Origin of the sequence: Pseudomonas sp. stari2, assembly GCF_040760005.1 — a bacterium.
In the GTDB taxonomy this organism is placed as follows: domain Bacteria; phylum Pseudomonadota; class Gammaproteobacteria; order Pseudomonadales; family Pseudomonadaceae; genus Aquipseudomonas.
In genome coordinates, this window is record NZ_CP099760.1 from 284,252 (window position 1) to 330,000 (window position 45,749).

Annotated in this window: 50 protein-coding genes (2 of these 50 running past the window's edge); 15 read left to right on the top strand and 35 right to left on the bottom strand. The window is 60.5% G+C overall.

Features of this window, described 5'->3' with window-relative positions; translation table 11 throughout:
* The 5 genes in view from NH234_RS01300 to NH234_RS01320 are tightly spaced (at most 10 nt apart) and all read right to left on the bottom strand, a layout consistent with a single transcriptional unit that may run on beyond the window.
* Positions 1-477: the 5' portion of an SCO family protein gene (locus NH234_RS01300; RefSeq protein WP_085733848.1), read on the bottom strand. 159 nt of this gene lie to the left of the window's left edge; 477 of the gene's 636 nt are visible here — the first part of the coding sequence; it begins with the start codon at positions 475-477; the stop codon falls past the left edge of the window.
* Entirely contained in the window at positions 474-1,373 is a 900-nt protein-coding gene (gene cyoE, locus NH234_RS01305) for a heme o synthase (RefSeq protein WP_085733847.1), read from the bottom strand. Before cyoE ends, NH234_RS01300 begins: the two co-directional genes overlap by 4 nt.
* Positions 1,361-2,440, bottom strand: a complete 1,080-nt coding sequence (locus NH234_RS01310; RefSeq protein ID WP_085733846.1) for a heme A synthase — start codon at positions 2,438-2,440, stop codon at positions 1,361-1,363. The genes cyoE and NH234_RS01310 overlap by 13 nt, the downstream gene beginning before the upstream one ends.
* A gap of 10 nt (positions 2,441-2,450) precedes the next feature.
* A complete protein-coding gene (locus NH234_RS01315) occupies positions 2,451-3,044 on the bottom strand; it encodes a hypothetical protein (RefSeq protein ID WP_367255426.1) in 594 nt (197 codons plus the stop codon).
* Positions 3,010-3,750, bottom strand: coding sequence for an SURF1 family protein (locus NH234_RS01320; protein WP_367255427.1), 741 nt, complete (start codon positions 3,748-3,750; stop codon positions 3,010-3,012). The genes NH234_RS01315 and NH234_RS01320 overlap by 35 nt, the downstream gene beginning before the upstream one ends.
* A gap of 71 nt (positions 3,751-3,821) precedes the next feature.
* Here NH234_RS01320 and NH234_RS01325 point away from each other — a divergent pair, with 71 nt between their 5' ends.
* On the top strand, positions 3,822-4,025 hold the full coding sequence (locus NH234_RS01325) for a twin transmembrane helix small protein (RefSeq protein WP_065260656.1): 204 nt from the start codon (positions 3,822-3,824) through the stop codon (positions 4,023-4,025).
* 13 nt (positions 4,026-4,038) lie between these two features.
* Here NH234_RS01325 and NH234_RS01330 read toward each other — a convergent pair whose 3' ends face one another.
* The 4 genes from NH234_RS01330 to coxB all read right to left on the bottom strand — a co-directional run bounded on the left by NH234_RS01330 (position 4,039) and on the right by coxB (position 8,327).
* Entirely contained in the window at positions 4,039-4,926 is an 888-nt protein-coding gene (locus NH234_RS01330; protein ID WP_085733844.1) for a cytochrome c oxidase subunit 3, read from the bottom strand.
* Between the two features lie 25 nt (positions 4,927-4,951).
* Complete coding sequence (locus tag NH234_RS01335) at positions 4,952-5,503, bottom strand: cytochrome c oxidase assembly protein (RefSeq protein ID WP_085733843.1); 552 nt, start codon at positions 5,501-5,503, stop codon at positions 4,952-4,954.
* A 27-nt stretch (positions 5,504-5,530) separates the two neighbouring features.
* Positions 5,531-7,117 (bottom strand): cytochrome c oxidase subunit I, encoded by a 1,587-nt coding sequence (gene ctaD / locus NH234_RS01340; protein ID WP_085713028.1) that lies wholly within the window; start codon positions 7,115-7,117, stop codon positions 5,531-5,533.
* An 82-nt stretch (positions 7,118-7,199) separates the two neighbouring features.
* Positions 7,200-8,327, bottom strand: a complete 1,128-nt coding sequence (gene coxB / locus NH234_RS01345; RefSeq protein ID WP_085733842.1) for a cytochrome c oxidase subunit II — start codon at positions 8,325-8,327, stop codon at positions 7,200-7,202.
* A gap of 369 nt (positions 8,328-8,696) precedes the next feature.
* Between coxB and NH234_RS01350 the strand changes: the two genes are divergently transcribed.
* Positions 8,697-9,329 carry a hypothetical protein gene (locus tag NH234_RS01350; RefSeq protein ID WP_085733841.1) on the top strand — a complete coding sequence of 211 codons (633 nt, stop codon included), beginning with the start codon at positions 8,697-8,699 and terminating at the stop codon, positions 9,327-9,329.
* 54 nt (positions 9,330-9,383) lie between these two features.
* Here NH234_RS01350 and NH234_RS01355 read toward each other — a convergent pair whose 3' ends face one another.
* From NH234_RS01355 to NH234_RS01365, 3 genes are all read right to left on the bottom strand, one after another.
* Entirely contained in the window at positions 9,384-10,910 is a 1,527-nt protein-coding gene (locus tag NH234_RS01355) for a SulP family inorganic anion transporter (protein WP_085733840.1), read from the bottom strand.
* 90 nt (positions 10,911-11,000) lie between these two features.
* A complete protein-coding gene (locus NH234_RS01360) occupies positions 11,001-11,732 on the bottom strand; it encodes a carbonic anhydrase (protein ID WP_085690433.1) in 732 nt (243 codons plus the stop codon).
* A 238-nt stretch (positions 11,733-11,970) separates the two neighbouring features.
* Entirely contained in the window at positions 11,971-13,029 is a 1,059-nt protein-coding gene (locus NH234_RS01365; protein ID WP_085733839.1) for a PA0069 family radical SAM protein, read from the bottom strand.
* Positions 13,030-13,262: 233 nt separating this feature from the next.
* Here NH234_RS01365 and NH234_RS01370 point away from each other — a divergent pair, with 233 nt between their 5' ends.
* A complete protein-coding gene (locus NH234_RS01370; RefSeq protein WP_085733838.1) occupies positions 13,263-13,565 on the top strand; it encodes a hypothetical protein in 303 nt (100 codons plus the stop codon).
* 53 nt (positions 13,566-13,618) lie between these two features.
* Here NH234_RS01370 and NH234_RS01375 read toward each other — a convergent pair whose 3' ends face one another.
* From NH234_RS01375 to NH234_RS01385, 3 genes are read right to left on the bottom strand one after another with little or no spacing between them, the layout of a single operon-like run.
* Complete coding sequence (locus tag NH234_RS01375; protein ID WP_367255432.1) at positions 13,619-14,920, bottom strand: cytochrome c; 1,302 nt, start codon at positions 14,918-14,920, stop codon at positions 13,619-13,621.
* A 12-nt stretch (positions 14,921-14,932) separates the two neighbouring features.
* On the bottom strand, positions 14,933-16,717 hold the full coding sequence (locus NH234_RS01380) for a GMC family oxidoreductase (protein ID WP_367255433.1): 1,785 nt from the start codon (positions 16,715-16,717) through the stop codon (positions 14,933-14,935).
* Positions 16,718-16,719: 2 nt separating this feature from the next.
* On the bottom strand, positions 16,720-17,466 hold the full coding sequence (locus NH234_RS01385) for a gluconate 2-dehydrogenase subunit 3 family protein (protein ID WP_085733835.1): 747 nt from the start codon (positions 17,464-17,466) through the stop codon (positions 16,720-16,722).
* A 300-nt stretch (positions 17,467-17,766) separates the two neighbouring features.
* On the opposite strand from NH234_RS01385, the gene NH234_RS01390 reads away from it, so the two are divergent.
* Complete coding sequence (locus NH234_RS01390) at positions 17,767-18,411, top strand: dual specificity protein phosphatase family protein (RefSeq protein WP_085733834.1); 645 nt, start codon at positions 17,767-17,769, stop codon at positions 18,409-18,411.
* Here NH234_RS01390 and NH234_RS01395 read toward each other — a convergent pair.
* The 3 genes from NH234_RS01395 to prlC all read right to left on the bottom strand — a co-directional run bounded on the left by NH234_RS01395 (position 18,398) and on the right by prlC (position 22,900).
* Complete coding sequence (locus NH234_RS01395; protein WP_282317988.1) at positions 18,398-20,449, bottom strand: M3 family metallopeptidase; 2,052 nt, start codon at positions 20,447-20,449, stop codon at positions 18,398-18,400. The two genes, NH234_RS01390 and NH234_RS01395, sit on opposite strands and share 14 nt — an antisense overlap.
* 112 nt (positions 20,450-20,561) lie before the next feature.
* The gene (locus tag NH234_RS01400) at positions 20,562-20,852 is read right to left on the bottom strand and encodes a YheV family putative zinc ribbon protein (protein ID WP_007953955.1); all 291 of its coding nucleotides are present in this window, start codon (positions 20,850-20,852) and stop codon (positions 20,562-20,564) included.
* Positions 20,849-22,900, bottom strand: a complete 2,052-nt coding sequence (prlC, locus tag NH234_RS01405) for an oligopeptidase A (RefSeq protein ID WP_367255436.1) — start codon at positions 22,898-22,900, stop codon at positions 20,849-20,851. Before prlC ends, NH234_RS01400 begins: the two co-directional genes overlap by 4 nt.
* Before the next feature lie 89 nt (positions 22,901-22,989).
* Between prlC and NH234_RS01410 the strand changes: the two genes are divergently transcribed.
* Positions 22,990-23,535, top strand: a complete 546-nt coding sequence (locus NH234_RS01410; protein WP_085733832.1) for a gamma carbonic anhydrase family protein — start codon at positions 22,990-22,992, stop codon at positions 23,533-23,535.
* Between the two features lie 28 nt (positions 23,536-23,563).
* Positions 23,564-24,214 (top strand): HAD family hydrolase, encoded by a 651-nt coding sequence (locus tag NH234_RS01415; protein ID WP_085733831.1) that lies wholly within the window; start codon positions 23,564-23,566, stop codon positions 24,212-24,214.
* A gap of 3 nt (positions 24,215-24,217) precedes the next feature.
* Here the strand turns inward: NH234_RS01415 and NH234_RS01420 are convergent, their stop codons facing one another.
* On the bottom strand, positions 24,218-25,303 hold the full coding sequence (locus NH234_RS01420) for an aminopeptidase (protein ID WP_367255438.1): 1,086 nt from the start codon (positions 25,301-25,303) through the stop codon (positions 24,218-24,220).
* A 59-nt stretch (positions 25,304-25,362) separates the two neighbouring features.
* Here NH234_RS01420 and NH234_RS01425 point away from each other — a divergent pair, with 59 nt between their 5' ends.
* Positions 25,363-25,785: a hypothetical protein gene (locus NH234_RS01425; RefSeq protein WP_085733829.1), complete on the top strand. Its 423-nt coding sequence runs from the start codon at positions 25,363-25,365 to the stop codon at positions 25,783-25,785.
* 40 nt (positions 25,786-25,825) lie between these two features.
* On the top strand, positions 25,826-26,245 hold the full coding sequence (locus NH234_RS01430; protein WP_085733828.1) for a hypothetical protein: 420 nt from the start codon (positions 25,826-25,828) through the stop codon (positions 26,243-26,245).
* A 6-nt stretch (positions 26,246-26,251) separates the two neighbouring features.
* On the opposite strand, the gene NH234_RS01435 is transcribed toward NH234_RS01430, so the two are convergent.
* The gene (locus NH234_RS01435) at positions 26,252-26,491 is read right to left on the bottom strand and encodes a DUF1161 domain-containing protein (protein ID WP_085733827.1); all 240 of its coding nucleotides are present in this window, start codon (positions 26,489-26,491) and stop codon (positions 26,252-26,254) included.
* A 102-nt stretch (positions 26,492-26,593) separates the two neighbouring features.
* Positions 26,594-27,025 (bottom strand): OsmC family protein, encoded by a 432-nt coding sequence (locus tag NH234_RS01440; protein WP_065260634.1) that lies wholly within the window; start codon positions 27,023-27,025, stop codon positions 26,594-26,596.
* A 243-nt stretch (positions 27,026-27,268) separates the two neighbouring features.
* Between NH234_RS01440 and NH234_RS01445 the strand changes: the two genes are divergently transcribed.
* Entirely contained in the window at positions 27,269-28,276 is a 1,008-nt protein-coding gene (locus NH234_RS01445; protein WP_085733826.1) for an LLM class flavin-dependent oxidoreductase, read from the top strand.
* Positions 28,277-28,346: 70 nt separating this feature from the next.
* Here the strand turns inward: NH234_RS01445 and NH234_RS01450 are convergent, their stop codons facing one another.
* Together NH234_RS01450 and NH234_RS01455 are read right to left on the bottom strand one after the other, a co-directional pair.
* On the bottom strand, positions 28,347-28,571 hold the full coding sequence (locus NH234_RS01450; protein WP_085713011.1) for a DUF1161 domain-containing protein: 225 nt from the start codon (positions 28,569-28,571) through the stop codon (positions 28,347-28,349).
* Positions 28,572-28,699: 128 nt separating this feature from the next.
* A complete protein-coding gene (locus tag NH234_RS01455; protein WP_003220389.1) occupies positions 28,700-28,915 on the bottom strand; it encodes a dodecin in 216 nt (71 codons plus the stop codon).
* 156 nt (positions 28,916-29,071) lie between these two features.
* On the opposite strand from NH234_RS01455, the gene NH234_RS01460 reads away from it, so the two are divergent.
* Positions 29,072-29,398 carry a YqjD family protein gene (locus NH234_RS01460; RefSeq protein WP_007953918.1) on the top strand — a complete coding sequence of 109 codons (327 nt, stop codon included), beginning with the start codon at positions 29,072-29,074 and terminating at the stop codon, positions 29,396-29,398.
* On the opposite strand, the gene NH234_RS01465 is transcribed toward NH234_RS01460, so the two are convergent.
* The gene (locus tag NH234_RS01465; RefSeq protein WP_085733825.1) at positions 29,371-30,288 is read right to left on the bottom strand and encodes a LysR family transcriptional regulator; all 918 of its coding nucleotides are present in this window, start codon (positions 30,286-30,288) and stop codon (positions 29,371-29,373) included. The two genes, NH234_RS01460 and NH234_RS01465, sit on opposite strands and share 28 nt — an antisense overlap.
* Positions 30,289-30,400: 112 nt before the next feature.
* Between NH234_RS01465 and trpB the strand changes: the two genes are divergently transcribed.
* The 3 genes from trpB (at position 30,401) to NH234_RS01480 (ending at position 33,009) form a co-directional block, all read left to right on the top strand.
* Entirely contained in the window at positions 30,401-31,633 is a 1,233-nt protein-coding gene (trpB, locus tag NH234_RS01470; protein ID WP_085733824.1) for a tryptophan synthase subunit beta, read from the top strand.
* The gene (gene trpA, locus NH234_RS01475; protein ID WP_367255441.1) at positions 31,633-32,445 is read left to right on the top strand and encodes a tryptophan synthase subunit alpha; all 813 of its coding nucleotides are present in this window, start codon (positions 31,633-31,635) and stop codon (positions 32,443-32,445) included. The genes trpB and trpA overlap by 1 nt, the downstream gene beginning before the upstream one ends.
* Before the next feature lie 120 nt (positions 32,446-32,565).
* The gene (locus NH234_RS01480; RefSeq protein ID WP_085713007.1) at positions 32,566-33,009 is read left to right on the top strand and encodes an anti-virulence regulator CigR family protein; all 444 of its coding nucleotides are present in this window, start codon (positions 32,566-32,568) and stop codon (positions 33,007-33,009) included.
* Between the two features lie 69 nt (positions 33,010-33,078).
* On the opposite strand, the gene NH234_RS01485 is transcribed toward NH234_RS01480, so the two are convergent.
* From NH234_RS01485 to NH234_RS01535, 11 genes are all read right to left on the bottom strand, one after another.
* The gene (locus tag NH234_RS01485) at positions 33,079-35,040 is read right to left on the bottom strand and encodes a DUF4105 domain-containing protein (protein WP_367255443.1); all 1,962 of its coding nucleotides are present in this window, start codon (positions 35,038-35,040) and stop codon (positions 33,079-33,081) included.
* A complete protein-coding gene (locus NH234_RS01490) occupies positions 35,037-35,357 on the bottom strand; it encodes a DUF2388 domain-containing protein (RefSeq protein WP_085733822.1) in 321 nt (106 codons plus the stop codon). Before NH234_RS01490 ends, NH234_RS01485 begins: the two co-directional genes overlap by 4 nt.
* Positions 35,358-35,385: 28 nt before the next feature.
* Complete coding sequence (locus NH234_RS01495; protein ID WP_085733821.1) at positions 35,386-35,694, bottom strand: DUF2388 domain-containing protein; 309 nt, start codon at positions 35,692-35,694, stop codon at positions 35,386-35,388.
* A gap of 107 nt (positions 35,695-35,801) precedes the next feature.
* Positions 35,802-36,119, bottom strand: a complete 318-nt coding sequence (locus NH234_RS01500; protein ID WP_085713004.1) for a DUF2388 domain-containing protein — start codon at positions 36,117-36,119, stop codon at positions 35,802-35,804.
* Positions 36,120-36,254: 135 nt separating this feature from the next.
* A complete protein-coding gene (locus NH234_RS01505; protein ID WP_367255444.1) occupies positions 36,255-36,464 on the bottom strand; it encodes a DUF1127 domain-containing protein in 210 nt (69 codons plus the stop codon).
* 257 nt (positions 36,465-36,721) lie between these two features.
* Positions 36,722-36,937: a DUF1127 domain-containing protein gene (locus NH234_RS01510; protein WP_003220409.1), complete on the bottom strand. Its 216-nt coding sequence runs from the start codon at positions 36,935-36,937 to the stop codon at positions 36,722-36,724.
* Between the two features lie 320 nt (positions 36,938-37,257).
* Complete coding sequence (locus tag NH234_RS01515; RefSeq protein WP_085733819.1) at positions 37,258-38,751, bottom strand: acetyl-CoA hydrolase/transferase family protein; 1,494 nt, start codon at positions 38,749-38,751, stop codon at positions 37,258-37,260.
* A gap of 214 nt (positions 38,752-38,965) precedes the next feature.
* Positions 38,966-40,399 carry an NAD(P)(+) transhydrogenase (Re/Si-specific) subunit beta gene (locus NH234_RS01520; RefSeq protein ID WP_367255445.1) on the bottom strand — a complete coding sequence of 478 codons (1,434 nt, stop codon included), beginning with the start codon at positions 40,397-40,399 and terminating at the stop codon, positions 38,966-38,968.
* The gene (locus NH234_RS01525) at positions 40,399-40,719 is read right to left on the bottom strand and encodes an NAD(P) transhydrogenase subunit alpha (RefSeq protein ID WP_003220416.1); all 321 of its coding nucleotides are present in this window, start codon (positions 40,717-40,719) and stop codon (positions 40,399-40,401) included. Before NH234_RS01525 ends, NH234_RS01520 begins: the two co-directional genes overlap by 1 nt.
* 15 nt (positions 40,720-40,734) lie before the next feature.
* Complete coding sequence (locus NH234_RS01530; RefSeq protein ID WP_011331831.1) at positions 40,735-41,856, bottom strand: Re/Si-specific NAD(P)(+) transhydrogenase subunit alpha; 1,122 nt, start codon at positions 41,854-41,856, stop codon at positions 40,735-40,737.
* 434 nt (positions 41,857-42,290) lie between these two features.
* A complete protein-coding gene (locus tag NH234_RS01535) occupies positions 42,291-43,190 on the bottom strand; it encodes a LysR family transcriptional regulator (protein WP_085733816.1) in 900 nt (299 codons plus the stop codon).
* Positions 43,191-43,348: 158 nt separating this feature from the next.
* On the opposite strand from NH234_RS01535, the gene NH234_RS01540 reads away from it, so the two are divergent.
* Together NH234_RS01540 and NH234_RS01545 are read left to right on the top strand one after the other, a co-directional pair.
* The gene (locus NH234_RS01540; RefSeq protein ID WP_367255447.1) at positions 43,349-44,530 is read left to right on the top strand and encodes an acyl-CoA dehydrogenase; all 1,182 of its coding nucleotides are present in this window, start codon (positions 43,349-43,351) and stop codon (positions 44,528-44,530) included.
* Positions 44,531-44,543: 13 nt separating this feature from the next.
* On the top strand, positions 44,544-45,749 hold the 5' portion of the coding sequence (locus NH234_RS01545) for a CaiB/BaiF CoA transferase family protein (protein ID WP_367255449.1). Its footprint extends 15 nt past the window's final position; only the first 1,206 of its 1,221 coding nucleotides appear in the window; its start codon is at positions 44,544-44,546; the stop codon falls past the right edge of the window.

Consider the following 45,749-nt stretch of genomic DNA (forward strand, 5'->3'; position numbering starts at 1 on the left):
CGGAATGCTCACTGCGTTGGCGACCTTCTGCAGCTCCTCGATCGATTTCGGCGTCAGGCCGATGAACTGCGGATCGAAGTAGCCCAAGTACTGCTTCAACTGCGCAGGGTTGTCGCGGTTCGGGTCGACGCTGACCAGTACGATCTGCAACTTGTCCACTGCATCCTTCGGCAGTTCGCTCTTGATCTGGCGCAGTTGGGCGAGGGTGGTCGGGCAGATGTCCGGGCAGAAGGTGTAGCCGAAGAACAGCAGGCTCCACTTACCCTTGAGCTCGTTGACCGTGACTGGCTGGCCGTCCTGATTGGTCATCGTCACGTCCGGCAGGTTGCGGCTCTGCGGCAGTAGGATGATGCCGGCGTCGATCAGCGCGGTCGGGTCGCCCTGACCCTTGCCGCTCAGCACTTTGTTGACGGTCAGGCCGAGGATCAGCGCGATCACGGCCACGAGGATGAAGACGGTTTTCTGGGTTCGAGTCATAGGTTCAACAGTAAGTAGTGGTCTACGAGCAGGGCGATGAACAGCAGAAACAAGTACCAGATAGAGTACTTGAAGGTGTTGATCGCCGCGTGCGGCCGAGTGCCACGGTACAGCACCACGGCCCATTGCAGAAACCGCGCGCCCAGCCCGAGGGCACAGATCAGATACAGCGCGCCGCTCATATGGATCACGTACGGCAACAGGCTGACCGCCAGCAGCGCGAAGGTGTACAGCAGAATGTGCACCTTGGTGTAGTGCTCGCCGTGGGTGACCGGCAACATCGGGATGTCGGCCTTGGCGTATTCCTCCTTGCGGTGGATCGCCAGCGCCCAGAAGTGCGGCGGGGTCCAGGCGAAGATGATCAACACCAGCAGCAACGGTTCGGCGCTGACGTGGCCGGTGGCGGCGGTCCAGCCAAGCAGCGGCGGTGCGGCGCCGGCCAGACCGCCGATGACGATGTTCTGTGGCGTCGCGCGTTTGAGGAAACCGGTGTAGATCACCGCGTAGCCGAGCAGCGAGGCCAGGGTCAGCCAGGCGGTCAGCGGATTGGTGAAGGTCAGCAGCAAGGCCTGACCAAGCAGCGCCAATACCAGCGCAAAGGTCAGCGCCGCCGTGGGCGAAACCCGGCCCTCGGCCAGCGGCCGTTTGTGGGTGCGCGCCATGACCGCGTCGATGCGCCGATCCACCACATGATTGACCGCCGCCGCACCACCGGCACACAACGCGATCCCCAGATTGCCGAACACCAGCACCGTCCACGGCACCCCGGCGCGGGTCGCGAGGAACATGCCGACCAGCGAGGTGATGAGCATCAGCACCACGACTTTCGGTTTGGTCAGCTCCAGATAGTCTCGCCACAACGCCTGCGCGGGACGTTCGCCGATCAGAATCGCCATGGCGTCTCTCCTTTTATTGTGATGGGCGCCGCCGACTGTTTACGCGGGCTCAGACGCCAGCCCACGAGCATCGGCTGCTTGACCCGAACCAGACTGGTCCGCGCGTGATAGTTGACCAGCACCATGGTCAGCAAAAGCGCTGCGCCGCCGGCGTTGTGCGCCACGGCCACCGGCAGTGGCAGATGAAACAGCACGTTGCTGATTCCGAGGGTGATTTGCGCAGCGAGGGCGATCAGCACCAGCCCGGCCAGTCGCGTCATGCCCACGCCTTTCAGTTGCCACGCCAGACCAAGCAGAACAATCGTCACCAGCAGAGCGCCGATGCGGTGGGTCAGGTGAATCGCCGTGCGCGCATCGCTGTCGAGTTGCCCGCCGAGGTAGTTGGGGCCGATGTGTTGGGTCAGGTGAAAGCCGTTGGCGAAATCCGCCGGCGGCAGCCATTGGCCGTGGCAGGTCGGGAAGTCGATGCAGGCCACCGCCGCATAGTTGGAACTGACCCAGCCGCCGAGGGCAATCTGGCCGATCACCAGCAGCAATCCGGCGGTGGCCCAATATTGCAGACGCTTGGGCACAGTCAGCGCCGGCAGCACGCCGGACAGTCTCAATGTCAGCAGAAACAGCAGACTCAAGGTCGCGAAGCCACCGAGCAAATGCCCGGTCACCACTTGCGGCCAGAGCTTGAGCGTCACCGTCCACATGCCGAACGCGGCCTGGGCGAACACCACCGCCAGCAGAAACAGCGGCAGTTTCAGCGGTTGCCCCGGATGACGGCGGTTAACCCACGCGCGACCAGCCAGAATCGAGATCAGCATGCCCAGGGTGCCGGCGAAGTAGCGGTGGATCATCTCGTTCCAGCCTTTGTGCGCCTCCACTGGCGAGTCGGGGTAATGCAGTTCGGCATGGGCCAGTTGGGCTTCGCTTTTCGGCACGCTGATGAACCCGTAGCAGCCGGGCCAGTCTGGACAGCCGAGGCCGGCGTGGGTCAGGCGGGTATAGGCGCCGAGCAGCACCACGATCAGTGCCAGCAGGGTGGCAAATAGCGCGAGGCGAAATCCAGGTTTGGCCATGACGATGCCCTTATCCGATGTTCGACAGTTTCAGCAGGTGACGCAGGTCGTTGAGCAGATCCTTGCCCTTCACACTCGGGTCGTAGCGCAGCACGAGATTGCCGTGGGGATCGATGATCCAGAGCTGCGGCGTGGCCTTGTCGCCGGTGACCTTGCTGAATGCGGCGGCGTCCAGCGGATAGCGTTGCAGTTGTGGATATTCGCGGGTCAGCTTGGCTTCGTAGTCGGCCGTCAGCGGTTGCGCGGCGGCGAGGGCATGGCTGGCGCGGCCGGCATCGCGGCCGAGGCCGATCTGGATCTGCCGCGCCAGGTACACCAGTTGCTGGCAGTCCACCGCGCAGTCCTTCGGCGCGGTCACCAGCATCTGCCAGCGTTCTTCGTCAGCCGTCACGCCGAGGTCGGCGCGGCTCTGGCCATTGCCGATCAGCTCGCCGTGATAACTGCGTCCTTCCGGCACCCAGAACTGCAATTTATACATGCCGGTGGCGAGGATCATCGGGCCGATCACGCCGAGCAGGATCAACAGCAGTTGAATGCGCCCGCGGCGGCGACCGGCCGGGGCCTTGGCATCAGACATGCTGGGTGGATTCATGGCCGCTCCCATGGTGTTTCTCCTTCGCGTTGTGCAATCCGAGGTAGATGTAGAGACCGAACAGGGCGGTGGCCATGGCGAACCACTGCACGGCGTAGCCGAGGTGTTTTTCCGGGCCCATGGCAACCACCGGCCAGTCGGCCTGGTAGCTGGCGGGGCCAGGTTCTGCGCGCAGCTCGTAAGCGAAGCCGTCGCGCTCGAGGGTTTTCCACAATTTGGCGGGTTCGACGGCGGTGACGGTTTGCGGCCAGATGCTGCTGACCGGGTCGGCGTGCAACTGGAAGGTCGTGCCGTGGGCGACATACACCCAGGCATCGACATTCACCGCATCGGCCGGGGTCTTGAATTGCGGGGTAACACGCCGGTCCGGCCATGGCAGCCAACCGCGATTGACCAGCAGCCACAGGCCGGTGCGTTGATCCTGAAACGGTTGCAGCAATTCGACGCCGACCTTGCCGTCACGCTGCCTGTTGTCCAGCAGCAGGCTGTGCGCCGCATCGAACTGGCCGTGCAGATGTACCCGGCGAAAGGCCGGGTCGGCGCTGTGCAGCAACTCGGTGCTGGCCATCGGCTCGGCGGCCCGGCGCTCGGCGTAACTGGCGAGCAGGGCGGTTTTCTCCGCGCCCCGGCCCAGTTGCCAGAAGCCCAGCGAAATCAGCAGCGGCAGCAGCAAGGCGACCACCAGCGTCGGCACGACGCCCGGCCGGAAGCGCTTCATGGCCGCGCCAGAAAAGCAGTGAATGCGACCGCTATACTTGATTGCATCGCCTGTACCCCCGGAGTCTTCCCATGCTCAAAGCAGCTATCGTCCTGATGCTGATTGCCACGGTGATCAGCCTGTTCAGCGGCCTGTTTTTCCTGGTCAAGGACGACAGCAGCTCGAATCGCCTGGTCATCGCCTTGAGTGTTCGGGTGGCATTGGCCGCTTGCACCGTCGGCTTGATTGCCTGGGGTTTCTACAGCGGCCAACTGGTGTCGCACGCGCCCTGGTAGCTCTGTCCGATCCTCAGAGCACGTAAACGAAGATGAACAGACCGATCCACACCACGTCGACGAAGTGCCAGTACCAGCTCGCGGCTTCGAAGCCGAACTGGTGCTCGTTGTCGAAGTGCCCGCGCATGATCCGCATGAGCATCACGAACAGAATGATCGTGCCGATGGTCACGTGAGCGCCGTGGAACCCGGTGAGCATGAAGAACGTCGCGCCGTAGATGCCCGAACCGAGGGTCAGCCCCAGTTCGTGATAGGCGTGCATGTACTCCTCGGCCTGCAACGCGAGGAAGCCGCAACCCAGCAGCACGGTGATCAACAGCCACAGTTTCAGCGCACCGCGATGACCTTTCTTCAAGGCATGGTGAGCGATGGTGATGGTCACGCTGGAGCTCACCAGCAGGATGGTGTTGATCAGTGGCAGGCCCCAGGGACTGATGACTTCCTTGGGCGGCGGGAACAGTTTCGGGTCGGGTGTGTGCAGCAGCGGCCAGGTGAACTGGAAGTTCGGCCAGAGCATGTGCGCAATGCCTTTGGTGCCTTCGCCGCCCAGCGCCGGACCGGAAATGTGCCGTACATAGAACAGCGCGCCGAAGAAGGCGATGAAGAACATCACCTCGGAGAAGATGAACCAGCTCATGCCCCAGCGGAACGAGCGGTCCAACTGCGGGCTGTACAACCCCGCGCGGCTTTCCTTGATCACTGTGCCGAACCAGCCAAACAGCATGTACGCGAGCAACAGGCCACCAACGAAAAAGATCAGCGGGCCGTGGGATTCCGGGCGTGCCGCCTTCAGATCGTTGAACCAGGTCGCCAGGCCGTACACCGTAGTGACCATGCCGATGGTCGCGACGATCGGCCATTTGCTCTGGGCCGGGACGTAATAGTGCTCATGAGTTGCCATTTATTGTTCTCCTTATCGGGCACGCTTAACCGCCAGTGTTTGCAGCCACCGGAGGATGTCGGGCGGTGATATCGAACAGCGTGTAGGACAGCGTCAGGTGCTTCACGTCCTTGGGCATGTCGCGGTCAACGATGAAACGCACCGGCATCTCGATCTGTTGTCCGGGCTGCAGCACCTGCTGGGTAAAGCAAAAGCATTCGGTCTTGTGGAAATACGCCGCCGCTTCGCTCGGCGCGATGCTCGGCACGGCTTGGGCGCTCATCGGTTTGTCGGTGGGATTGCGGGCGATGAAGATCATCTCGTTGACCGCGCCGGGGTTGGCCGTCAGTTCGTCATGCTTGGGGTAGAAGTCCCAAGGCATGTCGACATTGTTGGTCGACAAGAACTGCACCCGCACCTGCCGGGACTTGTCCACAACCTGCTCGCCCTCGTACTGCCCGGCGGTCTTGCCATTGATGCCGAACGCCTTGCACATCACGTCGTAGATCGGCACCAAAGCAAAACCGAAGACGAACATCGCTACCACCACGCCGAGCAGTCGGGTCACCAGTTTTTTCAGCGAAATCGAGTCAGCCATGGCGACGGCCCTCAAGGGCTACGGGGTTCATTTCACTTCCGGCGGCGTGGTGAAGGTGTGATACGGCGCCGGCGACGGCACGCTCCACTCCAGACCTTCGGCGCCATCCCACGGTTTGGCCGGTGCCGGCTCGCCGCCACGGATGGTCTTGATCACGATGAACAGGAAGAAAATCTGCGTGGCGCCGAACATGAACGCACCGATCGACGAGACCATGTTGAAGTCGGCGAACTGCAGGTTGTAGTCCGGAATCCGCCGTGGCATGCCCGCCAGTCCCACGAAGTGCATCGGGAAGAAGGTCAGGTTCATGCCGACGAAGGACAGCCAGAAGTGCAGCTTGCCCAGGGTTTCGTCGTACATGTGGCCGGTCCATTTCGGTAGCCAGTAATAGGCTGAGGCGAAGATCCCGAAGATCGCCCCCGGCACCAGCACGTAGTGGAAGTGCGCGACCACAAAGTAGGTGTCCTGGTACTGGAAGTCCGCCGGGGCGATGGCCAGCATCAGCCCGGAGAAACCGCCGATGGAGAACAGGATCACGAACGCCACGGCAAACAGCATCGGCGTCTCGAAGGTCAGCGAGCCTTGCCACATGGTGCTGGCCCAGTTGAACACCTTCACTCCGGTCGGCACGGCGATGAGCATCGTCGCGTACATGAAGAACAACTCGCCCACCAGCGGAATGCCCACCACGAACATGTGGTGCGCCCAGACGATGAATGACAGGAACGCGATGCTCGCCGTGGCATAGACCATCGAGGTGTAGCCGAACAGCGGCTTGCGCGAGAAGGTCGGGATGATCTGGCTGACGGCGCCGAAGGCCGGCAGGATCATGATGTACACCTCGGGGTGGCCGAAGAACCAGAACACATGCTGGAACAGCACCGGATCACCGCCACCGGCGGCACTGAAGAAACTGGTGCCGAAGTGGATGTCCATCAGCATCATCGTCACGCACCCGGCCAGTACCGGCATCACCGCGATCAGCAGGAACGCGGTGATCAGCCAGGTCCAGACGAACAGCGGCATTTTCATCAGGGTCATGCCGGGGGCGCGCAGGTTGAGGATGGTGGCGATCACGTTGATCGCGCCCATGATCGAACTGATCCCCATCAAGTGGATGGCGAAAATGAAGTAGGTCACGCTTTCCGGCGCATAGGTCGTGGACAGCGGTGCGTAGAACGTCCAGCCGAAATTCGGCCCGCCACCGGCAGTGAACAGGGTCGAGACCAGCAGCAGAAACGCCGCCGGCAGCAGCCAGAAACTGAAGTTGTTCATCCGTGGCAGGGCCATGTCCGGCGCGCCGATCATCAACGGGATCATCCAGTTGGCGAGGCCGACGAACGCCGGCATCACCGCACCGAACACCATCACCAGACCGTGCATGGTGGTCATCTGGTTGAAAAACGCCGGTTCGACGATCTGCAGACCGGGCTGGAACAGCTCGGCGCGGATCACCATGGCGAACGAGCCGCCGAGCAGGAACATGCAGAACGCGAACCATAGGTACAGCGTGCCGATGTCCTTGTGGTTGGTGGTCAGCACCCAGCGCATCAGGCCTTTGGCGGGGCCGTGGGCGTGGTCGGCATGACCGTGGTCATCGATGACAGCGCTCATGGCCGGTCTCCTTCAAGTGAGTGGACTTGGCAGGCCGGGGCGCCTTGCCCCGACCGATTCACGAAGTACGCAATAGACCGGCTCATTTGCTTTCCGCCTGTTTCAGCTCCAGCACTTCTTTTGGCGTGACCATGTCGCCCTTGTTGTTGCCCCAGGCGTTACGTTCGTAGGTCACGACCGCTGCGATATCGACTTCCGAGAGTTGCTTGCCGAACGCCGCCATGGCGGTGCCCGGTTTGCCGAAGTACACGCGGTGCAGGTGATCGGCTTTCGGCCCGGTGGCAATCGGCGAGCCCTTGAGTGCCGGGAACATTGGCGGCAGGCCCTGACCTTCGGCCTGGTGACAGGCCACGCAGGTGGTGTGATAGATCTTGTCGCCGCGCTCCTTGAGCTCGTCGAGAGTCCATTCCTTGCTGGTCAGCTCTTTGAGCTGCGCGGCTTCAGCCTTGCGGTCGGCCAGCCATTTTTCGTAGTCGGCCTTCTCCTTGACGTCGACCACGATCGGCATGAAGCCGTGATCCTTGCCGCACAGCTCGGCGCACTGGCCACGGTAGATGCCGGGCTTGTCGATGCGCGTCCACGCTTCGTTGACGAACCCGGGAATCGCATCGCGCTTGACCGCGAAAGCGGGTACCCACCAGGAGTGGATGACGTCGGCAGAGGTGACGAGGAAGCGCACCTTGGCGCCGATCGGCAGCACCAGTGGCTTGTCGACCTCAAGCAGGTAATGCTCGCCCTTGGCTTCCTTGTTGTGGATCTGCTCGGCGGGGGTGGCCAGGTTGCTGAAGAACTCGACATCCTGGCCCAGGTATTTGTAATGCCACTTCCACTGATAACCGGTGATCTGGATATCGATGTCCGGTTCACTGGTGTCGTACATGCGGATCAGCGTGGCGGTCGCCGGAACGGCCATCGCAACCAGGATCAGCAGCGGGACGACGGTCCAGAGAATCTCGACGGTGGTGCTTTCGTGGAATTTTGCGGCGACCTGCCCGGTAGAACGGCGGTGCACCATCATCGACCAGAACATGGCGCCGAAGACGATGATCCCGATCACCACACAGATCCAGAAAATGGTCATGTGCAGGTCGAATACTGCGTGACTGATTTCAGTCGCTCCAGGCGCCATATTCACAGTCCAGGCTGCATGCGCCGGGCTGAAAATCGACCACAACAGGAGGCCCATCCAGACGTGTGGATGTCGCATCATTGCGGGTTCCCCTTATCGTTCTTGTTATCCCGCCGGCTTTCGCCTGCGGCAAGGGAGCGGCTGCATCAGACTACGAACTTGAATCGCCGGGCCTTGCTGCGGGTGCAGTCGGGCGTCATCAGCTAACTCCATTCAATGGCGAGTATAGACAGCGGCGGAAAAATGCAATGTGCGGACGTAAATCGGATGAAACAGCTGGCACTTGCGTTCCGGGGCACGAATGGAGAAGGATGCAGACGAGTGGTGGCAAACCGATATAACGCAGGTGTATCAAGGATGAAATAATTATGAAAAATGCGTCTTAGCATTTTTCGTAAGCCAGCTAAGTTATGTCTTCCCTATTTCATTGCCTTGTTTCCTGGAGTTTTCATGAACACCGCCGCATTGCGCGAGCAGATCCACATAGCCCGACAACACGAGATCGAAACCGGAAAGCTGACCCGTCAGCTCGAAAGCCAACTGCAACACCTGCACCCGGCGATCCAGTTGCCGGAAACCGACGCCAACGGCGTGCTGACGCGTTTTGTCGCCGCCTACATCGATGAAGTGCCAGACCTGCTGGATGCAGCCAATGAAGTCGCCAGGGAAGCGGGAATCGAGTCACAGATCAAACCGGTGCTGAAAATCGCCGAACAGTACTTTCTCCAGCCGCCGGTCGGTCTGGACAGTCTGCTGGACGAAGCCTACCTGGCGCATCGCTTTGTCGAAGAGGTCAACGACCTGTATATCAAGCATTTCGGCCAGCCACTGATCCCCCTGGACATGACGGTCGCCAATCTGATTGCTCACCAGTTGCTCGGTGAGGAGTTTGCCAATCAACTTGATGAAGTGGTGCACCACGCGGTGGACAGCATGCTCGACGACGACAGCTTTGCGCTGGAGTCGGTGGAAGCCTACCGCGAGAAGCTCAGCAGCCCGGACACTGGCGCAGCGTGGAAACGCTGGCCGTGCATGAGTCGCCGTTTGGGCGTGGGCCTGGAGCTGGATCAGCCTGCGGCTTGATCGCTGCGCAAACGTTTGGGGGGAAACAGATCATTCTGTTTCCCCCCAAAGGCTTTAGCCTGCCGCACCGATGCCGGTGGTGGTCCGGATCCGTCCTTCAAGCCTGCGCTTCAAGCCGCGTGACTCGATCAACAGCTTCGAACCCTTGGCCGCGTTGGCCCGGCCCCACTCCTCGAGCAATTCCAGACACGAATGGTCGATGTAGCTCAGGTTGTTGAGCGGCACATGCACCGTCGCGCCCGGCGGAATGCTGCCGAGCACCTGAGTCAGCGCCGGCACTTTGAGGAATGTTGCCGCACCTACCAGACGCAGCTCCATTTCCCCGTCCTGCGGCAGATCGATCAGGCTGATCTTCAGCCGTGAAGCCTTGAACGCCAGTTTCACCAGGGTCAAACCGAAACCGATCAGCACGCCGGTCAGCAGGTCGGTGAAGATGATCGCCAGCGCCGTGGCGGCGTAGGTGAACATCGGCATCCGGCCATACCGCCCCAAGCCACGAAATGCTTTCAGATCCACCAGTTTGAAACCGGTGTAGACCAGCACCCCGGCCAGGCTCGCCACCGGAATGCTTTGCAGTACACTCGACAGCAACAGCACGAAGGCCAGCAGCCACAGGCCATGGAAAATCGTCGAGTAACGTGTGGTCGCACCGGCCTGGACGTTGGCTGAGCTGCGCACGATTACCCCGGTCATCGGCAGTGCGCCGACCAGCCCGCAGAGCATGTTGCCGACCCCTTGCGCCGACAGTTCGCGGTCGAAGTCCGAGCGCGGACCGCTGTGCATGCGATCCACCGCCGCGGCGGACAGCAGGGTTTCGGCGCTGGCGATGAAGGCCACGGTAAACGCGGCGATCAACAGTGTCGGGTCGGCCAGGTTCAGCAGATCTGTCGGCTTCAGCCAGTCGATGGCTTCGGCCAGGTTCTCTGGTACTTCAACCCGTTTGACCTGCAGCGCCAACAACAGGCTGGCGCCGGTCGCCAGGCCGACACCGAGCAGCGCGCCGGGAATGAAACGCAGCGAGTGCGGGCGGAATTTCTCCCACAGCCACATCACGGCAATGGTCGACAGCCCGAGCAATCCGGCCTGCCAGCCAAAGGACGGCAATGCCTGCGCCACTGCGCCGGGGAACGCCGTCAGGTTGTCCAGACCGGAGGGTTTCGGCGCGGCATCCAGCATCACATGCACTTGCGAGAGCACGATCAGCACACCGATCCCCGCGAGCATCCCGTAGACCACCGCTGGCGCCGTGACCCGGAACCAGCAACCGAGCTTCAGACGCCCGGCCACCAGTTGCAGAAAACCCGCCAACAACAGGATCGGCCCGAGCATCTCGATACCGTGCTGGCGCACCAGTTCGAACACCAATACCGCCAGACCCGCCGCCGGCCCGCTGACCTGCAATGGCGAACCCGCCAGCCAGCCCACCACCAGCCCGCCGATGATCCCGGTGATCAGGCCTTTGGCCGGGGGCAGCCCCGAAGCAATCGCAATGCCCATGCACAGCGGCAGGGCGACCAGAAACACCACCACCGAAGCCAGCAGCTCCCGTGGCAACACAGCTTTCAATTGAGCCGCACGCATGATGACTCTCCCGAAGTATTCTTCAGACGTGGCGAAGCCTGGTCGCTGAAACAGCGACCGGCGTCAGTCCACACGGATTTTTAGGAGGATTTAGAAGCGCGCTTTGGGCGTTGCCACCGGAATCGGATGGCTGCCGTCGAGCGGCAGGAAGCGTCCCTGATCCGCGTCGTAAGCTTTGATTTCGCTGGTTTCGATGTTGTAGACCCAGCCATGGATGAACAGATGACCGTTCGCCATGCGCGAGGCTACCGAAGGATGGGTACGCAAGTGTTGCAGTTGGGCGATGACGTTTTCCTCGGTGAGGATCGGCATGCTTTCTTTTTCGTCGGTGCAGTTGCAGTTGTCATGCACCATGGTTTTCGCGACTTCGGCGTGGCGCAGCCAGGCTTTGACCGTCGGCATCTTTTCCAGGCTGTCCGGGTTGAGCACCGCACGCATGGCGCCGCAATCGGAGTGGCCGCAGATGATGATGTGCTGCACGCCAAGCGCCAGTACCGCGTATTCGATGGCGGTGGAAACGCCGCCGTTCATCTGGCCGTAGGGGGGAACCACGTTGCCGACGTTACGGGTCACGAACAGATCGCCGGGGGAACTCTGGGTGATCAGTTCGGGAACGATGCGCGAGTCGGCGCAGGTGATGAACATCGCCCGTGGCGACTGGGCCGTGGCGAGTTTCTTGAAGAGTTCTTCCTGCTGCGGGAAGACCTCATGATGAAAATGCAAAAAGCCGTTAACGATCTGCTTCAACGCTGCATCGGCGGATTCCGCCACAGAGGCGGCTTGCGCCGACGCAGCCAACGGCTGTTTATCCTTGTCACTCATGATTCATCCTCATTGGCGGATTCGGGGAGTCGTTCCCGTGTATTCCGGTGTGAAGCCAGTGGCTGTTTAGAACATCCAGGTCATCCCGACCCGTCAGTCACTCGATGAACAAGGTAACTGCCGAAACTTAACTCAAACTGAATCAAGCGCTCTAGAACGTGTGTTCCAGGTCACAAAAAACGTGACTGGCGTGAACTTGGCCAAGCATTCCGTCCTCTCAACCATAGGTCAATGGTCCCTAAATCAGCGCCATCTGGCGACCAGGCGGACAGAAGGCTGTGCAATCCAGATTGAAACCTTCGCGGTGATTGAGTCCCAGGCGTTTCAACGCCTTGACGAAGCGTTGCGCGAGCAGGTCGGCGAACGGCCCTTCACCGCGCATTCGTGCGCCGAAGCGGCTGTCGTACAGCTCGCCGCCACGACTCTGGCGGATCAGGCTCAACACATGGGCGGCGCGCTGCGGGTAATGCGCTTCAAGCCATTCCTCGAACAGCGGCGCCACCTCCAGCGGCAGCCGCAGCATCATGTAGGCCGCGCTCTGGGCGCCGGCTGCATGGGCTTCGGTCAGCAGGCTTTCGATCTCGCTGTCGTTGATCATCGGAATCATCGGTGAACACAGCACGCCGACCGGAATCCCCGCTTCGCGCATCACCCGGATCGCCCGTAACCGCGCCTTGGGCGCGGCGGCGCGGGGTTCGAGGATGCGTTTGAGTTCGTCGTCCAGGGTGGTCAGGCTGATCATCACCGCCACCAACCGCTGTTGCGCCAGTTCGGTGAGCAGATCGAGGTCACGCAGGATCAGCGAGCCCTTGGTGACGATGGTCACCGGGTGTCGGTAGCGCAGCAGCACTTCGAGGGTCTGGCGGGTGATCCGGTGTTCGCGTTCGATGGGCTGATAGGGATCGGTGTTGGAGCCGAGGTTGATCGGCGCGCACTGATAGCCTTTTTTCCCCAGCTGTTCTTCCAGCACCTGGGCGGCATTGGTTTTGGCGATCAGCTTCGTTTCGAAATCCAGCCCCGGCGACATGTCCCAATAGGCGTGGCTGGGCCGTGCATAGCAATAAATGCAGCCATGCTCACAGCCGCGATAGGGATTGATCGAGCGGTCGAAGGGCAAGTCCGGCGATGTGTTGCGGGTGATGATGGTCTTCGCGGTTTCGAAGCTGACTTCGGTGCCCTGGGTCAGAGGCACTTCCTGATACCAGCCATCATCCTCGGCCACCGAACGACTCGGCGCGAAGCGGTTGTGCGGGTTGGTCGCTGTGCCGCGACCGCGCGGGGGCAAGGGACTGGTCATCACGGGTTTCCTTGGTCTGTATATGCATACAGTATCCGCAAGATGACGGATGATCCACTACCGTTCAGCCGTGCATCAATAAATCGCGCGATTAGTTGTAAGTTTGTTTAGATGTAAAGTTGTAGTTGTGCAAATTAAGGAAACACAAGTTGGCTGTCCGTTTTCTATTAAAGTTCGTAGTATTTACTCCGCTTCACAACGCTTTATTATATAAAATACAAAAGGAATTGATGATGTCGTTTTTGAATTCGCGCGGTATTTTTCTGCAACTGATGCAGCCCGGCCCATCGGAGCCCAATACAGTGGTTTCCATGCAACTGGCGCGTAAAGAGTCGGGTTGGGATGCCGAAGCCGGCGAGCAGATTGAAAGGCTGGTCGACCCGATTTTTGTTACCGCAACCTCCCAGGATGGCGGCCACACCTTCAGCATTGGCCGTCTGAAGCACGATGTGGATCGCGACGGTGAAATCGGTGAGCAGGATCGGGCCAAACTGGTTGCCCTGGCCAAAGCCTATGCCAGTATTACCAATCCGTAACAGCGATTGAATAAATAACCCCTGCATGATTGATCATGCAGGGGTTTTTGCGCCTAGTTATGGCTGGTTACTTGTCCAAGATCACCGGCTGATGTTGTGGTCATATCATCTGTCCGTAACTTGGCAACATCTTTCGCAGTGACAGGGGATGCCTTGTTACCCCAACTTCCACGAATAAAGCTCACGACATCCGCCACTTCCTGATCCGACAGTCGCCAGGCGAAACCCGGCATGGTGAAGGTCGACGGCGCTGTGTGCGTCGCAGGCAGGGTGCCACCCTTGAGCACGATGTGAATCAGCGAAGTCGGGTCGTCCGATTGCAGCACCGGATTGCCCGCCAGCGCCGGGAACACCCGGGTGTAGCCATGGCCGTCGGTGCGATGGCACGCCGCGCAGTTGTCGATGTACACCGAGGCGCCACGCTGACTGTCGTCACCGTTCCACAAGGCCTTGGCGACTTTCTCGTCGTACTGATGTGGCTGGTCGACAGGATCATTGGCCGGCAGCGATTTCAGGTAACGGGCGATCGCGGTCAGGTCGGCGTCGGTCATGTACTGCATGCTGTGGGTGACCACATCGCTCATGCCGCCGAACACTGCGCTGCGGTCGCTGCGACCGGTCTTGAGGAACTGCACCAGTTGCTCTTCGCTCCAGCTGCCAAGACCGTCCTTGTGGTCGCCGCGCAGGCTCTTGGCGATCCAGCCTTCCAGCGGCGCACTGCCTGACAGAAAACTGCTGCCTTCGGCTGCGCTCAGGGATTTTTCCTGCATGGTCAGGGCCCGTGGCGTATGGCAGGCGCCGCAATGTCCGAGGCCTTCCACCAGATACGCCCCACGGCTGACAACGGCATCGTCCGACGCGGGTTTGTAATCCTCGATCTTTGGCGCGAACAGCCAGCGCCAGCCCATCAGCGGCCAGCGCATGCTCAATGGCCACGGGATGTCGCTGGCCTTGTTTTCCTGTGCCACCGGTTCAACGCCGTGCATGAAGTAGGCGTACAGCGCCTGCATGTCATCCTGACTGACGCGGGCGTAGGACGGGTACGGCATTGCCGGGTACAAGGTACTACCGTTTTTGGTGACGCCATGACGCACGGCCTGGTCGAACTCCTCGAAACTGTAGCCGCCCAGCCCGGTGTTGTCCGGGGTGATGTTGGTCGAATAGATCGTGCCGATCGGGGTTTCCATCGGCAGGCCGCCGGCGAACGACTTGCCGTCCTTGGCCGTGTGGCAAGCCACGCAGTCGCCGGCGCGGGCGAGGTATTCGCCTTTTTTGATCAAGGATTGATCAACTTCCGCACTGTGAGCGGTAACGCTGCCAAGCAGCGCCAGGGTCGCGATAACAAGAGTCTTCATGGTCATCGCTCCTTAAGCCTGAACCAGCGGGCCAGGGTTTTTCAGGTATTGCTCGCGGATCGCTTTCGCCGACCAGTAGGTCAGCGCGGCAACCAGCCCGGTCGGGTTGTAGCCCAGGCCTTGCGGGAACGCCGAGGCACCCGGGACGAACACGTTGTGCACGTCCCAGCTCTGCAAGTAGCGATTCAGCGCGCTGGTCTTCGGGTCGGTGCCCATGATTGCGCCACCGTTGAGGTGAGTGGTCTGGTAGGACGCAGTGTTGAAGTGCTCGCCGACTTTCTTGCCAAGCACGGCAATGGCTTTCGGGCCCATGGCTTGCGCGACCTTGCCCATTTTTTCGACCATGAAGCGGTTCATCTTGATGTCGTTCTCCTGCCAGTCGAACGTCATCCGCAGTAGTGGCATACCGTAGGCATCGCGGTACACCGGGTCCAGATCAAGGTAGTTGCCACGGTAGGACTGATGCGCACCGTGAGCGTCCATCGACACCTGATGGGTGTAGTAATCGGCGGTCGCGCGTTTCCACGCACTGCCCCAGGCCGGGGTGCCCGGCGGGTTGGAGGTGCCGGCAATCGGTCGGCTGCCGGCTTGGTTGACCCACATCGGCGAGCCCCCGACGAAACCGTGTGGCCCGTGGTCGAAGTTGTCGGCGTTGAAGTCGTCCAGCGCCACACCGTTGCCGCCGGCGCCGATGAAGTTGTTGGTGTGAGTGTCCTTATCGAAGAACGCCTTGATGGTCGCCATGTTCTGGTAGGCGAAGTTACGTCCGACCACACCTTCGCCGCTGACCGGGTCGTACGGTTTGCCGATGCCGGAGAGCAGCATCAGCCGCACGTTGTGCAGCTGGAACGCGCCGAGGATCACCAGGTCTGCCGGTTGCTCGATCTCACGGCCCTGGCCGTCGATGTAGGTGACGCCGGTGGCTTTGGTTTTCGTGCTGTCGAGGTTGACCCGCAGCACGTGGGCGTTGGGCCGCAGTTCGAAATTCGGCAGCGGTTTCAGCGCCGGCAGAATGTTCACGTTCGGCGAGGCCTTGGAATACATGTAACAAACGTAGCCGCTGCAGAAACCGCAGAAGTTGCACGGACCCATCTGCGCGCCGTAAGGGTTGGTGTATGGGCCCGAAGTATTCGCGGAAGGCAGGTTGTAGGGTTTGTAACCAACCTCTGTAGCTGCTTTGCCGAACAGCTGTGCGGAAACCGTGTTCTTCTGCGCTTCCAGCGGGAACGGGTTCGAGCGATCCGGCGCGTACGGGTTGCCGCCCTTGCCCTGGCCGACCAATTGGCCTTTTACGGTCCAGGCCTGGCCGGAGGTGCCGAAGACTTTTTCGGCGAAATCGAAGAACGGTTCCAGCTCTTCATAGCTGACGCCGAAGTCCTGGATGGTCATGTCCTTGGGGATGAAGTTTTTGCCGTAGCGTTCTTCGTAGTGGCTGCGCATGCGCAACTCGATCGGATCGACTCGAAAGTGCACACCCGACCAGTGCAGGCCGGCGCCGCCGACGCCGTTGCCCGGCAAGAACGCGCCCAACTGGCGGTTCGGCAGGGCGATGTCGTTAACGCTGTGGCGGATGGTGACGGTCTCTTTGGAGATGTCCTGGAAGAGTTTTTTCCGCACGCTGTAGGTGAGTTCGTCGATCACCTGGGGATAGTTGCCGTCAGGGTAGGTGTCCTGCATCGGCCCGCGCTCCAGCGCCAGCACGTTGAGGCCAGCCTCGGTCAGCTCCTTGGCCATGATTGCGCCTGTCCAGCCGAAACCGACGATCACCGCGTCGACCTTCTTCATTGCCGTTGCCATGCTCACGCCCTCTCGCCGCGAATCGAAACTGCCGGGAAGGGGTATTTCTCGTTGCGTTCCACCCAATCCATGAAATCGGCGCGGGCGCCGGGGAAGCCGATCATGGTCCAGCCGACCATGCCTTTATTGCCACCGTGGATCGGATCGCAGAAGAACCCTTCCTTGGTGTTTTGCAGCAAAAGATTGAAGAAAATCTTCGCCGGAACACTGTCGAATTGCGGTTTTCCGGCTTCAAGCTGCTTGAGCAGATCGTCTCGGGTAGCGCTGTCTTGCTCGGCAAATGTTTTACCGTTGAGGGATTTTGTCCACTGATCCGTGGCGGCGATGCCGAGGCGATAGATCTCCTTTGGCACCAGTTTGCTCTGCCAGCCCATTTCGGGCGCAGCGTCGGCGTTGAACGGGCCTTGCATGTACCACAGGGCGCCGGCGGCGTACGGGGTGTTCATCTGACGGTCGATGTATTCCGGCACGCCGGCCTCGAGAGCGCCGGGGCCCTGAGCATCGTTGGGGATCAACTGCGCGACGGCGGCATTGATGAACGCCCACTCTTCGGCGGTGAAATAGGTCGGCTGATACACGCTCGCGTCAGCGACGGCCGGTTTTGCCGGTGCCGCAGCCGGTGCGCTTTCCGGGGCGGCGTGCAGCACGCTGCTGGCCAGGCCGGTGCCGGCGAGGGTGACCACCGGGATCAGGGTCAGGGATTTGCGCAAAAACTCACGCCGCGGGTTGTCTCGATCTTGATCAGACATTGGGGGGCACCTCATCAGGCATTGATGGTTATCAGCCGTTTCTGGGGACGGCTTTTTGAGTAGTCGGTTGCAACGTGGCGGGAAATGACCCGGAAAAGGGGGACGCTTCTGCAACATGATGTGACAAATGGTAGCAGCCTAACAAACCGGATGAATCGATTCAGCCTAAAAAAAGCCTGGAAATGCGACGAAGGAAGTCCTCGGCTTCACGTTTCTTTGACAAACGTCTCACAGGGATTTGACTGGACAACCCTCAAGCTGCCGCCCTCACTGACGAATCCCACACGGTCACCACACAGCATGTCCTTGAAGCGTTTTTCCTCCGCGATCTGTTTCTCGCTGCTTGCCCTGCTCGGCTCGATCCCGGCCCATGCCGCCGATGCGCCGGTTTCTCGTCCTCCGGAATGGGCGCAACCGGTCGAAGTGAAATACAACTTCTTTCAGATGTCGCCCACGCTTTACCGCAGTGCGCTGCCTGACGCCGGTGCCGTGCCGTTGCTGCAGAACCTGAAAGTGGCCACGGTCATCAACTTCCTGCCGGAAGCGGACTCGAGCTGGCTGAAAACCCCGGGCATCAATCAGGTGCAATTGCCGTATCGCACCAATCATGTCGATGACGCCGATGTCCTCAAGACTCTGCGTGCGATCCAGACCGCCGAAGCCAACGGCCCGGTGCTGATGCATTGCAAGCACGGCTCCGACCGCACCGGCCTGATGGCCGCGATGTACCGCATCGTGGTGCAGGGCTGGAGCAAGGAAGACGCCCTGAACGAAATGACCCAGGGCGGTTTCGGTGAAAGCGGCCACTTCAAGGACGGCGTGCGCTACGTGATGCAGGCCGACGTCGACAAGCTGCGTACCGCGCTGGCCAATGGCGATTGCAGCACCAGTGCGTTCGCTACTTGCTCGATGAAGAGCTGGTTTCAGACCGTCAACCTGAAGTAACCCGCCGGATGGTCGCACGGCCGGCACTCAGGTCTTCACTAACCGGCCGGCCGACGAATGCTTCTACCGCTTCCAGCAAGGGGCGCCCGGCTCCGGGTGCAAAGAACGTTTCGCGCAATGCCCGGCCGGTTTGCGCGTTGAACACCCCGTCGCGGCTGAAACGCTTGAACGCTTCCTGAGCCAGCGCTCCCGACCAGACATAGGCGTAAACCGACGCGTCATATTGGGTCACCATGTAATCGAAACCATTGGCGAACCGGTGACCGTCCGGTAGTTTCAGGTGAGCCATCGTTCTCTGCACGTCGGCGCAAACTGCTTCGACTGAGCGCCCATCACCGTGGGTCAGGTGCAGTTCGAAATCGATGATCGCGCCCATCAGCATCAAGGCTTTTTGCCGGTTTGCGTGAGCCTGACTGGCGGTCAGGGCGGCGTCGGCCCGTGAGGTACTCAGGCGCTCACCGGTCTGGAAATGCGCGCCGAGCCACAGCACAAACTCCCGCGATTGACACCACTGCTCGAACAATTGCCCGGAAAATTCCGCTGCCTCATGGCCCAGTTGCAGGATGCCGGACAGGGTGTGATGAGGTGAGCGCGTCAGTACGTGCTGAAGGCAGTGGCCAAACTCATGAAAAAGTACCCGCAGGTCGTCGAGTTCGAGCCGGCACGGATGAGCGTCAGTGGCCGGTGTGAAGTTGCTGCTGAGCAGGGCAATCGGTAGCGCCGGTCGGCCTTCGGCGTTGATCCGTCGATTGCGCAACGTAGTAGTGCCGGGGAAGTCCGTGGCGTTGTCGCGGTGAAACGGGTCGAGGTAGATGTAACCGATGACTTGCTCGTGCTCACTGATTTCCAGCAGCCGCACATCGTCATGCCAGTGCCTGCGGTCTCTCTGCTCGATGATGCGGATCCCGAACATGTGCTCGCAAAACAGGCAGAGCCGGCGCAGCGTGCCATCGAGCGGGAAATAGTCCCGCAGGTTATCCAGCGCGCCGGGAAACTGCTGCTGGCGCCACTGTTCGGCGAGGAAATCTTCATCCCATGGCTGGACCCGGTCGATCCCGTATTGCCGGGCGAATGCGGCCAGTTGCTGTGCGTCTTGCTCAAGGGTGAGAGCCAATTGAGTAACCTGGCGATGGAGAAAACCACTGACCCACGCCGTCGATCCGGCCATGCCCTTTGCCATACACAGTTGCGCGGCGTTTTCGTGGCCGAGTAAACGGGATTTCTGTTGGCGCAGTGCAAGCAGCGCAGTCAGCACCGGGCCGTTATCGAAGCGGCCGGCCAACGGCCCCTGATCGGAGGCGCGAGTCGCGTAGGCAACACAGCATTCTTCCCGCAGGGCACGATTCTCGGCGTATTTGAGGATGTGATTGCAGGTGTTCTGATTCAGGCGGATCAGCCAGCCGTCATGGCCGGCCTCGTTCGCGGCGAGTGCCAGCCGATCTTTCATCGCCGGGGACAGGCCTGCGAGCAGTGCCACATCGTCGACACGTTTGCTCCAGGCTTGGGCCCAACGCTCGAGGTGGGTCAAAAACACGGATTCCAATCCGCCGATCTCGCGATTCAATCGAGCCAGTTCCTGCTGCTGCACGGTGGGTAGTTGAATGCCTGACTGCTTGAATTTGCGCAGCACTCGCGCCAGAGCAATTTTGCGCGACTCATCGAAACTGGTCGTGATCGAACTCTGCTTCAGCCGCTGGTAGGCCTCGTACAAAGGGCGGTTCAGGGATTTTTCGGAACGATACTGATTGATCGCCAGATGCGCTTTGGCACTTTCCACTAGCCACGCGGCATCGTCGGATCTGACCATGTACAGTGTTTCAAGAATCGACCGGAACTCACCGATACGGGCATCCGCTTCGTCGATGCTCAGCACCAGATCATCCCAACCGGGCTGCTCGGTCTGACTGGCAATCACTTGCGCAATGATTTGTCGGTTGTCGGCAATGATGCTGTTGATTGCCGGCAGCAGATGCTCGGCGCGAATATCCGGCCAGGGTGGCAGGGTCCAGTGTTGCAGGAGGGGATTGGTGTCGGGCACGGCAACTTCCTTCTAGGCATGGCGGAAACGGCCAGCCTACGAAGCAAGTGCGGGGGACAGGTGTTAAGCCAATACCACCTTCCACCGGAAATCGGTGGAAGGTGGTGCCGGATCAGTGTTGCTCGTCGGGCTTTTTCTTCAGCTTCGGGTTCGGGAAGAACTGCACTGCCTGAACCGTCTTGTCCGGTGCAGGCTTGAGCGCGCTGGTGTTGACCCGCGTGCCCAGTTCCTTCGGAACCGACAACCCTTGGGCATTGAGCGTATCGCTGTAGCCGCACGCCACGCATTCGCGGTGCGGAACATCGTCCTCGCTCCACATCATCAGCTTGTCCGGCTCGCTGCACGCCGGGCAGACCGCCCCGGCGATAAAGCGTTTTTTCGTTTTCACAGGTGCCTCACTCATGCTGCCGCGTCCTCACTCAGGCCGCTGTGGCGCAAGAGTGCGTCAATCGATGGCTCACGGCCACGGAAGTCGACGAACAGCACCATCGGCTCCTGCGAGCCGCCGCGGGCCAGGATTGCTTCGCGGAAGGCACGACCGGTGTCGGCATTCAGCACGCCGTCTTCTTCGAACCTGGAGAAGGCGTCCGCCGACAGCACTTCCGCCCACTTGTAGCTGTAGTAACCCGCCGCGTAACCGCCGGCAAAGATGTGCGCAAAGCTGTTCGGGAAGCGGTTGTAAGCCGGTGGTCGCATTACCGAGACTTCATCTCGCACACCTTCCAGCACCTGCGCAACGCTGCGGCCATCGCCGTGGGTGGCGTGCAGTTCGAAGTCGAACAGCGAGAATTCCAGCTGGCGCACCATCATCAGGCCGGACTGGAAGTTCTTCGCCGCGAGCATTTTTTCCAGCAGATCCTGCGGCAATGGCTCGCCGGTTTCGTAGTGGCCGGAGATCAGCGCCAGGCCTTCCGGCTCCCAGCACCAGTTTTCCATGAACTGGCTCGGCAGCTCGACCGCGTCCCACGCTACGCCGTTGATGCCGGATACGCCGGCATGTTCGACGCGGGTCAGCAGGTGATGCAGGCCGTGGCCGAATTCGTGGAACAGGGTGGTGACTTCATCGTGGGTCAGCAGCGCAGGCTTGCCGCTGTCGGCCGGGGTGAAGTTGCACACCAGGTTGGCCACCGGGCTTTGCAGCACGCCGTCGATGGTGCGGCGACGGTCGCGGGCGCCGTCCATCCAGGCACCGCCGCGCTTGTTGGCGCGGGCGTAGAGGTCGAAGAAGAAGCGGCCGACGTGCTGGCCGTTTTCCTTGATCTCGAACAGGCGCACGTCCGGATGCCAGGTGTCGAAGCCTTTCAGTTCGGCGATTTCGATGCCGTACAGACGCTGAACGATGGCGAACAGGCCGCCCAGTACCTTGTCGATCGGGAAGTAGGCGCGCAGGGTTTCCTGGGCGACGCTGTAGCGTTGTTCACGGAGTTTTTCCCCGTAGAAACCGCTGTCCCAGCTTTGCAGATCGGCGCAGCCTTGTTCGGCGGCATAAGCCTTGAGCTGTTGCAGGTCCTGGGCGGCAAAAGGTTTGCTGCGCTTGGCCAGATCACGCAGGAAGCTCAGCACCTGATCGCTGGACTCGGCCATCTTGGTCGCCAGGCTCAGCTCGGAGAAGCTGGAGAAACCGAGCAGTTTTGCCAGCTCCTGACGCAGGTCGAGGATTTCGCCCATCACCGGGCCGTTGTCGTTCTGGCCGGCGTTCGGGCCTTGATCCGACGCACGGGTGCAGTAGGCGGCGTAGACTTCTTCACGCAGCGCACGGTCCTGGGCGTAGGTCATCACCGCGTAGTAGCTCGGGAATTCCAGGGTGATCAGCCAGCCGTCGAGGCCTTTGGCCTGTGCCGCAGCGGCCATCTGCGCCTTGGCCGAATCGGTCAGGCCGGCGAGGGCGGCTTCGTCGGTCAGGTGCTTGGTCCAGGCCTGAGTGGCGTCGAGCAACTGGTTGGAGAAGCGGCTGCCCAGCTCGGACAGCTTGCTCTGCACTTCGGCGTAGCGCTTCTGCTCGGCTTCCGGCAAGTCGATACCCGACAGGCGGAAATCACGCAGGGCGTGTTCCAGAATGGTTTTCTGCGCCACGTCGAAACCGGCGGCTTCCGGGCTATTGGCCAGGGCTTCATAGGCCTGGAACAGCTCGCGGTTCTGGCCCATCTCGGTGGAGTAGGCGCTCAAGGCCGGCAGGCACGACTCGTAGGCTTCACGCAGTTCGGCGCTGTTGCACACGGCATTGAGGTGACTGACCGGGCTCCAGGCAGCGCCCAGGCGATCATTGAGCTCGTCCATCGCCAGCACCAGCCCGGCCCAGGTCGGGTTCTGGCCTTGGGTCTTGAGGATTTCGGCGATGGCTGCGCGGTTTTCGGCCAGGATGGTTTCGATGGCCGGCTGCACGTGTTCGGCACGGATCGCGGAGAACGGCGGCAGGTCGTAGGACTGCAGAAGAGGGTTGTTCACGCTCACGGTTGGCACCTTGGCTGGAAGAAACATGCGCCCATCTTAATTACAATCGACACCCACCGCAGCTATCGGCGACAGAGAGAGAACTAATCGTGTCCCTTCGCAAGTACCAGAATCACACCCCACGCTTGAGCCAAGGCGCTTTTGTCGACGGCTCGGCGGTGGTGATCGGCGACGTCGAAATCGGCGAAGACAGCTCCGTGTGGCCGTTGACGGTGATCCGTGGCGACATGCACCGCATCCGCATCGGTGCGCGCACCAGCGTGCAGGATGGTTGCGTGTTGCACATCACCCACGCCGGCCCGTTCAACCCGGACGGTTTCCCGCTGCTGATCGGCGATGACGTGACCATCGCCCACAAGGTCATGCTGCATGGCTGCACCGTCGGCAACCGCGTGCTGATCGGCATGGGCAGCATCGTCATGGACGGTGCGGTGGTCGAGGACGACGTGATCATCGGCGCCGGCAGCCTGGTGCCACCGGGTAAACGCCTGGAAAGCGGCTTTCTGTACGTGGGCAGCCCGGTGAAACAGGTTCGCCCTTTGACCGACAAGGAAAACGCCTTTTTCACCTACAGCGCGGCGAACTACGTGAAGCTCAAGGATCTGCATCTGGCTGAAGGCTACGACCAGCTCTGATTTTTCTCTCTATTGCCCGGGATTTTTCATGCATTACCAGACTGTACTGTTCGACCTCGATGGCACTCTCACCGACCCGCGTGAGGGCATCACCCGCTCCATCCAGTTTGCTTTGAGCAAACTCGGTATCGATGAGCCGGACCTGACCAAACTGGAACACTTCATCGGTCCGCCGCTGTTGCAGGCGTTCATGCAGTTTTATGGTTTCGATGAAGCCAAGGCCTGGGAGGCGGTGAATTTCTATCGCGAGCGCTTCAAGGTCACCGGCCTTTACGAGAACCGAGTTTTCGAGGGCGTCACACCGTTGCTGGAAACCTTGGGCAGCCAGGGCCGGCAGTTGTACATCGCGACGTCGAAGCCGTGGGTGTTCGCCCGGGAAATCGCCCGGCACTTCGATTTCGCCAGACACTTCAAGGTGATCTACGGCAGCGAACTGGACGGCACCCGCACCAACAAGGTCGAGCTGATTGCCCACCTGATGTCAGCAGAAGGGCTGGATCCGGCCAGCACGCTGATGATCGGTGACCGTAAACACGACCTGATCGGCGCCCGCAGCAATGGTCTGGATGCGGCAGCCGTGGGTTATGGCTTCGGTAGTCATGAAGAGCTGAGCGCCGAGGCGCCGGCCTACCACTTCGAAACCCTGGCCGAGTTGCATCAGGCGTTTTTGCAGCGCTGACCGTCAGTCGGAGCGAACGGCGGCCAGCTCACGCAGGGCTGTCTTTCGCTTGTCAGTCGGCAATCCGCCGAGTTTTTCCACCTGTGCATAGAACTTCTGCCAATCCCCGCCCACCTGCCTGAACAGGGCAGCAAACGCCGGCACCCACTGGTCATACAACCCGAACGGCAACAATCGCGCATTGTTCAACGGCGCATTGACCCAGGCGTCATAACGCTTGTCCCCGGCCCACTGGCTGTCGCGCATCTCCCGATAGTCCCGGCGAAACCGTTCGAACTCGGCAGTCTTGCGTTCGCGCAACTGCTCGACGGGCATCTGTTGTGTGTACAGCTTTTCCAGCCGGGCACGGGTATCGAGGATCAGTTGAATGAACTGGTCGCGACGTTTGATCTGGGCATCGTTCTCTGGCGGCAAGCCACGAAACGCCCGCCACTGCCGGGTGCCTTCCTGCTCGACAAAGGTGGCGTAGGACTCGTTGAACTCGGTGTCGTCCTTCACATAGAAACGCTGATGGCCCAGCTCATGGAAGATCAGCGTGGCCAAGCGCTCGTCGCCCCAGCCCATCATCGAATTGAGGATCGGGTCGTTGAACCAGCCCAGGGTCGAATAGGCTTCGACGCCACCAATCGACACATCCATGCCTTGCAGGCGCTGAATCGCTGCCTCACCCCGCGCCGCACTCTGGCTGTAGTAGCCGCGATAGGCCACGCAGCCGGCAATCGGGAAGCAATGGTTCTGCGGACTCAGGGAAAACTCCGGGGTGGCGAACACGTTCCACACCACGTACGGCCGGTGGATGTCGGCGTACAGGCGATAGCTCTGGTTATCCGGCAGGTGCAGGTGTTGGCTGGCGAAATCCCGGGCCTTTTGTGCCTGGGCCAGGTGGGCGCGCAGTGTTGCGTCGCGGTTCGGGTCGGCAATCACCTCGGCCACCGGCTCTCGCGCCCGCAGCAATTGCAGTTGACCGCTGGCCAGCTGGCTGTAGTAGCTGATGCTGGAGCAACCGTTGAGCAACAAAAACAACGCACCCGGAAACAAAACCCGCAAAACGCGATCAAGTAACCCAAGGCTTGGAAACGGCCTGATCACAATAAAAACATCCCTGGAAAGTCTGATCGCAAGACTATCCCGCCCATTGGAGCTTCGCCATGCGCATCTTGATACTGACGGGAGGCCTGCTGACGCTGGCCGGTTGTGCCGGATTCGGAATGCCTTCGCCTGACCCCACGCAAGCCTGGATCGATCTGGACGCCCGGCAACAGGACACGGCGCTGCAAGCGCTGGAAGTCGACAGGAAGGCCGCCGTCGACAAACGTTACTTCGAAGTACAGCCTGGCAGTCATGAACTTAAGGTGCGCTACCAGTTTCCGGTGGAGGCGACCAACATCGGCCCGGACGCCGAGCCTCTGTGGCGCGATTGCCAGTTGAGCCTGAAATTCACCGACTTCAACGCCGGCCAGCGCTATCAGCTCCAGGCGGGCTATATCGGATTCCGGCCGTGGGCCAAGCTCTATGACCAACAGAAAAATGTAGTCGGTCAGGGCAAACCGGCGGGCTGTCAGCGCACCTGATCGGCGTTATGCTGGATGTCCGAATCCACGGACATTCATCATGCGCAAGTCAATGCTGTTGCTGATTGCCGGTGTGCTCGCCGGTTGTCAGACGCCGATGCCCCCGGTCGACCCCAACATGGCCTGGGTCGAGTTTTCGACGCCGACCCCGGGCGGAAAACTGCTGATGGCCGAACGTCTCGACAAACAGCGCCTGACTGACGGACGTTTTTTCCAGGTAACGCCCGGCAGCCATGAATTGCTGGTGCGTTTCGATTTCGAGGCACCCGGTGGAGGCGCCGGCATGTTGAACGACCCTGTGGAGCGCCTGTGCTACCTGACCATCCGCTTCGACCATTTCGAAGCGGGTCAGCGTTACGTGCTGGAGGGTCGCTCCCTGATGTTTACTCCCAGTGCCCGGCTGTATAACGCCAAGCGGGAAATCGTCGCCGAGGATCGCGACACCTATTGCGCTATCTAGCGTCAGTCAGCTGTCGTTCTTCTGGTAGATGATGGCCTTGGTGCCGTTCTCGCAAGTGCCGACGATCATGGCGACGTCGTGCTTTTCGGCTTCCTCTTTGGAAACTATCTCCAAGGTGTAGGAAGGCACAGCATTCGCCTGAATCTTGATTTCGATCTCTTTCCTGAGTTCTTCGCAATCTTTGGGTGCCGCGATGGCCGAAGTTGCCAGCACGCCACAGATAACCGCCAAAGCAAAACGTTTCATGGTTGAAGCTCCTGGGAGCAGTGCGCACGACGATGCGCGAAAGCTGCTGTCATTTATTCGACCACATTTTTGCCTGGCGGGTTCTGATTCTGCTCAAGTCGATCAGCTGACCAGCGACGCATCCAGGCTGATCTTCGCATTCAATACCTTCGACACCGGGCAACCTTCCTTGGCCTTGTTGCTCAGTTCTTCGAACTGCGCCTGGGTGGCGCCCGGAATCTTCGCCTTGAGAATCAGCTTCACTGCAGTGATCGCGAAACCGCCGTCAACCTGATCAAGGGTGACTTCGGCCTGGGTATCGATGCTTTCGGCCTTCAGCCCGGCGTCGCCGAGGATCATCGAGAACGCCATGGAGAAACAGCCGGCATGGGCGGCGCCGATCAGTTCTTCCGGGTTGGTGCCCTTGCCGCCCTCGAAGCGGGCCTTGAAGCCGTAGGGCGCTTCCCGCAGGACGCCGGTCTCGGTGGAGATCGAGCCGATGCCGGTCTTCAGGTCACCTTCCCAATGTGCGGATGCCTTCTTCACGATAGCCATGTGTGCCTCCTTCAATTCGGGCGCGAAACGCCGCGCCGTTGTGGTTTTTGCCTGCAAGGCTTCTGAGGATAGACGCCGGAACAAAGTTCAGCCTGGTTGAATCGTTGACTTTTTTAGTAGGAAATTTCGGATCGGCTATTGAAACTCGGGTATATGCCCTTATTGCAGAGAACACGCTTATGAATTGGGCAGGTTTGCGTTCGTCAGGAACAAACCGGCGCCCTCAATCGGAGATGCAGGTTCATGAAGCAACTGTCCGACGTAAAGTTTTCCACCCTCGATCTGGTTCCGGTGCGCGAGAACGGCAGCCCGGCCCAGTCGCTGCGCAACTCGCTGGATCTGGCGCAGCATGTCGAGAAATTCGGCTACACCCGGTTCTGGGTCGCCGAGCACCACAATATGGACGGCATCGCCAGTTCCGCCACATCGGTGCTGCTGGGTTACCTGGCCGGCGGCACGTCGACCATCCGTGTCGGCTCTGGCGGTGTGATGCTGCCCAACCACGCGCCGTTGGTGATTGCCGAGCAGTTCGGCACCCTTGAAAGCCTGTATCCGGGGCGGATCGACCTCGGCCTGGGCCGCGCACCCGGCTCCGACCAGATGACCGCCCGAGCCCTGCGCCGTGAACGCTCCGGCAGTGCCGACGACTTCCCGGAAGACGTGGCCGAACTGGCGCGTTTCCTCGGCCCGCGTACGCCGGATCAACGTGTGATTGCGATGCCGGGTACCGGCACCAATGTGCCGATCTGGCTGTTGGGTTCCAGCCTGTTCAGTGCGCAACTGGCCGGCGAGCGCGGTTTGCCCTACGCCTTTGCCTCACATTTCGCACCGCGCTTCATGCACGAGGCGATTCGCGTCTACCGCAACCACTTCAGGCCATCGGCGGTGCTCGACAAGCCGTACGTGATGCTCGGCGTGCCGCTGGTGGCTGCCGACACCGACGAGCAAGCCGATTACCTGGCAACCTCGGTGTACCAGCGAATTCTCGCGCTGATGCGTGGGCAAAGTCTGGTGCAGCGTCCGCCGGTGAAAACCATGGACGGCTTGTGGCTGCCCCACGAGCGTGAAGCGGTGGGTGATTTCCTCGGTCTGGCGATGGTCGGCAGCCCGCAGAAAGTCCGCGCGAAACTCGAAGTGCTGATCGAACAGACCCAGGCTGACGAACTGATCTTCACCTGCGACCTGTATGAACACACCGACCGCCTGCATTCCTACGAGCTGCTGGCGCAGGTGATGAAGGGTGAGGTCTGATAGTTGTGTAAAAGATAGCCGGGTACAAAAAAGCCGACGCATTGCGTCGGCTTTTGCATTTCAGGCGCGATCAACCGCGCTTGTAGACGATTTCCTTGGTGCCACCCTCGCACTTGCCGACAACCTTGCCGCCAGCGGCAGCACCTTTATCGACGATTTCCAGTGAATAACCGGAGACGTGTTTCGCGTCCAGTTTCGCCGCAATCTCGGCTTTCACTTCTTCACAGGGCTTGCCGGCAGCAAACGCACCACCCGCAAGGCTCAACAAACCTACTGCCAATATGAACTTCTTCATCGGTCGCACTCCCTGGTCGGATTAAAAGAGGCGGGCATCAGGTCATTTACCCGATGCGCTCACCCTGTAGCGCTTTGCCATTCCTATGGCATTCGGCCAGCGCGCAAGTTCAGAAGCGTAGCCCAAACTCAGCTGCTGGCAATCCGGAACCCGACTTTCAGGGTCACTTGAAAGTGGGCAGCCTTGCCATCCTTGATGTGGCCACGGGTATCGACCACTTCAAACCATTCCAGATGCTTGATGCTCTTGTTGGCCTCGGCCAGCGCGTTGTTGATGGCGTCTTCGATGCTGCTGGTGGAAGAACCGACCAGCTCGACTTTCTTGTAGGTGTGATGGTCACTCATGGCGATCTCCTTGACGTGTGGAATTGAGCCTAGCAGCGATTTGCGCTGTTGATTTCGGTCGCCGGGAGAAACCGGAGTTCAGATTTTCTGCACTTTCCAGAACCCGTGAAGTCCCAAGCAACACACGCCACTCATCACCAATGCAGGAGAGCCACCATGGCCAACACCTCGTTACGCAAAGCCTCGTTGCAAAGCATGGAAGCGGAGATCGAGAGTCTGCTCAAGTCGTTGGAAAGCCTGAAAGACGACGCTTCGGACGAGTCGCGCAAGACCCTCAAGGCGCTCAAGGGCAACGCCGAAAGTGCGCTGAAACATTCGCGCAGCCTGCTCAGCGATGCCTACGAAGAAGTCAAAGTCAAAACCCGCGAGACCGGGATCGCCACCCGTGATTACGCGCAGGAACATCCGTGGACGACCGCCGGTGTCGCGGTCGGTGCGCTGGGTCTGCTGGCCGCTTACTTGCTGTTCAAGCGCGGCGAGTGATCCGCCTGGCGCAGCTCATTCCTGAGCCACTGCGCCAATTGCCGGGCGCGCCCGTCCGCGGCGCGCTTGGGTAGCCACAACGCCAGTTGCGCCGGGGTTTCACTGAAACCCCATGGCGCGACCAGGCGACCGGCCTTCAAGTCCTCGGCCACCAAGGGCTCCGGCGCGATCGCCACGCCCAATCCGGCGACGGCCGCCTCCAGCAAGTAGTACAAATGCTCGAAACCTTGTCCCAGTTTCAACGCTTTGGCGTCGACGCCGCTTTGCTGCGCCCAGCTTGGCCAGGCTTGCGGGCGTGAAGTCGTGTGCAGCAAGGGTTCGCCGAGCAAGGCTGCGGGCGGTGCTGATCTTAGGTGCTCGTAACCGCTGAACAGCGGGCTCATGACCGGCCCGATGCGTTCGCTAGCCAACTCGTAGACTTGCATGTCCGCCGGCCATGGCGGCTCGGCGAACAGCAGCAATGCATCGAGTCCCGGGCGGCGCGGATCGAGGTCGCCTTCTCCGGCCGACAGGTGAAGGCGCAAGTCCGGCAGGTCGGCATTCAATCTTCCCAGTCGTGGAATGAACCAGCGCGCGAGCAAGCTGCCGGAGCAGCCGAGCACGAAGGGAGCATCGGCGGTGCTTTGGGTCAGTTCGGCGCAGACGCTGCGCAAGCGGTCGAACGCCTCGCCGCTGGCGTCCCGCAGACGGATGCCGGCATCTGTGAGTTTCAAGCCGCGACCATCCTTGACGAACAGGCTGACGCCGAGGTGCTCTTCCAGCACCTTTAGCTGTCGGCTAACAGCGCCGTGGGTAACGTGCAGTTGTTCGGCAGCCTGGCTGACGCTGTTCAGCCGTGCGGTCGCTTCGAAGGCGCGCAGGGCGTTCAACGGGGGAAGGTCATGGCTCATGATATCTGTGAGTTTTCCTGACAGGTTGTGGCGATCTTATCGGTTTTCAGCCTGGAAGGTCAGGGGTAGAGTGAACGCCATTGTCTTCTCGTGAAATCCGCTGGAGCGAACCATGACCCAGACTTCGAACACCTCCGATCTGCGTAACGGCCCTGACGCCAACGGCCTGTTTGGCTCGTTCGGCGGCCGTTACGTTGCCGAAACCCTGATGCCGTTGATTCTCGACCTGGCTCGCGAATACGAAGCGGCCAAGGAAGATCCGGCGTTCAAAGAGGAACTGGCCTACTTCCAGCGCGACTACGTCGGACGTCCGAGCCCGCTGTATTTCGCCGAGCGCCTGACCGAGTTCTGCGGTGGCGCCAAGATCTACCTCAAGCGCGAAGAGCTGAACCACACCGGCGCGCACAAGATCAACAACTGCATCGGCCAGATCCTGCTGGCGCGGCGCATGGGCAAGAAACGCATCATCGCCGAGACCGGCGCCGGCATGCACGGCGTGGCCACCGCCACCGTGGCTGCGCGTTTCGGCCTGGACTGCGTGATCTACATGGGCACCACCGACATCGAGCGCCAGCAGGCCAACGTGTTCCGCATGAAACTGCTGGGCGCCGAGGTGATCCCGGTGGTCGCCGGCACCGGCACCCTGAAAGACGCAATGAACGAAGCGCTGCGTGACTGGGTGACCAACGTCGACAGCACTTTCTACCTGATCGGCACCGTGGCCGGTCCGCACCCTTACCCTGCAATGGTTCGCGACTTCCAGGCCGTGATCGGCAAGGAAACCCGCGAGCAGTTGCAAGCCCAGGAAGGTCGTCTGCCGGACAGCCTGGTGGCATGCATCGGCGGTGGCTCCAACGCCATGGGCCTGTTCCACCCGTTCCTCGACGACAAGAGCGTCGAGATCATCGGCGTCGAAGCCGCCGGTTACGGCATCGAGACCGGCAAACACGCGGCCAGCCTCAACGGTGGCGTACCGGGTGTGCTGCACGGCAACCGCACCTTCCTGCTGCAGGACGACGATGGCCAGATCATCGACGCCCACTCGATTTCCGCCGGCCTCGACTACCCGGGCATCGGCCCTGAGCACGCCTGGTTGCATGACATCGGCCGCGTTCAGTACACCTCGGTGACCGACGACGAAGCACTCGCTGCGTTCCACCAGTGCTGCCGCCTCGAAGGCATCATCCCGGCACTGGAAAGCGCCCATGCCCTGGCCGAAGTATTCAAACGCGCACCGAAGCTGCCGAAGGATCACCTGATGGTGGTCAACCTGTCCGGTCGCGGCGACAAAGACATGCAGACCGTCATGCACCACATGGAACAATCCAAGCAGGAGAAACACTGATGAGCCGCCTGCAAACCCGCTTTGCCGAACTCAAGCAACAGAACCGCGCCGCCCTCGTGACCTTCGTTACCGCTGGCGACCCGGACTACGACACTTCGCTGGCAATTCTCAAAGGCTTGCCAAAAGCCGGCGCCGACGTGATCGAACTGGGCATGCCGTTCACCGATCCGATGGCCGACGGCCCGGCGATTCAACTGGCGAACATCCGTGCCTTGGGCGCCAAGCAGAACCTGATCAAAACCCTGCAAATGGTCCGCGAGTTCCGCAAGGACAACAGCGACACGCCGCTGGTGCTGATGGGCTACTTCAACCCGATCCACAAGTTCGGCGTCGAGCGTTTCATCGCCGAAGCCAAGGAGGCCGGCGTTGATGGCCTGATCGTGGTCGACATGCCACCAGAGCACAATTCGGAGCTGTGCGACCCGGCCCAGGCTGCCGGCATCGACTTTATCCGCCTGACCACACCGACCACCGATGACGCACGTCTGCCGAAAGTGTTGAACGGCAGCTCCGGCTTCGTTTACTACGTGTCGGTCGCCGGGGTGACCGGTGCCGGTGCGGCGACTCTGGAACACGTCGAGGAAGCCGTGGCGCGCCTGCGTCGTCATACCGACCTGCCGATCAGCATCGGTTTCGGTATCCGTACGCCGGAGCAGGCTGCGTCCATCGCGCGTCTGGCCGATGGCGTGGTGGTGGGCTCGGCGCTGATCGATCACATCGCCAATGCGACCACGCCGGCTCAGGCCATCGACGGCGTGCTGAGCCTGTGCTCGGCGCTGTCCGAAGGCGTGCGTAAGGCCCGCGTCAGCTGAAGGTAAAGTTCCTGATACAGAGGAATTAGCACCTCGCGGCACAGACTAATCAAGCAAGACCGAGGGGTTCAGGATCACGTTCTGAGTCCCTTTTTGCTGTCAGTGCAGTGAGGAAACCCCATGAAAATGCCGAAACGTCTGATTGCCAGTCTGGGCGTGCTGATGATCAGCGCCACGCCGCTGCTAGCCAGCGCCGACCCACGCGACGATCACGACCACGGCGGCCCGCAGCAGGGCCACTACGACGATCGCGGTGGCGATCACCATGACTGGCAAAGCAGCCACCGTGGCGGCCCGCCACCACGTGACTTCGGGCCGGTACGCCAGGTGATCCGTGACAACCACGGCTATTTCGTTCGCGGTGCACCACCACCTCCGGGTATTCGCCTGGAACGCGGCCGGCCGTTGCCACACGGTTATTACGGTGAGCGGCTGGATCCCCGGGCGTTGGGGCGTTTGCCGGTATATCCGGGCTATGAATGGCGACGGGCCGGTGGCGATATTGTGTTGATCGCGGTCGGTACCGGGATCGTCTACGAGATTCTGGATGGTGTTCTGTATTGATTTGCAGGCAATAAAAAAGACCGCAGCCTTGCACAGGCTGCGGTCTTTTGTTTTTCAGGGCCGTTGTATTCAGGGCAGTTCCAGGCCACCCGAAGCTTTGTGCAGTTTGCGCAAATGCTCGCCGATCTGTTTCACGTTGGCCTCGTTGGCGGCAATCTCTGCCGCTCGCTTCGGTTCCAGCAGTGCACGCACTTCCTTGTCCAGATCACCGCTCAGCACCAGTAGCTGTTTCTGGCGCTGGCTGCTTTCGGCTTCCAGCCGGCTGAATTCGCTGGGTTGCGGCAGGCCGTAACCACGAGAATCGAGCAATTCCGCCGGGCGACTGAGGAAGCCGCTGTTGGCGAGGATCTGCTGCAAGGTCGCGTTGGCTTTATCCATTCCGCCGTTTTCCAGCTCCCGGGCACCGAGGTAGCGTTGCTTGACCTCATCCTGGGCCAGCAGCAACTGGCGACGGAAACTCGCCTGTTCCAACAGCAGCAACGCAGCGCTGGTGCGCAGGTCCGCGCGTTCGAACCATGGCCGACGCTCTTCGGCAGACAGCGACAGCCATTCCTCGACGCTGGTCTGCTTGATCGGCAATTGCTTCTTCAGCACATCAAACATTGCCTGATAGCGGTCACGGAACGAGTCGAAGCGGTAACCCAGACGCAACGCCTCTTTGGGATTGTCCAGCACGCTGGTATCCGCCAGGCCCCGGCCCTTGAGCACTTCCAGCAAGCCGTTGGGCATGATGCTGTCGAGGCCGGTGAGTTGTGCATTGTTGCTACCGCTGCGCAGCAGTTTCAGGCTCTCCACCGCGCAGTTGTTGGACAGGAAGAAGTAGTTGCCGTCGTAGCTCCAGTGCATTTCGGCGGCGTGTCCGACCACGTCTTCGATCTCGCTGCGAGACAGGTTCAGCGGCACTGAGGCGAGGCTGCGCAATTCGGTCTTGGTGTACTCGTCGATTACCTGCGCCAGTGGCAGGACAAACAGGCGCGACGGGTATTTGCCGACCAGTCCGTCCCAGCTCGACAGCTGCACATCGCCAACGAAGGCGCGGTAGGACAGCACCAGATGCTGGTCCAGATCCAGTCGGCAGTCTGGTCCACGCGGGCGGCCCGGGGCGCAGATCACCAGGCGCAACATGCTGTGCCCCCAGCGGCTGACCCAGTTCTGGTTCGCTTCGGCCAGCAGATAGTCGATGGCGTAGACCCGCTCCGGATCGACCTGGCCTAACGGCTGTTTGGCAAAGTCGTTGCCGGCATTGAGGAAGGCGAAGGATTTGGCGCAGGTGTCCTTTTCCGGCGGCGCCCAGCCGAAATGTTCCTTGTAATAGCGATACAGCGCAGGCCGGCGGCACGCATAGCTCGGGTCGAGGAGGAAATACTCCATGTTGACCGCGACGAATTCCTTCGGACTGGAGATCTCGTACAGATCCGGGCTGCGGGCGATTTGCCGGTTGTGCTGTTCACGTTCGCCACGGCGACCGACGTATTGCTGCCAGCCGGCGAGGTCGAGCAGGCGCGGGTCATCGCTGAGGGTGAAGCGCCGGTCGTTCTGTCCACGGCACTCGTCCGGCAGGCCGACCAGTCCGGCGCTGTTGTTGCGGCGGGTGCAGCGCTGGATCAGCGTGCGTTCGGCAGCTGGCCACAGGCGTGCGCGATCATAAATGTGGGTGATTTCGTGCAGCACCGTGGCCAGCAATTCCTGCCGCACAGTGCCGTGGGGGCGACTGGTCTTTTGTTTGGCCGCGCTGCCGTCGGTGAGACTGGCGAGCAGTTTGCGGTTCAGGTCCAGCTCGGAGACGAGTGTCGCCTGGCCGTAGGCGTTGGCGGGCATGTCGTCGGTCCAGCCGACATCGATGCGTCGATCCAGACGTTCGATGAAGCTGGGCGGCAGTTTCTGCATCGCTTCATCGAGCAGCGCCTGGCTGGCCTGTTGTTGGACAGGACTCAGACCGTCGGTCTTGAGCCGTAATTGCAGGCTGGCGTGGGCGTTGCTGCCGATCAGCAGCAGCGCCCCGGCCAGCAGCCAGGCGCTGAGAGACTTCACAATGCGAGGATGGCTTCGGCGAGTACCTGATCACTGGCGTCGCGGGCTTCCGGCACGCGGGTGCGCAAGGTGTTGAGGGCGGCTTCCAGGTGCGCACCACGGATATCACCGTTGCTGGCGACGAAGCTGGCGGCGTCGTCATGGGCTTCGCGGATGATTTTCGAATCGCGGATCGACGTGGTGGTGTCGGAAGTGAAATCGATGGTGCGCTGGGAGGCACGAACGATGATGTTACTGGTGGCTACCAGGGTGTGCGCCTGGGCCATATCGGCCAACAACAACAGGCCAAGGGTGGCAGCAATCAGCGGGCTACGCATGGAACGACTCCGGAGGGGACAAGAATAACTATTGGACGAGAATTGCCTGTGCCAGTTCAAGGTCGCTTACATGAAGTTTTGGCCGGGATTTACGCAGGTAATGCAGTGCGGATTCAAGCTGGGCGCCTCGTAATTGGCCGTCACTGGCAACGAATGCCGCCGCATCGTCGTGGGCGGCGAACAACAGTTTACGGTCGAAAGGCGCGGAAGACACCATGCTGGTGGCGTAACCGCTGACGACGGTGTTTTGCGTCGAGACGTCAAAGGCATCGACCGACGTTGCCCAGCAGGCAGTGACCAGGACGGAAGGGATAAGCAGATTTTGATAAAAACGCATGGGTCTCAGGAGCTGTTAGCGAGCCCCAAGGCTAGCGCAATGCCCGGTCTAGAGCCAGCTGCGAAACATCGGGACACGACTGGCGTGTCCCTTCCTGCAATGTCGGCTCAGATCGCCAGGATGGCTTGTGCCAGTTGTGCGTCGGTCGCATTCAGTTGCGGGGCCTGATGGCGGATGAGGTCCAGGGCACTTTCAAGTTTTACGCCGCGGATCTGGCCTTCGCTGGCAACGAAGCTGGCAGCATCGTCACGGGCAGCGATCACGACTTTGTTGTCACGCAGCGAAGAGCTGACGTCGGAAGTCGCGTCCGAAGAGGACTTCAGCGCGCCGACAACAGCGTCGGTGGTCACGATGAAGCTGGTGGCGCTGGCATTGGCAGCCACGGCCAGCAGGGCGGCAGCGCTGAGCAGGCGAAGACGGGACATGGTGTAACTCCTCTGGAAATATCGTATTGAGAGGTGGCTTGGTGTCTGGGAAGTCAGACGCTAGTCGCACGGCATTCGCCACGTTCTGCCCGGATATTAGGCCTGTGTGGGAGGTTTCGCACAGAGGGCAAAGTGCTAGCGCCAGAAGGGTTTCTCCAGCTCATTCAGTCGATCCGCGTGGCTGAGGCCGAGATCGGCGAGATCCCGCCCATCGAGTTGGGCCAGCAGGCGCCGTGTTCTGGCGCGCTCCAGGCCTCGCCAGAAGCCTTTGAATAGTCGCCGTAGAAGACCGTAGCGGGGAGAGCGATCGACTGTAACTGCTGAAACATCCTGTAAGTGATTCATGACGTCTTCCTTAAGTCAGTGGAGGCGGAAGGTCATGTTGATCTCAATGCTGTGAGCACGGCAGATACACCGTGACAAAATTGTACTGGTTCAGTTTTTCGTTAAGTGAAACTGTACCTGTCTGCGATACAAGCACCTGTATCGCATGTTTTCCGAGCCCAAAACGACAAGACCCGTCGCGGTTTCCCGCGACGGGTCTTGTTTGTTCAATTCGGGTTGCTGGCGGTGGGTCTGGCGACCAGAGCCAGCGACGCTACTTAGCGCCAGAACGGCTTGCTGAGCTCTTCGTAGCGTTGTGCTTCGCTGATACCGGCGTCAGCCAGCAGACGCGAATCCAGACGAGCCAGTTGATGGCGGCTGGAGATGCGGCGCTGCCACAACATCAGGTTGGCGATAACGCGCAGAGGCAGGGAAGCTTGGGTTTTTGCAGCTTTGTCTTCGAAGAACAGTTCGGAACTGAGTGTACGTTCCATGGTTGACATCCTTCCGCTTGTGGCGGGATCAGGTAGTGGTTTAACTGGTGCCCATGATCCTCTCGTTTGGCCAGACTCTCTAGATACAGTTCACTTGTATTGTGAGTGACCAGTTAACTGTTTATAGGGGGTGTACGGGTCAAAATCGCGCAAACTGTACCTGTCTGCGCCTATTTGGTGCATTTTTGCTCAATTCGGTGAGAGAAGAAGACAAAAGCCGTAGAAAAAGACCGGTACAGAAGTACAGTTTTTGACGAGATCGGAAGTTTTCAAATCCCGCTGGCGAAACTGTGTTTGCGCCAGCGGAATATCTGTGCGGATTACGCCTTCAGCATGCGTCCGGTTTCTTCCAGATTGATGTGCCAGCTCAGGGCATCACGCAGGATATGCGGGGTGTGGCCGCCAATGGCGCAGGCTTTGTCGAAATAGTCGTTCAGTGCCTGGCGGTAATCCGGGTGCACACAGTTGTCGATGATGACTCGTGCGCGTTCCCGTGGCGCCAGGCCGCGCAGGTCGGCGAGGCCGACCTCGGTCACCAGGATGTCGACGTCATGCTCGGTATGGTCGACGTGGCTGACCATCGGCACTACGCTGGAAATCGCGCCGCCCTTGGCGATCGACTTGGTCACGAACACCGCCAGGTGCGCGTTGCGTGCGAAGTCGCCCGAGCCGCCAATACCGTTCATCATCCGCGTACCGCAGACGTGGGTGGAGTTGACGTTGCCGTAGATGTCGAACTCAAGGGCCGTGTTGATGCCGATGATGCCCAGGCGACGAACCACTTCCGGATGGTTCGAGATCTCCTGCGGGCGCAGCACCAGTTTGTCCTTGTACTTCTCCAGATTGCCGAACACGTCGCTGTTGCGCCGTTCCGACAGCGTGATCGAACTGCCCGAGGCGAAGCTCAGCTTGCCGGCATCGATCAGGTCGAAGGTCGAGTCCTGCAGCACTTCGGAGTACATGGTCAAGTCTTCGAACGGCGAATCGATCAGTCCGCACATCACCGCGTTGGCAATGTTGCCGATGCCTGCCTGCAACGGGCCGAGCTTGTTGGTCATGCGTCCGGCATCGACCTCCTGCTTGAGGAAGGTGATCAAGTGATCGGCGATGGCTTTGGTGTCGACATCCGGCGAAGACACGGTGGACGGCGAATCGGGCTGCTGGGTGATGACGATCGCGACGATCTTCTCCGGCGGGATCGGGATCGCGGTGCTGCCGATACGGTCGTCGACCTTTACCAGCGGGATGGGCGTGCGGGTCGGGCGATAGGTCGGGATATAGATGTCATGCAGACCTTCGAGGTTGGCGTTGTGCGCCAGGTTGATCTCGACGATCACGTGTTTGGCGAAGATCGCGAAGCTCGCCGAGTTGCCCACCGAGGTGGTCGGCACGATGTGGCCCTGTTCGGTGATGGCCACGGCTTCGATCACCGCGATGTCCGGCAGCTTCAGTTGCTGGTTGCGCAGTTGCTCCACGGTTTCCGACAGGTGCTGGTCGATGAACATCACTTCGCCGGCGTTGATCGCCTTGCGCAGGGTGCTGTCGACCTGGAACGGCATACGCCGCGACAGTACACCGGCCTCGGTCAGTTGTTTGTCGAGGTCGTTGCCCAGGCTGGCGCCGGTCATCAGGCTGATCTTCAGCGGCGTGACCTTGGCTCGCTCGGCCAGTGCGTGGGGAACGGCCTTGGCTTCGCCGGCGCGGGTGAAGCCGCTCATGCCGACGGTCATGCCGTCCTCAATCAGCGCAGCGGCGTCGGCGGCGCTCATCACTTTATCCAACAACGAAGGCAGGCGAATACGGTCACGGTACATGGATTATTTTCTCGGGCAGCGAGTAGCAGGATGCGCAGTCTAGTGAATTTCGCGGGCGCCTGTCCCGCTACCAAGGTCGCAAACGAGGCGTCTATTTAGCGGGTTTCAAGTAAAACACCGTTACCGGATCTGCAACAACGCGGCAAATTGTTCGACGGTTTTCGCAAACAAAAACGCCCCGACAAGTCGGGGCGTTTGGTATTGCCTGCGAGGGTTACTCGACTGCTTTGACCATGTCTTCGATGACTTTCTTCGCGTCGCCGAACACCATCATGGTCTTGTCCAGGTAGAACAGTTCGTTGTCCAGACCGGCGTAGCCGCTGGCCATCGAGCGCTTGTTGACGATGACAGTTTTGGCCTTGAAGGCTTCTAGAATCGGCATGCCTGCAATCGGCGACTTCGGATCGTTCTTGGCAGCGGGGTTGACCACGTCGTTGGCGCCGAGCACCAGCACCACGTCGGCCTGGCCGAACTCGGAGTTGATGTCTTCCATCTCGAACACCTGGTCGTACGGCACTTCGGCCTCGGCCAGCAGTACGTTCATGTGGCCAGGCATCCGACCGGCCACCGGGTGGATCGCGTACTTCACGGTCACGCCATGGTGGGTCAGCTTCTCGGTCAGCTCTTTCAATGCGTGCTGTGCACGGGCCACCGCCAGACCGTAGCCCGGCACGATGATCACGGTGTCGGCGTTGGTCAGCAGGAAGGTCGCGTCGTCAGCCGAGCCGGATTTCACCGGGCGAGCTTCCTTCTCGCCGGCAGGACCGGCGTCTGCGGTATTGCCGAAACCGCCGAGCAGTACATTAAAGAAGGAGCGGTTCATCGCCTTGCACATGATGTACGAGAGGATCGCACCGCTCGAACCCACCAGGGAGCCTGCAATGATCAGCATCGAGTTGTTCAGCGAAAAGCCGATACCCGCTGCTGCCCAGCCGGAATAGCTGTTGAGCATCGACACCACCACCGGCATGTCGGCGCCGCCGATCGGGATGATGATCAGCACGCCCATGACAAACGCCAGGGCCAGCATCAGGGCGAACGCGGCAAGGTTGCCTGTCAGCATGAAGGTGACGCCGAGGATCAGCGTCGCCAGACCCAATACTGCATTCAGCTTGTGCTGACCGCTGAACTGTACCGGTGCGCCCTGGAACAGGCGGAACTTGTACTTGCCCGACAGCTTGCCGAACGCGATCACCGAACCGGAGAAGGTGATTGCACCGATGGCTGCGCCAAGGAACAGCTCCAGGCGGTTACCCGCCGGGATCGAGTCGCCCAGTTGCTTGACGATGCCCAGGGACTGCGGCTCGACCACGGCAGCAATGGCGATGAACACCGCTGCCAGACCGATCATGCTGTGCATGAACGCAACCAGTTCCGGCATCTTGGTCATTTCAACGCGCTTGGCCATGATCGAACCGGCGGTGCCGCCGATCAGCAGGCCGACGATCACGTAACCGATGCCAGCAGTCGCGAGCTCGGCGCCCAGCTTATAGATGAGGCCGACAGTGGTGATGATGGCCAGCGCCATGCCGAGCATGCCGAACAGGTTGCCGCGGCGCGACGTGGTCGGGTGCGACAGACCCTTGAGGGCCTGGATGAAGCAGATCGACGCGATCAGGTAGAGCGTCGTGACGAGGTTCATGCTCATTACTTAGGCGCCTCTTCTTTTGCTTTCGGGGCTTTCTTCTTGAACATCTCAAGCATGCGGCGGGTGACCAGGAAGCCACCGAACACGTTGACCGCGGCCAGCGCCACGGCGAGGGTGCCCATGGTCTTGCCCAGTGGAGTGACGGTCAGTGCGGCGGCAAGCATGGCGCCGACGATCACGATCGCCGAAATGGCGTTGGTCACCGCCATCAGCGGCGTGTGCAATGCGGGTGTAACGTTCCAGACCACGTGGTAACCGACATAAATCGCCAGCACGAAGATGATCAGGTTGTAGATACCGGGGGAGATAAGCTCTTCCATCGTCTGAATCCCTGCTTAGGCGTTTTTGCGGATGACTTGGCCGTCGCGGCACATCAGGCACGCGGCGACGATGTCGTCTTCGAGGTTCACTTCGAACTGGCCTTCTTTGGTGAAGACCAGCTTCAGGAAGTCCAGCAGGTTGCGTGCGTACAGCGCCGAGGCGTCTGCGGCGACTTCACCGGCGAGGTTGGTCGGGCCGACGATGGTCACGCCGTTCTCGATCACGACCTGATCGGCCACGGTCAGCGGGCAGTTGCCACCCTGGGCGGCTGCGAGGTCGATGACCACCGAGCCGGGTTTCATCTGCGCTACGGTGTCTGCGCTCAGCAGCGTCGGTGCCTTGCGGCCCGGAATCAGTGCGGTGGTGATGACGATGTCAGCCTGCTTGGCGCGCTCGTGCACGGCCTGGGCCTGACGCTGCATCCAGCTCGCCGGCATCGGACGCGCATAACCGCCGACGCCGACCGCGCATTCGCGTTCTTCATCGGTCTCGTAAGGCACGTCGACGAATTTGGCGCCGAGGGACTCGATCTGTTCCTTCACGGCCGGACGTACATCAGACGCTTCGATGACGGCGCCCAGACGTTTCGCCGTGGCAATCGCCTGCAACCCAGCCACACCAGCGCCCAGAATCAGCACGCGTGCCGCTTTCACGGTGCCCGCAGCGGTCATCAGCATCGGCATGAAGCGCGGATAGTAGTGGGCGGCCAGCAGCACGGCCTTGTAGCCGGCAATGTTCGCCTGGGACGACAGCACGTCAAGGCTCTGGGCCCGGGACGTACGTGGCGCTGCTTCCAGAGCGAACGCGGTGATCCCGCACTCGGCCATCTTCGCGATGGTGTCGTTGTTGAACGGGTTGAGCATGCCCACCAGCACGGTGCCGCGCTTGATCAGCGTCAGTTCGGCATCGCTTGGCGCGACCACTTTGAGAATCAGCTCGGCGCCAAACGCGTCATTGGCACTGCCAATGGTTGCGCCTGCCGCTTCATAGGCACTGTCGACAACACTGGCTTTAACGCCGGCGCCGGTTTGCACAGTGACTTTATGACCTTGGCTGATCAGCTTTTTAATGGTTTCCGGGGTTGCAGCAACCCGTGTTTCACCGGTCTGGGTTTCGAGAGGAACACCAATGTGCACGTCAAATCTCCTGCGTGATCTTATTGAGTAAACCCATGCACTACGGATGGTGCGACTGGGGCGGCCGATCAGCACGATCCCGCCAAATCAGGGCGGGGCGCGGCATTTTGCAGGCGAAGTTTATGCCCTTCAAGGGATTATGACGGGTGACGGAAAATTAACTACAAGTCATCCCGTGACCGAATGTCGCAGATGGCCAGTTGAATCCCTTGCAGGCCGTGCCTTTCAAGGAGTCTGGATGAATTTGAAGATTTTTCTCATCGGTGACGTGAATAGTCCTCAATGAGTCGCGAATGAGGGCGCAAAGCCACGTCGGCAGGCGCTTGTGGGACGTCTGTACGACTTTCGGATACAGTCTGTCGATTTGCGACAAATAGTTATATCTGTAGGGCTTTTATTTTTCTGACTACGGGGTTAGTAATCACTGAAAGCCTTTAGCCTTCTAGGTTGTAGCTGTGTGCCTGGTTTACCAACCAATCGCGAAAAGCCTTGAGTGACGCCGATTCAACCTTTCGCTCCGGAATCATCAGGTAATACGCCTTAATGCTGGAGAGTGCATTCGGGTTGGCTATCACCAAGCGTTTCTCGGCCAATTCGCGCTGGATCAGGAACGGTGGGATCAGCGCGATTCCCATGTCGTGCATGGCTGCCTGGGCCAGCATGGAGAATAGCTCGTAGCGCGGACCTGTCATGTCGCGGGGGATGTTCAGGTGTTGCGAGTTGAACCACTGTCGCCAGGCGTAGGGGCGGGTGGTTTGCTGGAGCAGTGGCAGATCGGCGATTTCATCCGGCGTCAGATGCATCTTGTTGCCGAGCAGGGCGGGGCTGCACACCGGCATCGGATTCTCGCCCATCAGCCTGTGGGATTCGGTACCCGACCAATCGGCATCGCCGAAGTAGATGGCGGCATCGAATTCCGTGTCGGCAAACAGGAACGGGCGGGTTCGGTTGGTCAGGTTGACCGTCACCTCCGGATGTTTGAGCTGAAAGTCCTTGAGTCTTGGCAGCAGCCATTGCGTGCCGAAGGTGGGCACCACAGCGAGCTCGATCACGTTGGTGCCTTGCTGACCCATCACTGACAGGGTGTCGCGCTCCACGGCATCGAGTTGGGTGGCAACCCGGCGGCTGTAGGAAAGGCCCGCTTCGGTCAGCTTCACTCCGCGTCGCGAGCGTCGAAAGAGTTCGACACTGAGGAAGTCCTCAAGGCTGGCGATCTGTCGGCAAATGGCGCCCTGCGTGAGGGAAAGTTCTTCGGCGGCCTTGGTGAAGCTCTCGTGGCGGGCGGCTGCCTCGAAGCTGATCAGGGCGGTGGTGCTGGGTATCTTGCGGCGCATGTACGTCAACCTCACTAATACGTCGCATATAAGGCACTTGGCGACGTTTCGGAGTGAGAAATTAGCACAACAGGATGCGAAATCCTCGTTTGCCGGGATGGCGAAGCGGGCCTAGGATCAATGCCACGTTAATTCACCCGATTTGCGAGGACTCACTCATGGGCGGTAAAGCTAGCTTCAACTGGATCGATCCCCTGCTGCTGGATCAACAGCTGATTGAAGAAGAACGCATGATCCGCGACACTGCCGAGCAATTCGCCCAGCAGAGCCTCGCGCCACGTGTTCTTGAAGCCTTCCGCCATGAGAAGACTGACCCGGCAATCTTCCGTGAAATGGGCGAAGTCGGCCTGTTGGGCGCGACCATCCCCGAGCAGTATGGTGGCAGCGGCCTCAACTACGTCAGCTATGGCCTGATTGCCCGTGAAGTCGAGCGCGTGGATTCCGGCTACCGTTCGATGATGAGCGTGCAGTCTTCGCTGGTGATGGTGCCGATCAACGAATTTGGCACCGAAGCACAGAAACAGAAGTACCTGCCGAAACTGGCGTCCGGCGAGTGGATCGGCTGCTTTGGTCTGACCGAACCGAACCACGGTTCCGACCCGGGTGCGATGATTACGCGTGCACGCAAAGTCGAAGGCGGCTACAGCCTGACCGGCGCCAAGATGTGGATCACCAACAGCCCGATCGCCGATGTGTTCGTCGTCTGGGCCAAGGACGATGCGGGCGACATCCGTGGTTTCGTTCTGGAGAAGGGCTGGAAAGGTCTGAGCGCTCCGGCGATTCATGGCAAGGTCGGCCTGCGGGCTTCGATCACTGGCGAAATCGTCATGGACAACGTGTTCGTGCCGGAAGAAAACATTTTCCCGGATGTGCGTGGCCTGAAAGGTCCGTTCACCTGCCTCAACTCTGCTCGTTATGGCATCTCCTGGGGTGCGTTGGGAGCGGCTGAATTCTGCTGGCACACCGCACGCCAGTACACCCTGGATCGCCAGCAGTTCGGTCGTCCGTTGGCTGCTACTCAGTTGATCCAGAAGAAGCTGGCTGACATGCAGACCGAAATCACTCTGGCGCTGCAAGGATGTCTGCGTCTGGGGCGCATGAAAGATGAAGGCACCGCTGCGGTTGAAATCACTTCGATCATGAAGCGCAACTCCTGTGGCAAATCGCTGGATATCGCTCGCATGGCCCGTGACATGTTGGGCGGCAACGGGATCTCCGATGAGTTCGGGGTGGCCCGTCACTTGGTCAACCTGGAAGTGGTGAATACCTATGAAGGTACTCACGACGTTCATGCGCTGATCCTGGGTCGTGCGCAGACCGGCCTGCAGGCGTTCTATTAATAGGAGAGCGACCATGGGCGCGTTGTCGCATCTGCGGGTACTGGATTTGTCGCGAGTGCTGGCCGGTCCGTGGGCCGGGCAGATTCTTGCCGACCTTGGGGCGGAAGTTATCAAGGTCGAGCGCCCGGGCAATGGTGACGACACTCGTGCCTGGGGGCCGCCCTTCCTGAAGGACGCTTACGGCGAGAATACCAGCGAGGCGGCTTATTACCTGTCGGCCAACCGCAACAAGCAATCGGTGACGATCGACTTCACACGTCCCGAAGGTCGGAAACTGGTACGGGAGTTGGCAGCCAAGTCGGACATCCTGATCGAGAACTTCAAGGTGGGTGGTCTGGCGGCTTATGGCCTGGATTACGAGTCGCTGAAGACGATCAATCCGGATCTGATCTATTGCTCGATCACCGGTTTTGGCCAGACCGGGCCGTATGCCAAGCGCGCGGGTTACGACTTCATGATCCAAGGGCTTGGCGGGCTGATGAGTCTCACAGGTCGACCTGAAGGTGATGAGGGCGCCGGGCCGGTGAAAGTGGGTGTGGCGCTCACGGATATCCTCACGGGGCTGTATTCGACCGTGGCGATCCTGGCGGCGCTGGCTCACCGTGATCACGATGGCGGCGGCCAACATATCGATATGGCGCTGCTGGATGTACAGGTGGCGTGTCTGGCCAACCAGGCGATGAACTACCTGACGACGGGTAATGCGCCAAAGCGGCTAGGGAATGCACATCCGAATATCGTGCCGTACCAGGATTTTCCTACGGCTGATGGTGACTTCATTCTTACCGTGGGTAATGACGGACAGTTCCGCAAGTTTGCCGAGGTGGCCGGGCAGCCACAGTGGGCAGACGATCCACGTTTCGCGACCAATAAGCTACGGGTGGCGAACCGGGCGGTACTGATTCCGCTGATCCGTCAGGTGACAGTCTTCAAGACGACCGCCGAATGGGTGGCTCAACTGGAGCAAGCGGGTGTGCCGTGTGGACCGATCAATGATCTGTCGCAGGTGTTCGAGGATCCGCAGGTGAAATCTCGCGGGTTGGCGATTGAGCTGCCTCACGCGCTGGCGGGGATGGTGCCGCAGGTGGCTAGTCCGATCCGGTTGTCGCGGACTCCTGTCGAGTATCGCCGTGCGCCTCCTTTGTTGGGCGAGCATACGCTGGAGGTTTTGCAGCGGGTGCTGGGTCTTGGGGCGGGTGCAGTGACTGCGATGAAAGCG

Bases quoted from the DNA above. Each gene is read 5' to 3' on its own strand.
- NH234_RS01430 (WP_085733828.1), top strand. From the start codon at position 25,826: ATGCGCAAGTCAATGCTGTTGCTGATTGCCGGTGTGCTCGCCGGTTGT.
- NH234_RS01425 (WP_085733829.1), top strand. From the start codon at position 25,363: ATGCGCATCTTGATACTGACGGGAGGCCTGCTGACGCTGGCCGGTTGT.
- NH234_RS01535 (WP_085733816.1), bottom strand. From the start codon at position 43,190: ATGCGCCGCAAGATACCCAGCACCACCGCCCTGATCAGCTTCGAGGCA.
- NH234_RS01540 (WP_367255447.1), top strand. From the start codon at position 43,349: ATGGGCGGTAAAGCTAGCTTCAACTGGATCGATCCCCTGCTGCTGGAT.
- NH234_RS01380 (WP_367255433.1), bottom strand. From the start codon at position 16,717: ATGGCAACGGCAATGAAGAAGGTCGACGCGGTGATCGTCGGTTTCGGC.
- NH234_RS01315 (WP_367255426.1), bottom strand. From the start codon at position 3,044: ATGGGAGCGGCCATGAATCCACCCAGCATGTCTGATGCCAAGGCCCCG.
- NH234_RS01400 (WP_007953955.1), bottom strand. From the start codon at position 20,852: ATGAGTGAGGCACCTGTGAAAACGAAAAAACGCTTTATCGCCGGGGCG.
- NH234_RS01365 (WP_085733839.1), bottom strand. From the start codon at position 13,029: ATGACCAGTCCCTTGCCCCCGCGCGGTCGCGGCACAGCGACCAACCCG.
- NH234_RS01455 (WP_003220389.1), bottom strand. From the start codon at position 28,915: ATGAGTGACCATCACACCTACAAGAAAGTCGAGCTGGTCGGTTCTTCC.
- NH234_RS01480 (WP_085713007.1), top strand. From the start codon at position 32,566: ATGAAAATGCCGAAACGTCTGATTGCCAGTCTGGGCGTGCTGATGATC.
- NH234_RS01370 (WP_085733838.1), top strand. From the start codon at position 13,263: ATGTCGTTTTTGAATTCGCGCGGTATTTTTCTGCAACTGATGCAGCCC.
- NH234_RS01310 (WP_085733846.1), bottom strand. From the start codon at position 2,440: ATGGCCAAACCTGGATTTCGCCTCGCGCTATTTGCCACCCTGCTGGCA.
- NH234_RS01375 (WP_367255432.1), bottom strand. From the start codon at position 14,920: ATGAAGACTCTTGTTATCGCGACCCTGGCGCTGCTTGGCAGCGTTACC.
- NH234_RS01465 (WP_085733825.1), bottom strand. From the start codon at position 30,288: ATGAGCCATGACCTTCCCCCGTTGAACGCCCTGCGCGCCTTCGAAGCG.
- cyoE (WP_085733847.1), bottom strand. From the start codon at position 1,373: ATGGCGATTCTGATCGGCGAACGTCCCGCGCAGGCGTTGTGGCGAGAC.
- NH234_RS01360 (WP_085690433.1), bottom strand. From the start codon at position 11,732: ATGAGTGACAAGGATAAACAGCCGTTGGCTGCGTCGGCGCAAGCCGCC.
- coxB (WP_085733842.1), bottom strand. From the start codon at position 8,327: ATGATGCGACATCCACACGTCTGGATGGGCCTCCTGTTGTGGTCGATT.
- NH234_RS01495 (WP_085733821.1), bottom strand. From the start codon at position 35,694: ATGCGTTTTTATCAAAATCTGCTTATCCCTTCCGTCCTGGTCACTGCC.
- NH234_RS01415 (WP_085733831.1), top strand. From the start codon at position 23,564: ATGCATTACCAGACTGTACTGTTCGACCTCGATGGCACTCTCACCGAC.
- NH234_RS01350 (WP_085733841.1), top strand. From the start codon at position 8,697: ATGAACACCGCCGCATTGCGCGAGCAGATCCACATAGCCCGACAACAC.
- NH234_RS01440 (WP_065260634.1), bottom strand. From the start codon at position 27,025: ATGGCTATCGTGAAGAAGGCATCCGCACATTGGGAAGGTGACCTGAAG.
- NH234_RS01385 (WP_085733835.1), bottom strand. From the start codon at position 17,466: ATGTCTGATCAAGATCGAGACAACCCGCGGCGTGAGTTTTTGCGCAAA.
- NH234_RS01335 (WP_085733843.1), bottom strand. From the start codon at position 5,503: ATGGCTGACTCGATTTCGCTGAAAAAACTGGTGACCCGACTGCTCGGC.
- NH234_RS01505 (WP_367255444.1), bottom strand. From the start codon at position 36,464: ATGAATCACTTACAGGATGTTTCAGCAGTTACAGTCGATCGCTCTCCC.
- NH234_RS01325 (WP_065260656.1), top strand. From the start codon at position 3,822: ATGCTCAAAGCAGCTATCGTCCTGATGCTGATTGCCACGGTGATCAGC.
- trpA (WP_367255441.1), top strand. From the start codon at position 31,633: ATGAGCCGCCTGCAAACCCGCTTTGCCGAACTCAAGCAACAGAACCGC.
- NH234_RS01320 (WP_367255427.1), bottom strand. From the start codon at position 3,750: ATGAAGCGCTTCCGGCCGGGCGTCGTGCCGACGCTGGTGGTCGCCTTG.
- trpB (WP_085733824.1), top strand. From the start codon at position 30,401: ATGACCCAGACTTCGAACACCTCCGATCTGCGTAACGGCCCTGACGCC.
- NH234_RS01460 (WP_007953918.1), top strand. From the start codon at position 29,072: ATGGCCAACACCTCGTTACGCAAAGCCTCGTTGCAAAGCATGGAAGCG.
- NH234_RS01525 (WP_003220416.1), bottom strand. From the start codon at position 40,719: ATGGAAGAGCTTATCTCCCCCGGTATCTACAACCTGATCATCTTCGTG.
- NH234_RS01435 (WP_085733827.1), bottom strand. From the start codon at position 26,491: ATGAAACGTTTTGCTTTGGCGGTTATCTGTGGCGTGCTGGCAACTTCG.
- NH234_RS01490 (WP_085733822.1), bottom strand. From the start codon at position 35,357: ATGCGTAGCCCGCTGATTGCTGCCACCCTTGGCCTGTTGTTGTTGGCC.
- NH234_RS01355 (WP_085733840.1), bottom strand. From the start codon at position 10,910: ATGCGTGCGGCTCAATTGAAAGCTGTGTTGCCACGGGAGCTGCTGGCT.
- NH234_RS01520 (WP_367255445.1), bottom strand. From the start codon at position 40,399: ATGAGCATGAACCTCGTCACGACGCTCTACCTGATCGCGTCGATCTGC.
- NH234_RS01445 (WP_085733826.1), top strand. From the start codon at position 27,269: ATGAAGCAACTGTCCGACGTAAAGTTTTCCACCCTCGATCTGGTTCCG.
- NH234_RS01450 (WP_085713011.1), bottom strand. From the start codon at position 28,571: ATGAAGAAGTTCATATTGGCAGTAGGTTTGTTGAGCCTTGCGGGTGGT.
- NH234_RS01330 (WP_085733844.1), bottom strand. From the start codon at position 4,926: ATGGCAACTCATGAGCACTATTACGTCCCGGCCCAGAGCAAATGGCCG.
- NH234_RS01510 (WP_003220409.1), bottom strand. From the start codon at position 36,937: ATGGAACGTACACTCAGTTCCGAACTGTTCTTCGAAGACAAAGCTGCA.
- NH234_RS01515 (WP_085733819.1), bottom strand. From the start codon at position 38,751: ATGTACCGTGACCGTATTCGCCTGCCTTCGTTGTTGGATAAAGTGATG.
- ctaD (WP_085713028.1), bottom strand. From the start codon at position 7,117: ATGAGCGCTGTCATCGATGACCACGGTCATGCCGACCACGCCCACGGC.
- NH234_RS01390 (WP_085733834.1), top strand. From the start codon at position 17,767: ATGTCCTTGAAGCGTTTTTCCTCCGCGATCTGTTTCTCGCTGCTTGCC.
- NH234_RS01500 (WP_085713004.1), bottom strand. From the start codon at position 36,119: ATGTCCCGTCTTCGCCTGCTCAGCGCTGCCGCCCTGCTGGCCGTGGCT.